The organism is Mesorhizobium sp. P2_E10, from assembly GCF_056404235.1.
Window position 1 is genome coordinate 1 of sequence record NZ_JBFUEK010000013.1, and the last position, 54066, is coordinate 54066.

The 54066-nt window shown below is 63.5% G+C and carries 61 protein-coding genes and 1 pseudogene (1 of these 62 only partly in view); 45 read left to right on the top strand and 17 right to left on the bottom strand.

Features of this window, described 5'->3' with window-relative positions; genetic code table 11:
* On the top strand, window positions 1–232 hold a 232-nt coding region (locus tag AC1D0N_RS25385), incomplete at its 5' end, for a transposase (RefSeq protein ID WP_477248718.1).
* A 211-nt stretch (window positions 233–443) separates the two neighbouring features.
* On the opposite strand, the gene AC1D0N_RS25390 is transcribed toward AC1D0N_RS25385, so the two are convergent.
* The gene (locus AC1D0N_RS25390) at window positions 444–1382 is read right to left on the bottom strand and encodes a tyrosine recombinase XerC (RefSeq protein WP_477248719.1); all 939 of its coding nucleotides are present in this window, start codon (window positions 1380–1382) and stop codon (window positions 444–446) included.
* Window positions 1383–1541: 159 nt separating this feature from the next.
* Between AC1D0N_RS25390 and rimM the strand changes: the two genes are divergently transcribed.
* The 3 genes from rimM to AC1D0N_RS25405 all read left to right on the top strand — a co-directional run bounded on the left by rimM (window position 1542) and on the right by AC1D0N_RS25405 (window position 3557).
* A complete protein-coding gene (rimM, locus tag AC1D0N_RS25395; protein ID WP_477248720.1) occupies window positions 1542–2141 on the top strand; it encodes a ribosome maturation factor RimM in 600 nt (199 codons plus the stop codon).
* Entirely contained in the window at window positions 2138–2833 is a 696-nt protein-coding gene (trmD, locus tag AC1D0N_RS25400) for a tRNA (guanosine(37)-N1)-methyltransferase TrmD (RefSeq protein ID WP_477248721.1), read from the top strand. Before rimM ends, trmD begins: the two co-directional genes overlap by 4 nt.
* 136 nt (window positions 2834–2969) lie before the next feature.
* Entirely contained in the window at window positions 2970–3557 is a 588-nt protein-coding gene (locus AC1D0N_RS25405) for a hypothetical protein (RefSeq protein WP_477248722.1), read from the top strand.
* Window positions 3558–3569: 12 nt separating this feature from the next.
* Here the strand turns inward: AC1D0N_RS25405 and AC1D0N_RS25410 are convergent, their stop codons facing one another.
* Complete coding sequence (locus AC1D0N_RS25410) at window positions 3570–4322, bottom strand: sulfite exporter TauE/SafE family protein (RefSeq protein WP_477248723.1); 753 nt, start codon at window positions 4320–4322, stop codon at window positions 3570–3572.
* Between the two features lie 295 nt (window positions 4323–4617).
* On the opposite strand from AC1D0N_RS25410, the gene rplS reads away from it, so the two are divergent.
* From rplS to AC1D0N_RS25460, 10 genes are all read left to right on the top strand, one after another.
* Window positions 4618–5157 (top strand): 50S ribosomal protein L19, encoded by a 540-nt coding sequence (rplS, locus tag AC1D0N_RS25415; RefSeq protein WP_477248724.1) that lies wholly within the window; start codon window positions 4618–4620, stop codon window positions 5155–5157.
* Between the two features lie 145 nt (window positions 5158–5302).
* Window positions 5303–5737: an organic hydroperoxide resistance protein gene (locus AC1D0N_RS25420; protein WP_477248725.1), complete on the top strand. Its 435-nt coding sequence runs from the start codon at window positions 5303–5305 to the stop codon at window positions 5735–5737.
* Window positions 5734–6240: a MarR family winged helix-turn-helix transcriptional regulator gene (locus tag AC1D0N_RS25425; RefSeq protein ID WP_477248726.1), complete on the top strand. Its 507-nt coding sequence runs from the start codon at window positions 5734–5736 to the stop codon at window positions 6238–6240. Before AC1D0N_RS25420 ends, AC1D0N_RS25425 begins: the two co-directional genes overlap by 4 nt.
* 125 nt (window positions 6241–6365) lie before the next feature.
* The gene (locus AC1D0N_RS25430) at window positions 6366–7190 is read left to right on the top strand and encodes a class I SAM-dependent methyltransferase (RefSeq protein ID WP_477248727.1); all 825 of its coding nucleotides are present in this window, start codon (window positions 6366–6368) and stop codon (window positions 7188–7190) included.
* Between the two features lie 205 nt (window positions 7191–7395).
* The gene (locus AC1D0N_RS25435; protein ID WP_477248728.1) at window positions 7396–8193 is read left to right on the top strand and encodes a transporter substrate-binding domain-containing protein; all 798 of its coding nucleotides are present in this window, start codon (window positions 7396–7398) and stop codon (window positions 8191–8193) included.
* 115 nt (window positions 8194–8308) lie between these two features.
* Window positions 8309–9121: an amino acid ABC transporter permease gene (locus AC1D0N_RS25440; RefSeq protein WP_477248729.1), complete on the top strand. Its 813-nt coding sequence runs from the start codon at window positions 8309–8311 to the stop codon at window positions 9119–9121.
* Between the two features lie 60 nt (window positions 9122–9181).
* Window positions 9182–9817: a class I SAM-dependent DNA methyltransferase gene (locus tag AC1D0N_RS25445; protein ID WP_477248730.1), complete on the top strand. Its 636-nt coding sequence runs from the start codon at window positions 9182–9184 to the stop codon at window positions 9815–9817.
* A gap of 430 nt (window positions 9818–10247) precedes the next feature.
* Window positions 10248–11657 carry a 3-isopropylmalate dehydratase large subunit gene (gene leuC, locus AC1D0N_RS25450; RefSeq protein WP_477248731.1) on the top strand — a complete coding sequence of 470 codons (1410 nt, stop codon included), beginning with the start codon at window positions 10248–10250 and terminating at the stop codon, window positions 11655–11657.
* A 164-nt stretch (window positions 11658–11821) separates the two neighbouring features.
* Complete coding sequence (locus AC1D0N_RS25455; RefSeq protein WP_477248732.1) at window positions 11822–13018, top strand: GGDEF domain-containing protein; 1197 nt, start codon at window positions 11822–11824, stop codon at window positions 13016–13018.
* 144 nt (window positions 13019–13162) lie between these two features.
* The gene (locus tag AC1D0N_RS25460; protein ID WP_477248733.1) at window positions 13163–14359 is read left to right on the top strand and encodes a GGDEF domain-containing protein; all 1197 of its coding nucleotides are present in this window, start codon (window positions 13163–13165) and stop codon (window positions 14357–14359) included.
* 1 nt (window position 14360) lies between these two features.
* Here AC1D0N_RS25460 and AC1D0N_RS25465 read toward each other — a convergent pair whose 3' ends face one another.
* Window positions 14361–14729, bottom strand: a complete 369-nt coding sequence (locus AC1D0N_RS25465; protein ID WP_477248734.1) for a hypothetical protein — start codon at window positions 14727–14729, stop codon at window positions 14361–14363.
* A 275-nt stretch (window positions 14730–15004) separates the two neighbouring features.
* Between AC1D0N_RS25465 and AC1D0N_RS25470 the strand changes: the two genes are divergently transcribed.
* The 7 genes from AC1D0N_RS25470 (at window position 15005) to AC1D0N_RS25500 (ending at window position 20548) form a co-directional block, all read left to right on the top strand.
* Window positions 15005–15385 carry a hypothetical protein gene (locus AC1D0N_RS25470; protein ID WP_477248735.1) on the top strand — a complete coding sequence of 127 codons (381 nt, stop codon included), beginning with the start codon at window positions 15005–15007 and terminating at the stop codon, window positions 15383–15385.
* 448 nt (window positions 15386–15833) lie between these two features.
* Window positions 15834–16238, top strand: coding sequence for a succinate dehydrogenase, cytochrome b556 subunit (gene sdhC, locus AC1D0N_RS25475; protein ID WP_477248736.1), 405 nt, complete (start codon window positions 15834–15836; stop codon window positions 16236–16238).
* Between the two features lie 3 nt (window positions 16239–16241).
* Window positions 16242–16637 carry a succinate dehydrogenase, hydrophobic membrane anchor protein gene (gene sdhD / locus AC1D0N_RS25480; protein WP_477248737.1) on the top strand — a complete coding sequence of 132 codons (396 nt, stop codon included), beginning with the start codon at window positions 16242–16244 and terminating at the stop codon, window positions 16635–16637.
* 2 nt (window positions 16638–16639) lie between these two features.
* Entirely contained in the window at window positions 16640–18475 is a 1836-nt protein-coding gene (gene sdhA / locus AC1D0N_RS25485) for a succinate dehydrogenase flavoprotein subunit (RefSeq protein WP_477248738.1), read from the top strand.
* A gap of 2 nt (window positions 18476–18477) precedes the next feature.
* On the top strand, window positions 18478–18915 hold the full coding sequence (locus tag AC1D0N_RS25490) for a DUF3052 domain-containing protein (protein WP_477248739.1): 438 nt from the start codon (window positions 18478–18480) through the stop codon (window positions 18913–18915).
* Window positions 18916–19695, top strand: a complete 780-nt coding sequence (locus AC1D0N_RS25495; protein WP_477248740.1) for a succinate dehydrogenase iron-sulfur subunit — start codon at window positions 18916–18918, stop codon at window positions 19693–19695.
* Between the two features lie 223 nt (window positions 19696–19918).
* A complete protein-coding gene (locus AC1D0N_RS25500; protein WP_477248741.1) occupies window positions 19919–20548 on the top strand; it encodes a YceH family protein in 630 nt (209 codons plus the stop codon).
* Window positions 20549–20765: 217 nt separating this feature from the next.
* Here AC1D0N_RS25500 and AC1D0N_RS25505 read toward each other — a convergent pair whose 3' ends face one another.
* The gene (locus tag AC1D0N_RS25505) at window positions 20766–21191 is read right to left on the bottom strand and encodes an OsmC family protein (protein WP_477248742.1); all 426 of its coding nucleotides are present in this window, start codon (window positions 21189–21191) and stop codon (window positions 20766–20768) included.
* A gap of 223 nt (window positions 21192–21414) precedes the next feature.
* On the opposite strand from AC1D0N_RS25505, the gene AC1D0N_RS25510 reads away from it, so the two are divergent.
* From AC1D0N_RS25510 to AC1D0N_RS25520, 3 genes are all read left to right on the top strand, one after another.
* Entirely contained in the window at window positions 21415–21630 is a 216-nt protein-coding gene (locus AC1D0N_RS25510; RefSeq protein WP_477248743.1) for a hypothetical protein, read from the top strand.
* A gap of 3 nt (window positions 21631–21633) precedes the next feature.
* Window positions 21634–21990 carry a YciI family protein gene (locus tag AC1D0N_RS25515; RefSeq protein ID WP_477248744.1) on the top strand — a complete coding sequence of 119 codons (357 nt, stop codon included), beginning with the start codon at window positions 21634–21636 and terminating at the stop codon, window positions 21988–21990.
* A 136-nt stretch (window positions 21991–22126) separates the two neighbouring features.
* The gene (locus AC1D0N_RS25520; protein WP_477248745.1) at window positions 22127–22654 is read left to right on the top strand and encodes a hypothetical protein; all 528 of its coding nucleotides are present in this window, start codon (window positions 22127–22129) and stop codon (window positions 22652–22654) included.
* A 264-nt stretch (window positions 22655–22918) separates the two neighbouring features.
* Here the strand turns inward: AC1D0N_RS25520 and AC1D0N_RS25525 are convergent, their stop codons facing one another.
* Window positions 22919–24181, bottom strand: coding sequence for a ubiquinone biosynthesis hydroxylase (locus AC1D0N_RS25525; RefSeq protein ID WP_477248746.1), 1263 nt, complete (start codon window positions 24179–24181; stop codon window positions 22919–22921).
* Window positions 24182–24455: 274 nt separating this feature from the next.
* Here AC1D0N_RS25525 and tesB point away from each other — a divergent pair, with 274 nt between their 5' ends.
* From tesB to AC1D0N_RS25565, 8 genes are all read left to right on the top strand, one after another.
* Complete coding sequence (tesB, locus tag AC1D0N_RS25530; RefSeq protein ID WP_477248747.1) at window positions 24456–25331, top strand: acyl-CoA thioesterase II; 876 nt, start codon at window positions 24456–24458, stop codon at window positions 25329–25331.
* A gap of 218 nt (window positions 25332–25549) precedes the next feature.
* Window positions 25550–25888, top strand: a complete 339-nt coding sequence (locus tag AC1D0N_RS25535) for a P-II family nitrogen regulator (RefSeq protein ID WP_477248748.1) — start codon at window positions 25550–25552, stop codon at window positions 25886–25888.
* A 100-nt stretch (window positions 25889–25988) separates the two neighbouring features.
* Complete coding sequence (locus tag AC1D0N_RS25540; RefSeq protein WP_477248833.1) at window positions 25989–27275, top strand: ammonium transporter; 1287 nt, start codon at window positions 25989–25991, stop codon at window positions 27273–27275.
* Window positions 27276–27603: 328 nt separating this feature from the next.
* A complete protein-coding gene (locus tag AC1D0N_RS25545; RefSeq protein WP_477248749.1) occupies window positions 27604–27879 on the top strand; it encodes a hypothetical protein in 276 nt (91 codons plus the stop codon).
* Window positions 27880–28396: 517 nt separating this feature from the next.
* Window positions 28397–31048: an FtsK/SpoIIIE family DNA translocase gene (locus tag AC1D0N_RS25550; protein WP_477248750.1), complete on the top strand. Its 2652-nt coding sequence runs from the start codon at window positions 28397–28399 to the stop codon at window positions 31046–31048.
* Window positions 31049–31180: 132 nt separating this feature from the next.
* A complete protein-coding gene (locus AC1D0N_RS25555) occupies window positions 31181–31846 on the top strand; it encodes an outer-membrane lipoprotein carrier protein LolA (protein ID WP_477248751.1) in 666 nt (221 codons plus the stop codon).
* Window positions 31847–32058: 212 nt separating this feature from the next.
* Window positions 32059–32865, top strand: coding sequence for an exodeoxyribonuclease III (locus tag AC1D0N_RS25560; protein WP_477248752.1), 807 nt, complete (start codon window positions 32059–32061; stop codon window positions 32863–32865).
* Window positions 32866–32889: 24 nt separating this feature from the next.
* Window positions 32890–33507: a GNAT family N-acetyltransferase gene (locus AC1D0N_RS25565; RefSeq protein WP_477248753.1), complete on the top strand. Its 618-nt coding sequence runs from the start codon at window positions 32890–32892 to the stop codon at window positions 33505–33507.
* A gap of 105 nt (window positions 33508–33612) precedes the next feature.
* Here the strand turns inward: AC1D0N_RS25565 and AC1D0N_RS25570 are convergent, their stop codons facing one another.
* Both AC1D0N_RS25570 and AC1D0N_RS25575 read right to left on the bottom strand, forming a co-directional pair.
* The gene (locus AC1D0N_RS25570) at window positions 33613–34068 is read right to left on the bottom strand and encodes a cyclic nucleotide-binding domain-containing protein (protein WP_477248754.1); all 456 of its coding nucleotides are present in this window, start codon (window positions 34066–34068) and stop codon (window positions 33613–33615) included.
* A 284-nt stretch (window positions 34069–34352) separates the two neighbouring features.
* Window positions 34353–35036, bottom strand: a complete 684-nt coding sequence (locus AC1D0N_RS25575) for a response regulator transcription factor (RefSeq protein WP_477248755.1) — start codon at window positions 35034–35036, stop codon at window positions 34353–34355.
* 84 nt (window positions 35037–35120) lie between these two features.
* On the opposite strand from AC1D0N_RS25575, the gene AC1D0N_RS25580 reads away from it, so the two are divergent.
* On the top strand, window positions 35121–35717 hold the full coding sequence (locus AC1D0N_RS25580) for a L,D-transpeptidase family protein (protein ID WP_477248756.1): 597 nt from the start codon (window positions 35121–35123) through the stop codon (window positions 35715–35717).
* A gap of 92 nt (window positions 35718–35809) precedes the next feature.
* On the opposite strand, the gene AC1D0N_RS25585 is transcribed toward AC1D0N_RS25580, so the two are convergent.
* A complete protein-coding gene (locus AC1D0N_RS25585) occupies window positions 35810–36061 on the bottom strand; it encodes a hypothetical protein (RefSeq protein ID WP_477248757.1) in 252 nt (83 codons plus the stop codon).
* Between the two features lie 130 nt (window positions 36062–36191).
* On the opposite strand from AC1D0N_RS25585, the gene gcvA reads away from it, so the two are divergent.
* Window positions 36192–37142: a transcriptional regulator GcvA gene (gene gcvA, locus AC1D0N_RS25590; RefSeq protein WP_477248758.1), complete on the top strand. Its 951-nt coding sequence runs from the start codon at window positions 36192–36194 to the stop codon at window positions 37140–37142.
* 37 nt (window positions 37143–37179) lie between these two features.
* Here the strand turns inward: gcvA and AC1D0N_RS25595 are convergent, their stop codons facing one another.
* From AC1D0N_RS25595 to tsaD, 6 genes are all read right to left on the bottom strand, one after another.
* Complete coding sequence (locus AC1D0N_RS25595) at window positions 37180–37602, bottom strand: DUF1761 domain-containing protein (RefSeq protein ID WP_477248759.1); 423 nt, start codon at window positions 37600–37602, stop codon at window positions 37180–37182.
* 106 nt (window positions 37603–37708) lie between these two features.
* Window positions 37709–38407, bottom strand: a complete 699-nt coding sequence (locus AC1D0N_RS25600) for a class I SAM-dependent methyltransferase (protein ID WP_477248760.1) — start codon at window positions 38405–38407, stop codon at window positions 37709–37711.
* Window positions 38362–38787: an EVE domain-containing protein gene (locus AC1D0N_RS25605; protein WP_477248761.1), complete on the bottom strand. Its 426-nt coding sequence runs from the start codon at window positions 38785–38787 to the stop codon at window positions 38362–38364. The genes AC1D0N_RS25600 and AC1D0N_RS25605 overlap by 46 nt, the downstream gene beginning before the upstream one ends.
* A 35-nt stretch (window positions 38788–38822) precedes the next feature.
* Window positions 38823–39119, bottom strand: a complete 297-nt coding sequence (locus tag AC1D0N_RS25610) for a YciI-like protein (protein ID WP_477248762.1) — start codon at window positions 39117–39119, stop codon at window positions 38823–38825.
* Window positions 39120–39144: 25 nt separating this feature from the next.
* Window positions 39145–40146 carry an NAD(P)H-dependent glycerol-3-phosphate dehydrogenase gene (locus AC1D0N_RS25615; RefSeq protein ID WP_477248763.1) on the bottom strand — a complete coding sequence of 334 codons (1002 nt, stop codon included), beginning with the start codon at window positions 40144–40146 and terminating at the stop codon, window positions 39145–39147.
* Window positions 40143–41228: a tRNA (adenosine(37)-N6)-threonylcarbamoyltransferase complex transferase subunit TsaD gene (gene tsaD, locus AC1D0N_RS25620; protein WP_477248834.1), complete on the bottom strand. Its 1086-nt coding sequence runs from the start codon at window positions 41226–41228 to the stop codon at window positions 40143–40145. Before tsaD ends, AC1D0N_RS25615 begins: the two co-directional genes overlap by 4 nt.
* 102 nt (window positions 41229–41330) lie before the next feature.
* Between tsaD and hemC the strand changes: the two genes are divergently transcribed.
* The 6 genes from hemC to AC1D0N_RS25650 all read left to right on the top strand — a co-directional run bounded on the left by hemC (window position 41331) and on the right by AC1D0N_RS25650 (window position 47409).
* Window positions 41331–42257 (top strand): hydroxymethylbilane synthase, encoded by a 927-nt coding sequence (hemC, locus tag AC1D0N_RS25625; protein WP_477248764.1) that lies wholly within the window; start codon window positions 41331–41333, stop codon window positions 42255–42257.
* A 1-nt stretch (window position 42258) separates the two neighbouring features.
* Window positions 42259–42975 carry a uroporphyrinogen-III synthase gene (locus AC1D0N_RS25630; RefSeq protein ID WP_477248765.1) on the top strand — a complete coding sequence of 239 codons (717 nt, stop codon included), beginning with the start codon at window positions 42259–42261 and terminating at the stop codon, window positions 42973–42975.
* Between the two features lie 90 nt (window positions 42976–43065).
* Window positions 43066–44538, top strand: a complete 1473-nt coding sequence (locus tag AC1D0N_RS25635) for a COG4223 family protein (RefSeq protein ID WP_477248766.1) — start codon at window positions 43066–43068, stop codon at window positions 44536–44538.
* Window positions 44539–44548: 10 nt separating this feature from the next.
* On the top strand, window positions 44549–46162 hold the full coding sequence (locus AC1D0N_RS25640; protein WP_477248767.1) for a heme biosynthesis HemY N-terminal domain-containing protein: 1614 nt from the start codon (window positions 44549–44551) through the stop codon (window positions 46160–46162).
* A 36-nt stretch (window positions 46163–46198) separates the two neighbouring features.
* Window positions 46199–46678, top strand: coding sequence for a tellurite resistance TerB family protein (locus AC1D0N_RS25645; RefSeq protein WP_477248768.1), 480 nt, complete (start codon window positions 46199–46201; stop codon window positions 46676–46678).
* 14 nt (window positions 46679–46692) lie between these two features.
* Complete coding sequence (locus AC1D0N_RS25650; protein ID WP_477248769.1) at window positions 46693–47409, top strand: glutamine amidotransferase; 717 nt, start codon at window positions 46693–46695, stop codon at window positions 47407–47409.
* 92 nt (window positions 47410–47501) lie between these two features.
* Here AC1D0N_RS25650 and AC1D0N_RS25655 read toward each other — a convergent pair whose 3' ends face one another.
* Entirely contained in the window at window positions 47502–48425 is a 924-nt protein-coding gene (locus AC1D0N_RS25655) for a LysR family transcriptional regulator (RefSeq protein ID WP_477248770.1), read from the bottom strand.
* Between the two features lie 231 nt (window positions 48426–48656).
* Here AC1D0N_RS25655 and AC1D0N_RS25660 point away from each other — a divergent pair, with 231 nt between their 5' ends.
* From AC1D0N_RS25660 to AC1D0N_RS25675, 4 genes and pseudogenes are all read left to right on the top strand, one after another.
* Complete coding sequence (locus AC1D0N_RS25660) at window positions 48657–49391, top strand: SDR family NAD(P)-dependent oxidoreductase (RefSeq protein WP_477248771.1); 735 nt, start codon at window positions 48657–48659, stop codon at window positions 49389–49391.
* Window positions 49392–49434: 43 nt separating this feature from the next.
* Window positions 49435–50187, top strand: a complete 753-nt coding sequence (locus tag AC1D0N_RS25665; protein ID WP_477248772.1) for an SDR family NAD(P)-dependent oxidoreductase — start codon at window positions 49435–49437, stop codon at window positions 50185–50187.
* A gap of 31 nt (window positions 50188–50218) precedes the next feature.
* Window positions 50219–50819 (top strand): annotated as a pseudogene (locus tag AC1D0N_RS25670) (NADPH-dependent F420 reductase).
* A gap of 81 nt (window positions 50820–50900) precedes the next feature.
* Complete coding sequence (locus tag AC1D0N_RS25675) at window positions 50901–51533, top strand: class I SAM-dependent methyltransferase (protein ID WP_477248773.1); 633 nt, start codon at window positions 50901–50903, stop codon at window positions 51531–51533.
* 196 nt (window positions 51534–51729) lie between these two features.
* Here the strand turns inward: AC1D0N_RS25675 and AC1D0N_RS25680 are convergent, their stop codons facing one another.
* A complete protein-coding gene (locus AC1D0N_RS25680) occupies window positions 51730–52968 on the bottom strand; it encodes an MFS transporter (protein WP_477248774.1) in 1239 nt (412 codons plus the stop codon).
* Window positions 52969–53126: 158 nt separating this feature from the next.
* Window positions 53127–53552 carry an Lrp/AsnC family transcriptional regulator gene (locus AC1D0N_RS25685; protein ID WP_477248775.1) on the bottom strand — a complete coding sequence of 142 codons (426 nt, stop codon included), beginning with the start codon at window positions 53550–53552 and terminating at the stop codon, window positions 53127–53129.
* A gap of 137 nt (window positions 53553–53689) precedes the next feature.
* Between AC1D0N_RS25685 and AC1D0N_RS25690 the strand changes: the two genes are divergently transcribed.
* Window positions 53690–54066, top strand: partial view of an ornithine cyclodeaminase gene (locus AC1D0N_RS25690; protein WP_477248776.1) — the 5' end (the start) only. 676 nt of this gene lie beyond the right edge of the window; only the first 377 of its 1053 coding nucleotides appear in the window; the start codon lies at window positions 53690–53692; its stop codon lies beyond the right edge, outside the window.

Sequence of the window (54066 nt, forward strand, 5' to 3'; positions counted from 1 at the left end):
TGAGAGCGGCAAGCTCAAACATAGGAGCAAGATCACAGGTGGCCGCCCGCGGGTCAGGCGAGCTCTCTACATGGCGGCGCTCGGCGCCATCCGCGCCAATGACCGGTTCAAAGCTTTCTACGTCGCCCTTGCCGCACGTTCCGGATCAAAGAAACTCGCCATCGTCGCCGTCGCAAGGAAGCTTCTGGTCACCCTCAACGCTATCATCAGGGACAAAACCGCATTCGCGTGAACACAGTTGCCATGCCGCGACTTAGGAGCGTTGTGGCGGTGCAATACCGGCTCTGGTGAGCGCCACCGTCATTCTGAACCGCTGTGCGCGTGTGGACCGTCACGGCATGGATCCTAGGGTTTCCGCGACGTCGCTTCGCGACTGCTTCACCCTAGGATGACGAAGCTGAGAGGCTTCGCCCAAATCCCGCTACGCAGCGCACTGCCAGCCGTCACGCTCTTGGGTGAGCGGACTCGTAAATCTCGAGCAGCCTTGCCGTGTCGACGCCGGTGTAGATCTGCGTCGTCGACAGGCTGGCGTGGCCGAGCAGCTCCTGGATGGTGCGTAAATCGCCGCCGCGTCCCAGCAGATGCGTGGCGAAGGAGTGGCGCAGCGCATGCGGCGTCGCCGTGTCGGGCAGGTTGAGCGCGGAGCGCAACTTGGCCATGTCGCGCTGGACGATGGCCGGGTTCAGCGGGCCGCCGCGGGCGCCGCGAAACAATAGGCCTTTCGGGTCGAGATGATAGGGGCACAGCCGCCGGTATTCGGCGATCGCCCGCAGCGCCACCGGCAGCACCGGCACCAGCCGTGTCTTGCCGCCCTTGCCGGTGATGCGCAGCACCGTGTCGCTCTCCAAAGCGAGATCGGCGCCCCACAGGCCGAGCGCTTCGGAAATGCGCAGGCCCGAGCCATAGAGCAGCGTCAGCACCGCCGCGTTGCGGGCGGCGATCCACGGTTCCTCGGCCAGTTGGCCTTCCACCGAGACGATATGTTTGGCATCGCTTGCCGTCAGCGGCTTGGGCAGCGATTTCGGCTGGCGCGGCGCGCGCAGCGCCGCCGCACCTGCTGCATTGGCGAGGCCGCGGCGCTCGAGAAAGCGCAGCAGCGAGCGGATGCCGGCCAGGCCGCGGCCGAGCGTGCGGGCGCCGGCGCCGGTGTTGCGGCGGGCGGCGAGAAAGCCACGCAGATCGGCTGGACGCAGATTGGCGATGTCGGCAATGCCGGGTGAGCCGCCGCAATGGCCGGTGAGGAAATGCAGGAACTGGCGCGTGTCGCGCTCATAGGCTTCGACGGTTGCCGGTGACAGCCGGCGTTCGCGCGCCAGCATCTTCAGCCAGCTTTCGCGCGCCACCTGAAGGTCGGGTTTTGCCGGGATGAGGAATTCCTGCATGGCGCTGTTCCAATTCCCTGCCATTGTCGGGCAGTCGGGTTAGGAAGCGGTGAAGAGCTGCGTCATTGAAAATGACGTCGAGCGATCATTGAAATGACGCCGGGCGATCATTGAAATGACGCCGGGGCGGCGCTAGAGCACTGCAAAGGAATGTTTGCCATGACCAAGCTCCAGAACCCCGTGCAGATGGCCGTGATCGGCGCCGCCCACGGCATCAAGGGTGAATTGCGGGTGAAGACCTTCACCGGTGAGCCCTTGGCGCTGGCCGATTACGGGCCGCTCTACGCCAGGGACGGGCGCGCCTTCCAGATCATCGACATCCGGCCGGCCAACACCGTCGTCGTGGTGCGCTTCAAGGGCATCAGCGACCGCAACGCCGCCGAGGCGCTTGCCGGTACGGAACTGTTCGTCGACCGCTCGATGCTGCCGGACGATGGCGAAGAGGACGAGTTCTATCATGCCGACCTCGTCGGGCTGGAGGTCCGGGACGATACGGGCGCTCTCATCGGCAAGGTCGTCGCCGTGCACAATTTCGGCGGCGGTGATATTCTCGACGTGACGCTGGCAGGGCGCAAAGGCGTGCTGATCCCGTTCACGCAGGCCGCCGTTCCCGAGGTGTCGATTGCCGACGCCTTCATCCGCATCGATCTGGCGGCGGCCGGGCTGGTCGAGGACGAGGATGGCGATGCCCCTCGCGAAGAAGACTTTGATGCCAAGGGCAGGCCGCGCGGACCGAGGGATGCCGGGGGCAACCGGTGAGCTTTTCCGCCTCGGTGCTGACGCTTTATCCCGAGATGTTTCCGGGCGCGCTCGGCCTGTCGCTGGCCGGCCGCGCGCTGGCATCCGGCACGTGGTCGTTGCAGGCGATCCAGATCCGCGACTTCGCCACCGACCGCCATCACACCGTCGATGATACGCCGGCCGGCGGCGGCGCCGGCATGGTGATGCGCGCCGACGTGCTGGCGAGGGCGATCGACCATGCTTCTGCGGAAGGCGATCCGCGCCCGCGCCTGTTGATGAGCCCGCGTGGAAAACCGCTGACGCAGCGCCGTGTGCGCGAACTGGCCGCGGGGCCTGGCGCCGTCATCGTCTGCGGCCGCTTCGAAGGTGTCGACCAGCGGCTGATCGACGCGCGGAACCTCGAGGAAGTCTCCGTCGGCGATTTCATCCTTTCCGGCGGCGAGCCGGCGGCCCTGGTGCTGCTCGACGCCGTGGTGCGGCTGTTGCCGGGCGTGATGGGCAATGCGGTGTCGGGCGAGGAAGAGAGCTTTGAGAACGGCCTGCTCGAACATCCACACTACACAAGGCCGCAGGAGTTCGAAGGTCGTCCAATTCCCGAAGTGCTGATCTCCGGCAACCATGCAAAAATCGCAAAGTGGCGGCGAAGCGAATCCGAGAAATTGACAGGCGAGCGAAGGCCGGATTTGTTGGCGGCCCTGCCGCGAAAGTGAATCGCCCGCGCGCAACGACCCATCACCAATCAGGAGTGAGCATGGCGTTTTTCCTCGGCATCGTTGTTTTCGCGGGCATATTCGGCTTTCTGGACCGATATATTGCCTGGTCGACGGGCGGCTCGGATCAAGCCCGATGATCGCCGGTCACTTTGGACTTGCCGCCGCCGTCAAGGCGCGCCGCCCAGCCGTGCCGCTCTATGCGCTGATGCTGGCGACGGCCTGGCTGGATATCGTGTTCGTGCCGCTGCTGCTCGCCGGTGTCGAGGGCCTGAGCAAGGCGCCCGACGCGACCGACGCCGGATACGGCGCCGCCTTCATCCATGCCTGGTACACGCATTCGCTACTTGGGGCGCTGGCGCTCTCGGCGCTGTTCGGCGCGTTTTTTGCGCCGCGATATGGACGCCCGGCAGCGGTCGTGGTCGGCGCGGTGGCGTTTTCGCACTGGCTGCTCGATCTGGTCGTGCATCGGCCCGATCTGCCGCTGTTGCCCGCAAACGCGCTCGACCTGCCTTTGCTCGGCTTCGGCCTGTGGCGTTACCCCGTGGCTTCGGCAGGTCTGGAATTGCTGATCGTGATCGCGGGCTTTGCCCTTTACTGGCAGGGCGCTGTGGCCGCCAACCGGCGCGCCGCCAAATCCGTCGGACTGGCGCACGCAATCGGTGGTGCGGCCTTTGCCGCCGGCCTTGTCGTGCTTGCCGTCGACTTCTTCTCGGCCGGATGAAGCCGGATCTCGTCAGCCCTTGGTGAAGTAGTAGAAGGCGAGGAACAGGCCGACGGCGACGACGAAGCCGCGCACGGCGTTCTGCGGTACGCGCTTGGCGATCCAGACGCCGGCATAGCCGCCCAGCGCGCCGCCGGGGATCATGACGATCGCCTGCGGCCAGGCGACGACGCCGCCTCCGACGAAGACCAGGATGGCGACGGAGGCGATGACCACGGCCAGCATGTTCTTCAGCGCGTTGAGGCGGTGATAGTCGCCGGCTTGCGTCAGGCCGAGCGTCGCCAGCATCATAACGCCCATGCCGGCGCCGAAGAAACCGCCATAGATTGCGGTAGCAAACTGCGCCAGCGAACCGGCGAGCGAGCCGACCGTGGCTTCATGTCCAGGCTTGGGCGCCGGCTTCAGCCATGGCCCGGCGGCAAACAGGGCCGTTGCCGCCAACAGCAGCCATGGCACCAGGGCGCGAAACGATGGATTGGAGAGCGCCAAAAGGATGAGCGCGCCGGCCAGCGCGCCCAAGGCCGAGATCAGGCAAAGCAGCAGCGCGCCGCGCCAGAAATGCTTGATGTCGGTCCAATAGGCGAGTGTCGAGGTGATATAGCCGGGAAACTGCGTCACCGAGGAGGTGGCGTTGGCGACGATCGGCGGCAGGCCGGCCAGTGTCATGGCGCCGAAGGTGATGAATGTGCCGCCGCCGGCAACGGCGTTGACGGCGCCTGACAGAAAACCCGCGAGGAAGAGCAGGACTGCGTCGAAAACAGACATTTGGGCGCCGCCGGAAAAGAGTGCCTCCCCCGGATTAGGAAGCTTGCCGGGTCGGCGCAACCCCGCGCTGGACGATTGCGTGGTGGCATGCGAGCAAAAAAGACAGGGCCAAGGCGTGACAAAGCCTCGAAATAGCTGTATGTGCCCGCCCGAACCGGAAGAACAATCTACCGGACCCGTCAACAATGACGGTGTAGTCGCCCCTGCCCGAAAGGGCATAGCCGAGCGGTCATAGGAACTGCAAGGTGAGTGTCGGACGCTCTGACTGTCGGAAGAACAAGAAGTGGACTTTTAGATGGATATTCTCCGTCAGCTCGAGGCCGAACAGGCCGCCAAGATCGAAGCCAAGCGCAAGCTTCCCGAATTCCAGCCCGGCGACACCGTGCGCGTCCAGGTCCGCGTGACCGAAGGCACCCGCACCCGCGTCCAGGCTTATGAGGGCGTCGTCATCGCCCGTGCCGGCGCCGGCTTCCAGGAAAATTTCACCGTTCGCAAGATTTCCTACGGCGAAGGCGTGGAGCGCGTGTTCCCGGTCTACTCGCCGATGGTCGAAGGCGTCGAGATCGTTCGTCGCGGCAAGGTGCGTCGCGCCAAGCTGTATTACCTGCGTGATCGTCGCGGCAAGTCGGCCCGTATTTCGGAAAACACCGGCGTGCGCGCCCGCAAGCTGAACGATGACGAGCGCGACGCGCTGAACGCCGAGAAGGCCCGCATCGAGGCCGAGAAGGTGGCCGCCGCCCAGGCGCTGGCGATCGAGAAGGCAGCGCAGGACGCCGCCGAGAAGAAGGCCGCCGACGAGGCAGCCAAGGCCGCGGAAGCGACCGCCGCAGAATAAGTTCTTTCAGGCACAGGTTTCGGAAAGGCGGCTTCGGCCGCCTTTTTCGTTTCGAGCGGAATTAATCGAAATCTGTTCTCAGCCGGGTTGACTCCAATTATCTTGTACACTAACTAATCGTGTACAAATTAAATGGAGATACAAAATGCCTGCACTCTACGCCACCCAAGCCCGCGCCGTTGGCGGCCGCGCCGGCCATGTCCGCAGCGATGACGGCCTGCTCAGCCTCGACCTTGCCCCGCCGAAGGAACTGGGCGGCAAGGGGGGCGCCACCAATCCCGAGCAGCTGTTTGCCGCCGGCTATGCCGCCTGCTTCGAAAGCGCCATGCGCTTCATCGCCGGCAAGCAGAAACTGCCGCTGCAGGATGCCGCTGTGACGGCCGATGTCAGCCTGCATTCCAATGGCCAGGGCGGCTTCCGGCTCGGCGTTTCGCTGGCGGCGGAGACGAAAGGCCTTGATCAGGCGGCCGCGGAAGCGCTTGTATCGGCGGCGCACCAGGTTTGTCCCTATTCCAACGCCATCAAGGGCAATGTCGAGGTGGCGCTTTCGGCAGTGGCGCTTCCGGCAAAGGCAGCATGACGACAACGACCGCAAAGAATGCCAGCGACGTCCCGGCGGTATCAGCCGGGACGTTCAAAGTTCCGCGCCTCGACCAGCAGCTCTGCTTCGCGCTCTATTCGGCGAGCGGGCTGATGACGAAGATCTACCGGCCGCTGCTCGAGCCGCTCGGCCTGACCTACCCGCAATATCTGGCAATGCTGGTGCTGTGGGAACGCGCGCCAAGCACCGTCGGTGCGCTCGGCGAAGCGCTGGGGCTCGATTCGGCGACACTGACGCCGCTGCTCAAGCGGCTGGAAGCGAATGGCCTGGTGACCCGCCGGCGCGACGCCGCCGACGAGCGCCGCGTGCTGGTCGAACCGACGGCAAAAGGCCTGGCGCTGCGCGCACGCACGCAGGACGTATCCGCCGGGCTGGCCTGCGCCATGCCGCTCGAGGCGGCCGAGTTGAAATCCCTGCACCGCACGCTAACCCGCTTTGTCGCCGGCTTGCGCGCGGCGGGCACTGCGCCGGAGCGTGACTGATCGCCCGGTTGGAACGCCTGCCCGGAGCCATAGGGTAAACAATCTCTTACTAATATATCTTGCATTGGACATAACATTGCTTAGCAATGGGTGGCTTCGGCTGTCCCCTGTTTTGGAGTGATGTGATGGATTCTTTCGCCAGGGCGAACCGCTTCAACTGGGACAACCGAGCCGAATTGCATACCACTGACGAGGCCCATCGCTATTACCCGATCGATCGGGTTCTGGCCGGCGGCTTGAGCCTGACCGCGCTGGAAAAGCGGGAAGTCGCCAACCGCATCGCCGGCAAGGACGTCGCCCACCTGCAGTGCCATATCGGGCTCGACACGATCAGCCTGAAGCATCTCGGCGCAAAAAGTGTCACCGGACTGGACTTCTCGCCCAAGGCGCTTGCGGCGGCGCGCCGGTTTGCCGCGCAGGCCGGCGCCGAAGTCAGCTTCGTGGAGGCTTCGGTCTATGATGCGGTGGAGGCGCTCGACGACTACTATGACCTCGTCTACGTCACCTGGGGCACGACCATCTGGCTGGACGACATCTTCAGCTGGGCCAAGGTGGTCGCCAATCTGCTGCGCCCGGGTGGGCAGCTGTATTTCCTCGACGGGCATCCGACGATGTTCCAGTGCGGCCGCAAGACCGATCAGCCCGGCCTGTTGCTGGATTGGCGGACGCCGCCACAGGCGCCGCTGGAATGGCACGATACGCACACCTATACCGGCGACGAGCGGCCACTGACCCATCGCCTGAATTATGAGTGGATCCATCCGTTGGGCGACGTCGTCAACGCCCTCATCGCGTCCGACATGACGATCGACTTCCTCAACGAGCATGCCATTCTGGGCTGGAAGGAATTCCCCTACATGGTCGAGGCCGGCGAGGGACTTTACGCGCTGCCGGACGGTATGACCAAGATACCGCTTTCCGTGTCTATCGGCGCAACCAAGCGGCGCTGAGTTTACGCGCGGCGCCATGGTGCGGCGGATGGCCGCCGGGCAAAGATCGTTCCGAAATCCCCCGATAGAAAGCATCGAAATCCGCTTTTGCGCGAAGGGTCACATCGGACCGGCTTGCACGGCGCTTGCGGACGGCTAAAGTCGGCGCCGGATTTTCCTGCAAACCTTGGCTGTGCCGAGGCCTTTCAAGTTCTGGGAGTGTGTCATGACCAAATCGAAACTGCTGCTGGCCGGCCTGTTGGCTTGCCTTCTCGCACCGGTCGCCGCATGGGCGCAGGCGCTGCCCGATCTCGGCGGCAAGAAGGTGGTGGTGGTGACGGAAAACGCCTATCCGCCGCTGCAGTTCATCGATGCCAAGACCGGAAAACAGATCGGTTGGGAATATGACGCGATGAACGAAATCGCCAAGCGGCTGAACTTTTCCGTCGAGTACCAGAACACCTCCTGGGACGCGATGATCCAGGCGGTTTCCGACAACCAGTACAACATCGGCATGACCGGCATCACCATCAAGGAAGACCGCAAGGAGAAGGTCGATTTCTCCGACCCCTACATGCGCTCGGAGCAGTTCATGCTGGTGCGCGGTGACGAAAGCCGTTTCACCGACGCCAAGACCTTCGGCGCCTTCAAGGACGGGTTGATCGGCGCGCAGGCCGGCACGACGCCCTTCTACACCGCCGTCTACAGCGTGCTCGACGGCAATGAGCAGAACCCGCGCATCAAACTGTTCGAGACCTTCGGCGCCACGGTGCAGGCGCTGAAGTCCGGCGACGTCGATGTCGTCCTGACCGACGGCACCGCCGGCAAGGGCTATGTCGATGCTTCCGAGGGCAAGCTGAAGCTGATCGGCGGCCCGCTCGGCACCGAGGATTTCGGCTTTATCTTCCCCAAGGGTTCTGACCTGGTGAAGCCGGTCAACGCGGCGATCGCAGCGCTGAAGGCGGATGGGACGATCGAGGCGCTGAACAAGAAGTGGTTTCTTGATTACAAGATGGGGCAGTAGTTCGTCTTGGCGCGAGGGTCACGTGACGGACAGGAACTCGCGCCGACGCTGCGCTTGAACACCCCAGGGGGGGCGACTTGGAGCGTCGCGATGCTTGCTTGGCGGGCATAGCCTGATGGCAACGCCCGCTTCCACCGCCAAATCCGACTTCCCCTGGTGGCTTGCCGTGGCCGTGGCGATCGCCGTCATCGCCGCCATCTCCATCGCCACCAGCAACCTCTACGCGCAGGTTTTCACCACTGTCGCCAAGGGCATCGGCATCACCGTCTTCGTCACCGTCGTCGCCTTCGCGCTGGCTTGCGCGATCGGGCTCGGGCTTGCGCTGATGGGGTTGTCGGGGTCGCGCTGGCTCAGCCAGGTCGCCCGCTTCTATGTCGAGATCATCCGTGGCGTGCCGATCCTGGTGCTGTTGTTCTGGATCGCCTTTGCCGGCGCGCCGGCCTTCGTCGCGGCCTGGAACGCGCTGACCGCGCCGCTGCAGAATGCCGGCTTCTTCGGCGAACTTCTGGTGCGCGATGTTTCGCTGTTGTGGCGCGCGATCATGGCGCTGACCATCGGCTATTCCGCCTTCATCTCGGAGGTGTTTCGCGCCGGCATCCAGGCGGTCGAGAAGGGCCAGATCGAGGCGGCGAAGGCTTTGGGATTGTCGCGGACGCAGCGCTTCCGGCTGATCGTCTTTCCGCAAGCAATCCGCACCATCCTGCCGCCGCTCGGCAACGACTTCGTCGCCATGGTCAAGGATTCCTCGCTGGTCTCGGTGCTCGGCGTCGCCGACATCACCCAGATGGGCAAGATCTACGCCGCCGGCTCCTTTCGCTTCTTCGAGACCTATTCGATCGTCGCCTACATCTATCTCATCCTCACCGTCGGCCTGTCGCTGGCGCTCAGGGCGTTGGAGAAGCGGCTGCGCAACCAGCATCAGGAATAGAAGTCAGGCGAAGACGGCGCTACCATCACCGACGATGCGGCCAGTTCCGGAGCGAATTCCATGATCGTCGACAAGGCCAATGCGGCGCTGGATTCCGTCTATGCGGCCGACACGCCGGAGGCGCTGGCGCAAGCCTACGCCGCCTGGGCGGCGACCTATGACAGCGAAACCGCCTCGCTCGGTTATCTTCTGCCGTTCCTGATCACCGCCTGGGTGACGCGGCATGTGCCGGCAGGCGAAGGCCCGCTGCTCGATGCCGGCTGCGGCACCGGCCTGTCGGGCCCGTCGCTCAAGGCGCTGGGCTATCCCGACATTGCCGGGCTCGACCTCTCCGACGACATGCTGAAGATCGCCGGCAGCCGCAACGCCTACAACGACCTGAAGAACGCGATGCTCGGTGGCCCGCTGCCCTGGCCTGACGGCCACTTCCGCGCCTTCTTCTCGACCGGCGTCTTCACCATCAGCCATGCACCGGCGTCGGGCCTGCACGAACTGGTGCGCATCACCAGAAAAGGCGGCCATGCCATCTTCACCGTGCGCGACCAGGTTTTTGACAGTGGCGGGTTTGCCGATGTCTTCGCCGAACTGGAGCGGGCGCAAAAATGGCGGCCGGTCGAGGAAAGCCCATGGTTCCGCTGCTATGCCATCGCCGAGCCGGATGCATTGGTGAAGACGTTTGTGTTTGAGGTGATGTGAGCGGTGACGCCCCTTCCCTTCTCCCCTTGTGGGAGAAGGTGGCCGAGCGAAGCTCGGTCGGATGAGGGGTGTTCCAGCTTGGCGAGGATGGAGACTTGGCAAGGACGGCGATCCTTCGCGCACCCCTCATCCGTCTCGGCGCTGCGCGCCGATCCACCTTCTCCCACAGGGGGAGAAGGCAAGGCCGCGCCCACACACGCCGCATTTGCCGAAAACCCAAAACATTGGTATGAGCCACGCCATGGAAGAGCTTTTTGGCGATCCGGCCTATAAGGGGTTCGTGCTGCAGGACAGAAAACGCCTGCCGTCGCGCTTCTCTGCGCGCGTTTGCGGCGCGCTTACCAGCCGACTTAGCTAGACCGCTTTCGCCGACCGAAAGGCCTGCGGCACTTCACCTCTTCCCCATTTTCAGATCGACGGATTTACGCACATGAGCGCACCGCGCACCCTCTACGACAAGATATTCGACGAGCACGTTGTCGACCGCCAGGACGACGGCACTTGCCTGCTCTATATCGACCGTCACCTCGTCCACGAAGTCACCAGCCCGCAAGCCTTCGAAGGCCTGCGCATGACTGGCCGCAAGGTCCGGCATCCGGAAAAGACGCTGGCCGTGGTCGATCACAATGTCTCGACCTCGCCCGAGCGCAAGTTCGGCATCAAGAACGAGGAAAGCCGCATCCAGGTCGAGGCGCTGGCCAAGAATGCCAAGGATTTCGGTGTCGAGTATTATTCCGAGACCGATATCCGCCAGGGCATCGTCCACATTATCGGCCCGGAGCAAGGCTTTACCCTGCCCGGCATGACCATCGTCTGTGGTGACAGCCACACCTCGACGCACGGCGCTTTCGGCGCGCTGGCGCATGGCATCGGCACGTCGGAAGTCGAGCATGTGCTGGCGACGCAGACGCTGATCCAGCGCAAGGCCAAGAACATGCTGGTGCGCGTCGATGGCGTGCTGCCGGAAGGCGTCACCGCCAAGGACATCATCCTGGCCATCATCGGCGAGATCGGCACTGCCGGCGGCACCGGCTATGTCATCGAATATGCCGGCGAGGCAATCCGCGCGCTGTCGATGGAAGGCCGCATGACCATCTGCAACATGTCGATCGAGGGTGGCGCGCGCGCCGGCCTGATCGCGGCCGACGAGACGACCTTTGCCTATGTCAAGGACAAGCCGCGTGCGCCGAAGGGCGCGTCGTGGGATGCGGCACTCGAATACTGGAAGACACTGCAGTCGGACGAGGGCGCGCATTTCGACAAGGTGATCGTGCTCGACGCGGCCAAACTGCCGCCGATCGTCTCCTGGGGCTCGTCGCCCGAGGACGTCGTCTCGGTGCAAGGCATCGTGCCGAACCCGGACGACATCGCCGACGAAAACAAGCGCACCTCCAAGCAGCGTGCGCTGGACTATATGGGCCTGACGCCGGGCACCAAGATCACCGACATCACGCTCGACCGTGTCTTCATCGGCTCCTGCACCAATGGCCGCATCGAGGATTTGCGCGCCGTCGCCAAGGTGGTCGAAGGCAAAAAGGTCAGCGCGCATGTCGATGCGATGATCGTGCCGGGCTCCGGCCTGGTCAAGGAACAGGCGGAAGCCGAGGGCCTCGACAAGATCTTCGTCGCCGCCGGTTTCGACTGGCGCGAGCCGGGCTGCTCGATGTGCCTGGCCATGAACGATGACCGGCTGAAGCCGCATGAGCGCTGCGCCTCGACCTCGAACCGCAATTTCGAGGGACGTCAGGGCTTCAAGGGCCGCACCCATCTGGTGTCGCCGGCCATGGCGGCCGCGGCGGCGATCGCCGGCCACTTCGTCGACATTCGCGAGTGGAAATAATCGGGATTTTCGCCCCTGTTTCCAGAGCATTCGAGAAACCCCGGACCGCAAAACGGTTCGGGGTTTTTCTTTGGCTCCGAGGGCATATTCGGTCCCGCTTAACCGCTTGTTTGGGCTTGCGGCTTAAACATCTTCCCTGACGGAAGCGAGAGAAGTCACGGTCCTTGGACACCGGCCTGTTCATAGCGCTGCTCAACCCGACGATCGCGCTGGCGCTCGGCGCGGCGTTCCTCGTGCTGTGGTTCTATCAGCGCCACCGCCCCTATCTGGCGGTGCTGGGTGCAAGCTACTGCACCTCGGCGGGCGGCTTCCTGTTGCAGTATTTCACGCTGCCGGTCGGCATGGTGCTGACCAAGCTTCTCTCCAACATATGCTTCACCTTTGCCGCCTGTTGTCTCTGCGGCGCCATCGTGGCGCGCTATGGCCGGCGCGTGCCCTTTGTCGGGATCGGTGTTCTGGCAGGTGGCGGGTTGGCCGCGTTTTGCTGGTTCCTGTTCGTCCAGCCGGATCTCACCTGGCGCATCCTTGCCATCAATTTCGGCTTCGGCGGCCTCAGCCTGCTGGTCGCAGCCGAACTGCGCCAGGTGCGCAACAACGGCCCGACGGAAAACATCCTGTTCGTGCTGTCGCTGCTGTCGGGCCTGAACTTCTTCGCCCGCACGCTGGCCGTCGTCATCGCGCATGGGCCGTTCACCAGCTATGACGGTTTCTATGCCTCGTCCTACTGGACGACGGCGCTGCTCTCGCACGCGCTGCTGTCGCTGCTGATCGCGCTTTGCCTGTTCTCGGCAGCCGCGCTCGACGTGCTGAAGGCGCTGAAGACCGAGACGTTTACCGATCCGCTGTCCGGCCTGCTCAACCGTCGCGGTTTCGAGGAGCGGGCGGCCCTGCTTCTGCGCCAGTGCGCTTCGGCGAGGCTCCCGGTTGCGCTGGTGCTTGCCGACCTCGATCATTTCAAGGCGCTCAACGATGTGCACGGCCATGCGGCGGGCGACCGGGTCATCGCCGATTTCGCCGCCAAGCTGAATTTCGCCACCGGCGCGCGCGGTGCTGCCGGCCGCATCGGCGGCGAGGAGTTCGCGGTGCTGCTGCCTTTGAGCGACCTGGCTTCGGCGCGCCTGTTCGCCGAGGCGATCCGCTCGCTCTATTCGTCCGGCGGTGTCGCCAGCCTGCCGCCGGGGGTCAGGGTGACGGCGAGCTTCGGCGTCGCCGCTCGCACCGGCGACGAAGGGTTGGAACCGCTGATGCGTCGCGCCGACGAGGCGCTCTACAAGGCCAAGAAGAACGGTCGTGACAGCGTGCGCCTGTCCTACGAGCGGCCGGAAACGGTGTTCGTGCCGGACTACGCCAGCCTCGGTTAGAGACACTTGTTTTGGCATGATCTTTTCCGAAAACCGGGTCCCACTTTTCGCTGACGCGGTCCTTCGGTTCGGGATCATGCCTGAACGTTAACGTCTTTTTCGCGCGTCGGTGGTTAGCTGTCGCCCCGGGGTGCGAAAGACGCAATGGGCAGCGCAGACTTCATCCTTGTCATCAATCTGTTCGTTGCCGGACTGCTGGCCGCGGCCTTCATGGCGATTGCGATCTATGATGTAGGACGCGTATCGGCACGCTGGCTGGCGTTCGGCTATGTGCTCGGCATGGTCTATTTCGCCGTCGAATTCAGCATCCCGGTTTTCGCCGACGCACGGCCTGCGGTTGTCACCGCTTTCGCCGTTTTCCTGGGCGCCACCATCGCCTTCAATACCGGGCTCGCCCGCAAGTATGGCGTGGCGCCGCCCTGGCCGCCGATGCTGTTCTTCCTGGTCTTCGCCACCGTCGCGGTCTGGTTCGTGCAGGATCTGCCGCGCCAGTCGCTTGCCCGCATGATGGCCTACCAGCTTCCCTATGCGGCCATGCAGCTGGTCGGTTTCGGCATCGTCTGGTCGTCAAGGCAAAGGCGCGACCGGCTCGATCGAATTCTGCTGGCCGTGCTGGTGGCCAGCGCCGTGCAGTTCGCCTCAAAGCCGTTCATCGCGCATGCGCTGGGTGGCTGGGGCGCTGACCCGCAGTCTTATGTGCAGACCAGCTACGCGCTGGTGTCGCAGTCGCTCGGCACCGTGCTGGGCCTGGCGCTGGCGCTTCTGATGCTGGGCATCCTGGTTCGCGACGTGCTGGCCGAGGCGACCTCGAAGTCCGAAACCGACACGCTGTCGCGGCTGCTCAATCGCGGCGGTTTTGAGCGCCATGCCGAGGTCGCGCTGCGCGATGCCGTGCGCCAAGGCGTTCCGGTGGCGCTGGTCATTGCCGATCTCGACCACTTCAAGGGCATCAACGATAGCTATGGCCACGCCTCAGGCGACCGGGTGATCGCGACCTTCGCTGGCTTTCTTCGCGATGCCGCTGCCGACCACCACGTTGCCGGCCGCATCGGCGGCGAGGAGTTCGCCATCATTCTGCCGGGAACCAACCTTGCCGCCGCGCGGCTGTTTGCCGAGGGCACACGCAGCGCTTTCGGCGCGCTGCCGATCGATAGCCTGCCGGCGGAGCATCGCTGCAGCGCCAGTTTTGGCGTGGCCGAGCTTTCCGCGCGTGAAGGGTTTTCCGACCTGCTGCGGCGCGCCGACGAAGCGCTCTACCAGGCGAAAGGCGCTGGCCGCGACTGCGTGCGGGTCTCGGCCGGACCGGTCGTCCGGCAGGCGACAGCAGCGAACGCCGGATAGATCAGCGGCAAGGGCTGAGGTTGGGCATCTCGCCGTCGGAGAGGCCGTACATATAGGAGCGGCCTTTGATGAAAACCGGCGGCTGGTAGCAGCCGCGGCGGATCACATTGTCCGATTCGTTCTCGTAGATGACGTCTGGTTCGCCGGCGTTGCCAGCGCTGGTGTAGTCGGACAATTCTTTCGCCAGCTTGCCTTCGCCAACGATGATGCGCTTGTAGCCGGCGGCGCTGTCGATGACGAGATTGCCGAAGGAATCGGCATAGACGCGGTCGTGGTGGCGCGTCCCGGCGAGCGCCGGTGCGGCAAAGCCGACCGATAGTGCCGCCAGCATGAGCGCCGGAAGTCGTAGTGTGCCTGAATTCGAACGCATGGCGTCCTCCGTTTCCTAGAGGCAAGCCTCCTCGAATCAGAAATTAACCTTTTATTAACCTTTGTTAAGGGGGACAGCCGGTGATGCGGCAATCTCTTGGCAAACATGGTTAATATCAGTCGGAATGGAAAGCCCGGCGGCCATCATTCGGCCATGCTTGCCCGCACCATCGCGGCCGGCGTCGACTTGCAACCATGACGCTTGATCTTGGCAAGGCATGGCGGCTAGTTTGCCGCGCGGGAGGACAACATATGGCGTTACGCCGGGCTTTTCGGATGACGCTTGTGCTTGGCCCGCTGCTGGTAGCAGCAGCCTGCGTGCCGCAGAGCAACGCGCCGAAGGCCGCAAGCACCGCCGCCGCCGCTGTCTCGATAGCGCCGGGCGCACCTTCGACTGCTGCCCCCATCATCGTGGACACGGCCGCGCCGCAACCGCGCACTGCGACCTACAATTGCGCCGACGGCGGCAGGATCACGATCGAAAATCTCGGCACGGCGCTGCATGTCCTCGGCCCCGACGGCACAGCTGAAGACCTGCCGGCGTCGCCGGCCAACCAGAACAGCCGGTACGGCGCAGCCCATGACGCAATCGTGATTGACGGACGCGAGGCGCTGGTGATGAAGGGTGGGAAAACGCCGGTGACCTGCAAGCGCTGACCGGGTGTGTCGATATTCAGCTGATGCCGGCCTGCGAATGGCAGCTTCCTGCGCTTCCGGCCTTCGCCGGCCGAACCACTCATGAGGGGTGCGCAGTTAAGGCTACGGCCGGCGTAGGCCGATGCTCACGTACTGAAGTACGCTCCGCTCCGGTTCTCGCAAACCACCATTCTCGGCTCGGCCTGAGCTGAATCTCGGCACACCCTCCGCGCCCGAGCCAGGCGAAATACCGCACTGCAGCGAACGCTGCGCCGGCTTTGGGCCGATGCCCTAATCGATTGAAGCGAAACGCCGCCTTTTTGTCAGACTAAATGACGTTTTCAAAACGATTTTCTGGCTTTGACGCGGTGCAAAAAGAGCATTAGAAACCGCCTGTCCGAAGTCGCATCCGGAAGCGGCAATGCCGCATTTCCGCCGGTGGCTCCAGAGACGCCGAACTGGGGGAGCCATGAGCAAATCACCAGCCACCCGCGCGAGACCGCTTTCGCCGCATCTGACCGTCTATCGGATGCCGATCACGATGACGATGTCGATCATCCATCGCATCACCGGCGGGGCGCTGTATTTCGGCACGCTGCTGGTCGCCGTATGGCTGATGGCGGCGGCGAGCTCCGAGGCCACTTTCGATTGGGTCAACTGGGCCTTCGGTTCGTGGCTCGGGCGGCTCATCCTGTTCGGCTACACCTGGGCGCTGATGCACCACATGCTGGGCGGTGTGCGCCATCTGGTGTGGGACACCGGCGCCGGTCTTGAAAAGCACACGGCATCGAAGATCGCCTGGGCGACGCTGGCCGGCTCGATCTCGCTGACGCTGTTGATCTGGATCGCCGGCTACATGGCGCGGGGAGCCTGATCCATGAGCGGTAAAAACACCGATATGCGCACGCCGCTGGCCAAGGTCCGCGGCCTTGGCTCGGCCCGCGAGGGCACCCAGCATTTCTGGCGCCAGCGGCTGACGGCCATCGCTAACATTCCGCTGACGCTGTTCTTCGTCGGCTTCCTCATCGCGCTCAACGGCGCCGGCTATGCCGAGGTGCGCGCGGCCCTCGCCAATCCGTTCGTGGCGCTGGTGCTTGCCCTGGTGCTGTTGTCCGGGCTCTATCATATGCGGCTCGGCATGCAGGTCATCATCGAGGACTATGTGCATGGCGAGGGCATGAAGCTGGCGCTGATCGCGCTCAACACTTTCTTTTCCGTAGTGGTCGGCGTCGCCTCGATCTTCGCCCTGCTCAAGCTGGCATTCGGAGGCTGAATTTGGCCAAGGACGCGAAGACCGCCAACAAGGCTGGTTACACCTATGTCGACCACAAATTCGATGTGGTGGTCGTCGGCGCTGGTGGCGCCGGCTTGCGCGCCACGCTCGGCATGGCCGAACAAGGCCTGCGCACCGCCTGCATCACCAAAGTGTTCCCGACGCGCTCGCACACCGTGGCGGCGCAAGGCGGCATTGCCGCGTCGCTGTCCAATATGGGTCCCGATTCCTGGCAGTGGCACATGTACGACACCGTCAAGGGTTCGGACTGGCTGGGCGATGTCGACGCCATGGAATATCTGGTGCGCGAAGCGCCGGCCGCGGTCTATGAGCTCGAACATTACGGCGTGCCGTTCTCGCGCACCGAAGAGGGCAAGATCTACCAGCGGCCATTCGGCGGCCACATGATGAACTATGGCGACGGCCCGCCGGTGCAGCGCACCTGCGCCGCCGCCGACCGTACCGGCCACGCCATCCTGCACACGCTCTACGGCCAGTCGCTGAAGAACAACGCGCAGTTCTTCATCGAGTATTTTGCGCTCGACCTGATCATGGAGCCGGACGGCACCTGCACCGGCGTGGTCGCCTGGAATCTCGACGACGGCACCATCCACCGCTTTTCGGCAAAAATGGTGGTGCTGGCGACCGGCGGCTACGGCCGCGCCTATTTCTCGGCGACGTCGGCGCACACCTGCACCGGCGACGGCGGCGGCATGGCCGCGCGCGCCGGCTTTCCGCTGCAGGATATGGAGTTCGTGCAGTTCCACCCAACCGGTATCTATGGCGCCGGCTGTCTGATCACCGAAGGCGCGCGCGGCGAGGGCGGCTATCTCGTCAATTCCGAGGGCGAGCGCTTCATGGAGCGCTACGCGCCGTCGGCCAAGGACCTTGCCTCGCGCGACGTCGTCTCGCGCTGCATGACGCTGGAGATCCGCGAGGGCCGCGGCGTCGGCAAGAAGAAGGATCATATTTTCCTTCATCTCGACCATCTCGATCCGTCGGTCCTGCACGAAAGGCTTCCGGGCATTTCGGAATCGGCAAAGATCTTTGCCGGCGTCGACCTGACCAAGGAACCGATCCCGGTGCTGCCGACGGTGCACTACAATATGGGCGGCGTGCCGACCAATTATTGGGGCGAGGTTCTCAACCCCACGGCCAAAAGCCCCGACCAGGTGTCGCCCGGGCTGATGGCGGTCGGCGAGGCCGGCTGCGCCTCAGTGCACGGCGCCAACCGGCTGGGCTCGAACTCGCTGATCGATCTCGTCGTATTCGGGCGCGCTGCGGCGATCAGGGCCGGCCAGGTCATCGACCGCACATCGGCTATCCCTGCGCCCAACGAAGCCTCGGTCGAAAAGATCATGGATCGCTTCGACCGGCTTCGTCATGCCAATGGTTCGACGCCGACGGCGGTGTTGCGCGAAAAGATGCAGAAGGCGATGCAGGAAGACGCCGCCGTGTTCCGCACCCAGGAATCGCTCGAAAACGGCTGCAAGCGCATTTCGCAGATCTGGACCGAGCTGAAAGACGTCAAGGTGTTCGATCGCTCGATGATCTGGAACTCGGACCTGGTCGAGACGCTGGAGCTGGAAAATCTGATGGCCAACGCCATCACCACGGTCTACGGCGCCGAGGCGCGCAAGGAGAGCCGTGGCGCGCATGCGCGCGAGGACTTTTCGGCCCGCGACGACGCCAACTGGCGCAAGCATACGCTGGCCAGGCTGAGCGAAGACGGCAAGGTGACGCTGAGCTACCGGCCGGTGCACACCGAGCCGCTGCTGGCGGAGAAGGACGGCGGCATCAGCCTCGCCAAGATCGCGCCCAAGGCACGGGTGTACTGACGATGGCGCTTTCGGCATCGGGATATTCCAGCACGCCCCTTCCGGCCAAGCTTGGGCTGAAGGACGGGATGACCGCTGCCTTCATCGCTTTGCCAGCGGAACTCGATGACCTCGCCGAGGCGGTCGATTTCGCTCAGGTCGACCGGCTGGTCGACTGGTCGGAGATTTCCGGCGCCGCCCTGAAATACGATGCCGTCCATGCCTTCACCCGGCAACGTGCCGAGATCGAGGATCGCCTCGCCGGTATCCAGGCGGCGATCAAGCGCGACGGCATGGTCTGGGTGTCGTGGCCGAAAAAGGCCTCGAAAGTGCCGACCGACGTCACCGAGGGCGTCATCCGCACCGAAGCCCTGAAACTCGACCTTGTCGATGTGAAAGTCGCCGCCGTGAACGAGATCTGGTCCGGGCTGAAGCTCGTCATCCGAAAGGACCTGAGGTAAATGGTTGAACTGACGCTCCCCAAGAACTCGCAGATCAAGGCGGGAAAAACCTGGCCGAAGCCTGAGGGTGCGACCAATCTGCGGGAATACCGCATCTACCGCTGGTCGCCGGACGATGACGAGAACCCGAGCATCGACACTTACTTTGTCGACATGGACGATTGCGGGCCGATGGTGCTCGACGCGCTGCTCTGGATCAAGAACAAGATCGACCCGACGCTGACCTTGCGCCGCTCCTGCCGCGAAGGCATTTGCGGGTCCTGCGCCATGAACATCGATGGCTCGAACACGCTGGCCTGCACCAAGGGCTGCGACGACATTGCCGGCGCCGTAAAAGTCTATCCGCTGCCGCATATGCAAGTGGTCAAGGATTTGGTGCCCGACCTCACCAATTTCTACGCCCAGCACGCCTCGATCGAGCCATGGCTGAAGACGGTGTCGCCGCAGCCGGCCAAGGAATGGCTGCAGAGCCATGAAGACCGCGAAAAGCTCGACGGGCTCTACGAGTGCATATTGTGCGCCTGCTGTTCGACCTCATGCCCAAGCTACTGGTGGAACGGCGACCGCTATCTCGGCCCGGCAACCCTCTTGCAGGCCTATCGCTGGCTGATCGACAGCCGCGACGAGGCAAAGGGCGAGCGGCTCGACAATCTCGAAGACCCATTCCGGCTCTATCGCTGCCACACCATCATGAATTGCGCCCAGACCTGTCCGAAAGGGCTCAACCCGGCCAAGGCGATCGCTGAAATCAAGAAGATGATGGTGGAACGGCGGGTGTAGCTTCAGCGAGATCGCGGTCTGCTGCGATCCTTCGCGCCCCCCTCTGTCCTGCCGGACATCTCCCCCACGGGTGGGGAGATTGGCCGTCACTGCGGCTTTCGCCAATTTCCAAGGTTGAAGGATGACGTGCTGTCGGCGAAGCTACCGATCTCCCCCCATTTGGGGAGATGTCCGGCAGGATAGAGGGGGGCGCTGTCCTGCCAGCGTCAGAAAGGATTGCCCAATGAGCGACGATCTTCCCATCCTCTCCCCTGTCGAAGCCCGCGTGCTCGGCTGCCTGATCGAAAAGAAGGAACTGACGCCTGACGTCTATCCGCTGACACTGAATGCAGCACTTGCCGCCGCCAATCAGAAGACGGCGCGCGAGCCTGTCATGGCGCTGGAGCAGACGGAGGTGCACCGGGCGCTGAAGCTGCTTGAGCAGAAGGGGTTGGTGCGGCAGATGTTCGGTTCGCGTGTCGAGCGCTACGAGCATCAGATGGCGCAACGATTCTCGCTGACCACGGCACAGACCGCGGTGATCGGGCTGCTTTTGTTGCGCGGGCCACAGACGGCGCATGAGCTCCTTTCGCGCAGCGAGCGGATGGCCAGGTTTTCGTCGATCGAAGACCTGCGCGGTGAACTCGACATGCTGATCGGCCGCCGGCCGCCGCTCGTCCAGGAAATCCCGCGCGGACCGGGTCAGCGCGAGGACCGTTTTGTGCAGCTTCTCGGTGGCCCGGTGGACGTTGCTGCCCTGTCTGCGCAGCGCAATACGCCGATCATGCCTGTCTCCGACCTGGAAGCGAGGATTGAATCGCTGGAGCAGGAAGTCGCAGCCCTGCGCGCCCGGCTCGACGCGTTGGGGGCTTAGCAATTAGCGGAGATGTCGGAGGGACAGCGCCCCCCTCTGGCCTGCCGGCCATCTCCCCCACGAGGGGGAGATCGGCAGCTCCGCCGTCCCGCTCTCTTTCATCGCCGGCGATTGGCGAAAGCCGAGGCGACCTCCAATCTCCCCACTTGTGGGGGAGATGCCCGGTAGGGCAGAGGGGGGCGTGAAGGATCGCTACCCCAGGGCAAAGATCACCCAATCAGCCCAATTTCGCGTCGAGCGACACCTTTATCGCGCCGAGCGCTTGCGACACCGGGCAACCGGCCTTGGCCTTTTCGGCCAATTCCTGGAATTTCGCCGCATCGATGCCAGGCACCTTGCCGACCACGGTGAGGGCGCTGCCGGTGATGCCGGTGCCGGGCACCAGCGTCACCACGGCCTTGGCGTTGAGCTCGGTGGCGGGCGTGCCGTTTTCGGCCAGGAAATGCGAGAACTGCATGGCAAAGCAGCCGGCATGTGCTGCCGCGATCAGCTCTTCCGGGTTGGTGCCGGATTTGCCGCTTTCGTCCTCGAAGCGCGCCTTGAAGGAATAGGGCGTGCCCTTCAGGGTTCCGCTCTGGCTGTCGAGCGTGCCTTTGCCCCCCTTCAGATCGCCTTTCCAGATGGCGTTTGCGGTGCGGTCCATGAAGTCCTCCTTGATTGATCCGATTGCGCCGGCCCGGTGCCGGCGTTCCTTCCAACTATAGCGCGGGCACGAGGGAAGACCACCGCGGTCTTGCGGCCATCGCCCACTCTTCGTGGCACTTCGCAAATTATTTTGAAAAAAATGTGCGTGCAAAAATGTCGACTTCGCCGTGCCCCGACCGTCCTGCGGGCGGCCACGGATTTCGTGGCGGATGGAGGTTCCCATGAACAATCTGTTTTCCGCGCATTGGATAGACACCGGCCGAGCCGCCGGCGACGAAAAAACCGACTGGCTGTATCAGCAGCCGTCCGGCTTCGGCCGGCTGCTTGCGGCGGTCGCCATCATCGGCGTTGCCTTCTGCTTTATCGATCATGCAGCGGGCAAGCACCCGGCTGACACTTTGATCGCCTCATCTTATGTTTCGCAGCAAGGGAGATAAAAAATGCAATATGTTTGCCTGGTCTATGGTGAGGAGAAAGACCTTCACGCCCTGACCGCCGAGGGGTCGGCCAAGCTCGATGCCGAGTCGCTGGCCTATGACAGGTCATTGGAAAAGCGCGGCCAGCTGATCATCGCGCAGGCGCTGCAGTCGGTAAAAACGTCGAAAACAGTGCGTCGGCGCCAGGGCAAGAGATTGATTACCGACGGCCCTTTCGCCGAGACCAAGGAGCAGTTGCTGGGCTTCGTCATGATCGAAGCAAAAGATCTCGACGAGGCGCTGGAGATCGCAGGCGGAATTCCGCTCGCCGAAATCGGCACCATCGAAGTCAGGGCGATCTACGACGTGCCGGGGTCGTGAACCCGAAGTCGGAGACTTTGAAACCAGGGGTTCCAGGCCGGTGGAATGCCTCTGGTTCTTCGCCGCAAGCAATCTTTGCGTGTTGAAGCAGCGCAATACTTCTCCTATCGTCGGCGCGATTTTGGGGGATGTTGGCATGCCGTTCTTGATTGCTATCCTTGGCGTCCTTGGGGCGGCAGCGTTCTGGTGGTACCGGATGAAGGCCATGAACGAGGCGGCGCGAGAAGTCGCCGATGTCGTCGGTCGGGTCCAGGGCAATATCCGCCGCAAGAAGCTGCGCAAGCAGGCGGCGCTGTCGCCGCTGACGGCGATCGACGATCCGGTGGTGGCGGCGGCAACGCTGATCACCGCCATGGTTTCCGAGAACGGGCCTATCCTGCCGCAGCGCGAAGCCGTCATCCGGTCGGTGATCTCGGAGATTGCCGACAAGAAGAAGACCGATGAGGCGGTGATCTATGCCAAATGGGCGGCGGCGCAGATCGACGACACGACGATCGTCATCGACAAGCTGGCGCCGTTCCTGCGCGAACGTCTCGATGTGGCCGAGCGAAACGATCTGCTGCAGATGGTGAACCGCGCGGCCCAGGGCGGCGAGAAACGCCTGGAGATTGCCGACCAGCGGATATTGCGGCTGCGGCAAAAGCTGGGTTTTGAGGTGAATTAGGTTCGCTGGCGGGGATCTGAGCCCGCTACATTGGCAGATCGCCTTGGCGATTAGCGGAAACACCCATCGCTTCGTCATCCTGGGGCGTAGCAAGGAGCGAAGCGACGCGGCGCAGACCCCGGGATCCATGCCGCGATTTCAAAGCGTTGCTACGATGCAGAATTCTGGTGCGCTGCATTCTTCGACCAAGGTCACGGCATGGATCCTTGGGTCTTCGCTCCGCTTCGCGTCGCTACGCCCAAGGATGACGACGTTGGGCAACGCTCAGATCGCCTCGCCCTTCAACAGTCGCGGCGTATCGCCTGACAGGCCGGACGCCTGGCGGATGAAAAACTCCTTCAGCCTGGGCATGCGCTCGACGAGACCAAGGCCGATGTCGCGCACGGCGCGCAGCGGGCCGATGTCGTTGGAGAACAGCCGGTTCAGCACATCGGTGGTGATGCCCATCTGCACAGTGTCGAAACGCCGCCATTGCTGGTAGCGTTCGAGCACGTCGAGCGCGCCGATGTCCTGCCCCAGCCGGTCGGCCTCGACAACCACTTCGGCCAATGCGGCCACATCCTTGAAGCCGAGATTGAGGCCCTGGCCGGCGATCGGATGGATGCCGTGGGCGGCGTCGCCGGCAAGCGCAATGCGCGGCGCGACGAAGGCGCGGGCAATGGTCAGGCCGAGTGGCCAGGCGCGCGGTTTGTCGGCGACACGGATTTCGCCGAGCCTCAGGCCGAAGCGCAGTTCGAGTTCGTGCTCGAAGACGAGGTCGTCGCCATCGACCAGTTTTTGAGCATCCTCGGACCGCTCGACCCAGACCAGCGACGAGCGATTGCTGCCGTCCTTGCCCGGCTTGAGCGGCAGGGTGGCGAAAGGGCCGGCTGGCAGAAAATGCTCTTCGGCGCGGCCATTGTGCGGGCGCTCATGCGCCACGGTGCAGACGATGCCTGACTGGCCATACTCCCATTTCACCGTCTTGATGCCGGCCATGTCGCGCAATTTCGAGTTGACGCCGTCGGCGGCGACCAGCAATCGCGCCTTCAGCGTCGCGCCGTCGGCCAGATGCACGGTGATGCCGGCGCCGTTGCTGTCGAAGGCGCCGACGGCGACGCCTTCGATGATGTCGATGCCGAGTTTCTGCGCGCGCCGGCGCAAGGCGCCGTTCAAATCCGCGTTGGCGACCATGTGCGCAAACGGCTCGCCCGGCGCGACCTCGCCGTCAAAGGTCAGAAACACCGGACGCACCGGATCGGAGGTGCGCGAATCGGTGACGATCATTTCGGTGATGGCTTGCGATTGGCCGACGATTTCCTGCCAGACGCCGAGCTGGTCGAGCATGCGGCAAGCGGCAGCGGCGATGGCCGAGGCGCGGCCGTCCTTCTGCCAGACGCCTGCGGGTGCTGCATCGACCACGGCGACAGTGAGGCTCGGCCGTGCTTGTTTCAGCGATACGGCGGCGGCAAGGCCGACATAGCCGGCGCCGGCGACCAGAACGTCGAGTGAGCCTCGGGCTTTTGCATCCGCCTTGCGGTCCGCCATGATAAATTCCTTTCGTGGCCTTGGCTGTTGCCGGCGGCCATTCCGGCCTTGACTGCCCGCCATTCCTGTCGGAAACCGCCTTAACACTTCCGCAGCCAGTGTCCCGATTCTGAAATTCGTCCGAGTTGGATATCGAGGGCAGTACGAATTTCAGAATCGTAAGGACACTAGCAAACTGACGATTTCTAGTGTCGTTTTGATTTMGAAGTTCGCTCCGAGCGCAATATMAAAATMAAGCGAACTTCGAAATCACGACACTAGGGGCGCGAAAAACATGACAGCGGCCATGGACGAGCTTCTCAGCATTCTCGACCTCGAGCAGCTGGAACACAACCTGTACCGTGGTCGCAGCCCCAAACTCGACTGGCAGCGCATCTTCGGCGGCCAGACCATCGCCCAGGCGCTGGTTGCCGCGCAGCGGACGGTCGAACCGGAGCGCCACGTGCATTCGCTGCATGGCTATTTCATGCGGCCGGGCGACACCAAGGTGCCGATCATCTACGAGGTCGACCGCATCCGCGACGGCGGCTCCTTCACCACCCGCCGCGTGGTGGCGATCCAGCACGGCCAAGCGATCTTTTCTCTCGAAGCCTCGTTCCAGCAGGACGAAATCGGTCTCGAACACCAGGTGCCGATGCCGCAGGACGTGCCGGCGCCCGACAGCCTGTTGTCGCAGCGCGAATTGCTGGGCAAGTTCGGAGAGGCGGTGCCCGAGGGCATCAAGCGCTACTGGGAGCGCGACCGGCCGATCGAGATGAAGCCGGTGATGCTGAAGCATTACACAAGCCGCGAAAAACTGGAGCCGAAGCAGAACATCTGGATCCGCACCACCGGTCCGGTGCCGGCCGACAGAGGCATACAGGCGGCGGTGCTCGCTTATCTCTCCGATATGACGCTGCTCGACACCTCGACCTTCGCGCATGGCCGCGCCATTTTCGATCGCGACATCCAGGCGGCAAGCCTCGATCACGCCATGTGGTTCCATCGCAGCCATCCGCTCGACGACTGGATCCTCTACACGCAAGACAGCCCGTCGACACAAGGCTCGCGCGGCTTCACCCGCGGCTCGCTGTTTGCCCGCGACGGCACGCTGATTGCCTCGGTTGCCCAGGAAGGCCTCATCAGGTTGAAGCGACCGCCCGCAGAATAGGCATTTTTGAAAAATTGCCCATTTTTTAATCACAAGCGTTGCCCCGGCTATACACAGTTAGCCGCCAAACCTCCCTCAATCCGTTTGTTTACAGAGGGTTAACACCCTGCTTCGGCAATTGGCACGGAGCTTGAATCCTAGCGGGCACTCTCCGGCTCTCATTGGGATCGGCGAAGTCGTAAACGCGGGGGACCCGCAACAGCAAAGGGTGAAACCTTATGAAAATCGTGATGGCAATCATCAAGCCGTTCAAGCTCGACGAGGTGCGCGAAGCGCTCACCGCAGTCGGCATCCAGGGCCTGACCGTCACCGAAGTCAAAGGCTACGGGCGTCAGAAGGGACATACGGAAATCTATCGCGGGGCGGAATACGCGGTCAGCTTCCTGCCAAAAATCAAGATCGAAGTCGCGGTCAGCGGCGACCTGGTCGACAAGGCCGTCGAAGCCATCACCGCGGCGGCCAAGACCGGTCAGATCGGCGACGGCAAGATCTTCGTTTTCGGCATCGACCAGGCGGTGCGCATTCGCACCGGCGAAACAGACACCGACGCGCTTTGAGCGGCGAACACGTATTCCAATGGAGAGTTCAATGAACATACCTTCCACCTTGAAAACAACGGGACGTGTGGCCGCGCTTGGCTCGCTCGCTCTCGCTGCAATGGGCACGGTCGCCGCCTTCGCGCAGACCGCGGCTCCTGCCGCCGCCGATGCAGCTGCGGCTGCGCCGCCGGCACCCGCGCTCGACACCGGCAACACCGCCTGGATGCTGACCTCGACGGCGCTGGTGCTGATGATGACCATCCCCGGCCTGGCGCTGTTCTATGGCGGCATGGTGCGCAAGAAGAACGTGCTCGCCACCATCATGCAGAGCTTTGCCATCACCTGTCTGGTGACGGTGCTGTGGTTCATGTTCGGCTATTCGCTGGCCTTCTCCGACGGCGGCGGCATCAACAGCTATCTCGGCGGTACCTCGAAGTTCTTCCATCACGGCATCACCACGTCCTCGCTGTGGCTGCCGGGCGTCGCGAACATTCCTGAATTCGTCTTCTCGATGTTCCAGATGACCTTCGCCATCATCACGCCTGCGCTGATTGCCGGCGCCTTCGCCGAACGCTTTAAGTTCTCGGCGCTGCTGATCTTCATGGCGCTGTGGCTGCTCGTCGTCTACGTGCCGATCGCACACTGGGTCTGGGGTGGCGGCTTCCTCGGCACGGCTGGCGTGCTCGACTTCGCCGGTGGCACGGTCGTTCACATCAACGCCGGTGTCGCGGGTCTGGTCTGCGCGCTGGTTCTCGGCAAGCGCGAAGGCTACGGCACCACCAACATGGCGCCGCACAACCTCGTCTACTCGGTGATCGGCGCTTCGCTGCTGTGGGTCGGCTGGTTCGGCTTCAACGCCGGTTCGGAACTGGCGGCTGACGGCCTCGCCGGTGCTGCCATGCTCAACACCCAGGTTGCCACCGCAGCCGCGGCTCTCGCCTGGATGTTTGCGGAATGGATCATCGCCAAGAAGCCCAGCGTGCTCGGCATCATCTCCGGCGCCGTTGCCGGCCTGGTCGCGGTGACGCCTGCTTCCGGCTTCGTCAACCCGACCGGCGCCTTCATCGTCGGCATCGTCGCCGGCGTGCTCTGCTACATATCGGCAGTCAAGGTGAAGCACATGTTCGGCTATGACGACTCGCTCGATGCCTTCGGCGTGCACGGCGTCGGCGGTGTCATCGGTGCCCTGCTCACCGGCGTGCTGGCCGATCCGGCGATCAACAGCCTGTCGTCGGGTGCTTCGCTCGGCAAGCAGATCTACGGCGTCGCCGTCACCATCGTGTGGACGGCGGTCGCCACCTTCGTGATCCTCTATGTCGTCAAGGCCCTGGTTGGCCTGCGTCCGACGACACAGGAAGAGGTCGAGGGTCTCGACATCAGCCAGCATGGCGAAGTGGTGCCGTAAGGCCAGCTTTGCCAACGGGACCGGCGGAACCCTCCTCCCGCCGGTCCCCTTATCTCTCTACGCAATTCCCTAGGGAAAGCGCTGCACACCCGGAATTGCTCTAAAGAATGGAATCCCGTCGTGACGCTCCCGAAAGGTGCTCACGCATTGAGGCCCGGACCGGGTCCGGGCCTCTTTTTTTGGTACAATCGTTCTGGCAACGCCGATATTCTCGCAATCACGTTCGCGTGATGGAGATTTTCCAGGAAACATCAACCCTGCCGGTTCCGAACTGTGGAGGCGAACGTCGTTCGGACGGTCGCACAAACAGCAGGGAAGGAACCATCTCATGAACATCAAGAACATCTGCCTCGGAGCGCTTGCTCTTTCGATGGTCAGCGGCGTGGCATTTGCCGGTGCACTCGACGAGCCGGACAACATGGCGCCGTTCTTCACGGATTCCGGCATGAAAACCATGAAGCCGATGGAAGAGTTCAAGGCTGCTTTCATGGCGATGCCAATGGAAAAGCAGGAAGCGATGAAGAAGGAATGCAATGACGCGGCGATGAGCAAGCCGCACGCCGAATTCTGCGCCAATGTGCAGGCGCTCGGTGGCGCCAACTGAGGTTGCCAGGGATCAGGCTCAATCGAGCCTGGTCGTCTTGTCGCTTGCAATGAACGGCGGTGGGCCAATGCGCCCGCCATTTTTTCCACGCATCGGGCAGGCCAAATCATCCTCCGAGCGGGAGATGACGGTGCTGGACGGGCGTGGTATCCCTTTGAGCGTCGCCGTATTGCGACTCGTGCCAGGACAGGGAACCACGCATGAGGAAGATCTATGAGAAACCAAGGCTGGACAAGCGCGGCAAACTCTCTGCCGTGGTGGCGTCTGTGGTGTCCGCGAACGGATAGTCAGGTTTCACCGCCTCTCACTTTTTGCCCTTTCGCGAAGGCCTTGCGGCTCCCGATCGCGCGGGTTTTCAACTGTGCCCGCACTGTCTGGCCAACCGCTCCATCCCGTGTTTTAACGCTGCAGGCTCCGTATAGTTAATGCGGCCTTAACCTTCCCGCCGATAGTCTGACATTCGAATCTGCCGGAGTGCGTCTTGCGCCCGGCCAGTCCATGACAGACGGGGAAGAGCATGCGTTCAGGGGCTTCAGCACCGCTCGCGCTGACCGATACGGGGCACGGCATCCAGGCATTCGCGCGGCGCCAGGTCGGCCGGCTGGTCGGCGCTTGCCTGTTCGTGACCGTCGCCTTCGGCGTCGCCAGCCTTGCCACCTGGAACGTCGCCGATCCGAGTTTCTCGCACGCCACCGACAACATCGTCACCAACGCCATGGGCTATGCCGGCGCTGTCTTCTCCGACCTCGCCATGCAGTTCTTCGGCCTCGCCGCTGTTGCTGCGCTGGTGCCGGCGGTGATCTGGGGCTTCCTTTTGTTTACCGCGCGCGGCGTCGACAGGCTGCCGAAGCGCGGCCTCGCATGGTTCGGATTTGCGCTGACTGCCGCGGCGATCGCCGGTTGCGTGGTGCCGCCCAAGACCTGGCCGCTGCCGACCGGCCTCGGCGGCGTGTTCGGCGACATGGTGCTCAAGATCCCCGGGCTGGTCATTGGCGGCTACCCGTCCGGCATCATCGCCAGCGTGCTTGCGGTGCTGCTCATCGCACCGACGCTGTGGCTGTTTGCCTATGGGTCGGCGTTGCTCGCGCGCAAGAATGGTTTTGCCGTCCAGGAGGAACCTGCCGCTGCCGATCCGCGCGAGGACGACCTGCTCTTCGACAATGACGACGACGAGGGCGACGAGGGCATATTGGCGCTTGGCGCCATCACCCATTGGTGGCTGTCGCTGCGCGCCTATCTGCGCCGCCGCGCCGCGCGTCGGCGAGAGGAGCGGGACGAATACGAACCGGAGATGGAGCCACGCGCCGGCGGCTGGCGGCGTGCCGCCGAACGGGTCGAATCGGCCGAGTTCGCCGAAGCGCGGATGAGCGCCGACGGCCGCGCCCGTGTCGAGCCGGAATTCTTCGCCGCCATGGTCAACGATCGCAGCGTTTCGGTCGACCCCGACGATGACGACGTCTTCGACAACGATGACGAAGACATGGATCTCGACGACGACGAGCCTGTCGTCCAGCGCCGCGCGCAGGTGCAGAATTACCGCTCCGATGCCGCCACTCGTGTCGCCGCACCGGCGCCGCGCCCGGCGCCCGGCGCCCGCGTCCAGCGCGAAGCGCAGACCTCGCTGATCGGCTCCGAAAAATTCGAAATGCCGTCGCTGCATTTCCTGTCCGAGCCGAAGAATGTCGTGCGTGATGCCAGCCTGTCGAAGGATGCGCTGGAGCAGAATGCGCGCCTGCTCGAAGGCGTGCTGGAGGATTTCGGCGTCAAGGGCGAGATCATCGCCGTGCGTCCAGGCCCGGTGGTCACGCTGTACGAACTCGAGCCGGCGCCCGGCATCAAATCGTCGCGGGTCATCGGCCTGTCCGACGACATCGCCCGCTCGATGAGCGCGATCGCTTGCCGCGTCGCCGTGGTGCCCGGCCGCAACGCCATCGGCATCGAACTGCCGAACGCCAAGCGCGAGACGGTCTATCTCCGGGAAATCCTGGCCAGCCGCGATTTCGAAACCACCAAGGCCAAGCTGGCGCTGGCGCTCGGCAAGACCATCAATGGCGAGGCCGTCATAGTCGACATCGCCAAGATGCCGCATGTGCTTGTCGCCGGCACCACCGGCTCCGGCAAGTCGGTCGCCATCAACACCATGATTCTGTCGCTGCTCTACCGGCTGACGCCGCAGGACTGCCGGCTGATCATGATCGACCCGAAGATGCTGGAACTCTCGGTCTATGATGGCATCCCGCATCTGCTCACGCCCGTGGTCACCGATCCGAAGAAAGCGGTGGTGGCGCTGAAATGGACCGTGCGCGAGATGGAGGACCGCTACCGCAAGATGTCGAAGGTCGGCGTGCGCAACATCGACGGCTTCAACGCGCGGGTTCAGCTGGCCGAGAAGAAGGGTGAAAAGATCTCGCGCACCGTGCAGACCGGCTTCGACCGCCAGACCGGCGAGGCGATCTACGAGACGGAGAATCTCGACCTCGAGCCGATGCCTTACATCGTCGTCATCATCGACGAGATGGCCGACCTGATGATGGTCGCCGGCAAGGATATCGAAGGTGCGGTGCAGCGGCTGGCGCAGATGGCGCGCGCCGCCGGCATCCATGTCATCATGGCAACGCAGCGACCGTCGGTCGACGTCATCACCGGCACGATCAAGGCCAACTTCCCGACCCGCATCTCGTTCCAGGTGACGTCGAAGATCGACAGCCGCACCATCCTCGGCGAGCAAGGCGCCGAGCAGCTGCTCGGCATGGGCGACATGCTCTACATGGCCGGCGGCGGCCGCATCCAGCGCGTGCACGGCCCGTTCGTCGCCGATGAAGAGGTGGAAAAGATCGTCGCGCATCTGAAACTGCAGGGCGTGCCGGAATATCTCGACGCCATCACCGAGGACGACGGCGAGGACGACGATGACGAACCGTCGGGCAAGGGCGGCTCCGGCGGCGGCAACAGCAATTTCGAGGATTCCGACGATCCCTACGATCAGGCGGTCTCGGTGGTGCTGCGCGACGGCAAGGCCTCGACCAGCTATATCCAGCGTCGGCTCGGCATCGGCTACAACCGCGCCGCCTCGATCATCGAGAAGATGGAGAAGGAAGGCATCGTCGGCCCGGCCAACCATGCCGGCAAACGCGAGATCCTGGTGCCGACGGAGGACGCCAAGTTCTGATTGGACCCGACGGGCGGCAACTTTGAACCTTTTGGCGCGTTGAAGCGACTGAGCGCTGTCCGGCCGCCAAACTTAAGCCCAACTGGGGGGCCAAGGACTGCGACACAACCGAACCAGACGAGAGTGACCGGCATGACAAACGCATCATTCAATCCAACCCGCCGCCAGGTGCTCGGCCTCGGCCTGGTCCTTGCCGGCGCTGCAGCCGTCAACGTCGTTCCCGGGTTCCAGCTGCTGGCGTCGGCGCAAGCGGCGGTGCCGCCAGCGGCGCAGAAGATCGCCGACCATTTTTCCTCGGTCAAATCGATGAGCGGCGAGTTCGTCCAGTTCGGACCCAAGGGCGAGCAGACCGGCGGCAAGTTCTTTCTGGAACGGCCGGGCAAGATCCGCTTCAATTATGACGGATCGTCGAATTTCAAGGTGATTTCCGACGGCAAGTCGGTGGTCATCCTCAACAAGAAGATGAAAACTTCCGACCTCTATCCGTTGTCGAAGACGCCGCTGAAGCTGTTGCTCGACACCAAGATCGACCTCTCCGGTAACCGCGTCAAAAGCGTCAAGGAAGAGAGCGACCTGACCACCATCCAGCTTGCCGACAAATCGGTGTTCGGCAATTCGAAGATCACCATGATGTTCGACCCGAAATCCTATGAGCTGCGCCAGTGGACCATCACAGACGCGCAGGGCAAGGACACGACCGTGATGATCTTCAACGTCAAGGAAGGCGTCAGCTTCGCCCCCGACACCTTTGCCATCGACTATACGGCGAACCGCGAGCTGAACACCAAGACGCGCTAGATTCAGGTGAGGCCGGCCTGCAAATGGCGGTCTCCTCCGCTTCCGGTGCTCACGTACTTCAAGTACGCTCCGCTCCGGTTCTCGGAGACCACCATTTTCGGCTCGGCCTGACCTGAATCAGGGCGGCCGCCGGGGAAGCAGCCCGCAAAGGCTGGCTTGTGTTTATGGCGCTTGGCTGGCACTAGATCGGCGACCTTTGTCCGGATCGCCGCATGCCCTTTTCCATCGCCACCTGGAACATCAACTCCGTTCGCCTGCGCATGCCGATTGTCGAGCGGCTGCTGGTCGAGCAGGCGCCGGATATGCTCTGCCTGCAGGAAACCAAGGTTCCCGACGAGCTGTTTCCGGAGAAGGCTTTCCGCAAGCTCGGCTACGAGCACATCGCCTTCCACGGCCAGAAGGGCTACCACGGCGTGGCGACGGTGGCGCGGCGGCCGATCGAGGTGGTCGAAAAGCGGCGCTTCTGCGAAATCGAGGACAGCCGGCATCTGTCGGTCACTGTCCAGGCCGGCGGCAAGACGATCCTCGTTCACAATTTCTATGTTCCGGCCGGTGGCGACGAGCCCGATCCCGTCATCAACCGCAAGTTCAAGCACAAGCTGGATTTCGTCGCGGAGATGAACGCCATCCGCGCCGACCATAGCGAGGTGTCGGGCTCGATCCTGGTCGGCGACCTCAATATCGCGCCGCTCGAACACGACGTCTGGTCGCACAAGCAGCTGCTCAACGTCGTCAGCCATACGCCGGTCGAGACCGAGAATTTCGAAGCCATGCGGCTGGCCGGCGACTGGGTCGACCTGATGCGGCTGAACGTGCCGCACGACCAGAAGCTCTACACCTGGTGGAGTTATCGCGCGCAGGATTGGGAAGCGTCGAACCGCGGCCGGCGGCTCGACCATGTCTGGTCATCGCCAAACTTGGTGCCGAGCTTTGCCAGCTACGACATTCTGCGGCTGGCGCGCGGCTGGGACCGGCCGTCGGACCATGTGCCGGTCATCGCAAGGTTCGACCTGGACTAGGCCACGAGTCAAAGGGGTCGTTGAATGGAGATAGTGGCAGCACGAGAAGCGGATGTGACATCGGCGGCCGACTGCCTTGCGGCTGCCTTTGCCGATGATCCGCAGATGGCGTTTTTCTTCGCAGGCGATCCTCCGCTACGTCAGGACCTGGTGACGGAGTTCTTCTCGATCCTGATGGCGGCGCGCCTCGCGCTTGGCATGCCCGTGCTGCTGTTAAAGAGCGAGGGCCGCATCCTTGGTGCGGTGATGGGCTATGATACGCAGCGGCCTGAATGGCTGCCGACTCACCAAGCGAGGTGGGCTCTGCTTCAGCAAAGGCAGGCATCGATGGCTTCGCGCTTCGAGCGAGCTGACGCCATCAGCGAGAAATACAAGCCGCAGGAACCGCATTTCTATCTTGGCGTCTTGGGCGTTCACCCTTCAATACAGGGAAAGGGGGCTGGCGGCGCGCTCATCAAGGCCTATTGCGATCTCGCCGAAGGAGATCCCGTCTCGGCAGGGACGTTTCTCGAAACCGCACAACGCAAGAATTTGGCTTTCTATGAGCGTTGCGGGTTTCAACGCCTCGGCCAAGGTGAACTTGCGCCCGGGAAGCCATTCTGGTGCCTGTTCAGGCCAAAATCCGTTCGAGACGGTCGTTAAAGCGCGTCGCATTGAAACGGATTCCGGCAACGCGCCTTAAGTCTTTGTTTTGATGCATGTCGTTGTCCCAAAACCGCTGCGCACTTTTGGGCGACATGCATTGGCCTACCCGCCAAACCGCGGCGCCAGCTTCTCGATGCGGGCGATCATGGCCTGAAAATCCTCCAGGATGCGCTGGTGCAATTTCACCGCCACCTCGGGATACTCCTCGAGGATGCGGCGGAACATCTTGCGGCTGAGCCGGATCACTTCTGAATCGATTTCGGCCGACGCGCTGGTCAGCCGGTTGGTGTCGGCGATCAATGCCAGTTCGCTTAGGATGGTGCCGGGACCGGCCTTGCCGATCGGGATGCGGTCGCCATTCTGCTCGCGATAGAGCACGATGCGCCCGCTGACCACGATATAGGCCGAATCGGCCTCGTCGTCCTCGCGGTAAAGCTTATGGTCAGCCTTGAGCAGGGTGGATTCGGCGCCGAAGGCGAGCAGACGCAGCTGTTCCTGCGTGAAACCCTCGAAGAGCTTCACGGCGGACAGGATGCGGATGTCGTCATCCAACGCCATCTCTAGCTGTGTCCCCGAGCGGTCAGTCCAATCCCTCCCTTAGAGCGCCGCGCGTCCTTCTTGGACGCGCAAAGGACGCTCTAGCAACTTTCAATTTGCGCATCGTGCTTTCCAAAAATCGAATCGATTTTTGGCCGATGCGCGGGGTCGATCCAGACACCTCCAACTGGATCGTCCCCGAAAACAGCCCCGCCCCGGCCGTTTTATCCCTCTAGTTTTTACGCAATTCCGGACGGAAAACCGCCCACACTTTTCCTGGAATTGCTGATCGGATCATGAAATGTTTAAGGAACCAGCTTGTAGCCGCCGCTTTCTGTCACAAGAATTTCGGCATTGGAAGGATCGCGCTCGATCTTCTGGCGCAGCCTGTAGACATGGGTTTCCAGCGTGTGCGTGGTGACGCCGGAATTGTAGCCCCACACTTCCTCCAAAAGCACGTCGCGCGTCACCACCTTCTGGTCGGCGCGGTAGAGATATTTGATGATCGAGGCCTCTTTCTCGGTCAGCCGCACTTTCGCGCCGCGCTGGTCGATCAAAAGCTTCTGGCTGGGCTTGAACGTATAGGGCCCGACCGAGAATGTGGCGTCCTCGCTCTGCTCGTGCTGGCGCAATTGCGCACGGATACGGGCCAGCAGCACGGCGAAGCGGAATGGCTTGGTCACATAGTCGTTGGCACCGGCTTCAAGGCCGAGAATCGTGTCAGAATCGGTGTCGTGGCCGGTCAGCATGATGATTGGTGCCTTGTAGCCGCCCTTGCGCAGGATCTTCACCGCCTCGCGGCCGTCCATGTCGGGCAATCCAACATCCATGATGAGCAGGTCGATGAGGCCGCCACGTGCCGATGCGACACCCTTGGCGGCGGTGGATTCCTGCAGAACGTCGAATTCCTCGTAGAGGGCCAATTGTTCGACGAGGGTGCCGCGAAGGTCGTCATCGTCGTCGACGATCAGAATGGTGCGTGATGTCATGGATCAATCCGTTGTTTTGAAAAGAATATTCAGTTGACCGCCCCCCGTTTATGCTGAAGCTGACCGGCACAACAGCCGATCACAGTGATTTGTTCCGTGACACGATCATACAAGAAAAAACGGCCGCGCAATGCAGCCGGCGCATTTTTGCCGAAAGGGCTGCGTGTGCTGGTGGTGCGGGCACGGCCTGGCAAACCCAGCCAGGGTATCCTGCAGGCCGGCAGCAAGGTGTTTGCCTGCGCGCTGGGGCGCGGCGGCATCTCGGCCAACAAGCGCGAAGGCGATGGCGCGACGCCGCTTGCCGAGATGCGGATCTTGTCAGGATATTTCCGCGGGGATCATTTCTCGGCCGGCCGCAAAACCCGGTTGGCGATGGCGCCGATCGGTCCCGATCTCGGCTGGTGCGAGGTGCCCGATGACCGCAACTACAACCGGCCGGTCAAAATCCCCTATGGCGCCAGCCATGAGCGGATGCGACGCGACGACCGTCTCTACGACGCCTGCCTGGTGCTCGACTGGAACATGGCGCCGCGCCGCCGCGGGCGCGGCAGCGCGATTTTCTTTCATCTGGCACGCCCCGGCTTCACACCAACGCAAGGCTGCGTCGCGGTGACGGCACGCACCATGACGCGGCTGCTGCCGTTGTTGTCGGATCGGACGGTGGTGAGGGTGGTGCGGTAAGGGCAGTAGGGCAGTAGGGCAGTAGGGCAGTAGGGCAGTAGGGCAGTAGGGCAGTAGGGATGCGCGTCGGCGCGGTCTTCTCCCCCTGTTCCTTACTGCCTGCGGCCTATTCCCTTGTTTCTCTGCCAGCCGATGTCGAGAAGGCCCAACCGGCCGAGTTCCCGGTCCATCGCCCGCGTAACGTCCTTCCGCTTGGCGCCGATGTCACGCAACTGGGGATCCGACAGATCCTCGACGTTCTCGCGTGGCAGGTTGAGCGCGACTCTGGCGTGGCGAAGCCAGTCGGTCACGGCGCGTAACCAGGCTGGACGGGCGGCTGGCGAATTCAAAACGATGATGGACATGATGTGCTCCGCTTCCTCCGGATATCAAATCCGGTTTGATGGTGCTTCGATGGATGCATCATGCCGGATTGAAATCTAAGGAGGAAACGAGTAGTTCTTTTCCCATCGTCAAGTTTTATTTGAGGATGGCATGGCCCGCCTGTTGCCCGGAACGCGTGCGCTGAGGACGCTGGAAGCTGCGGCACGGCACCTCAATTTCACCCGCGCCGCTGACGAACTCGGCCTGACGCCGGCCGCGGTCAGCCATCAGATCAAGGAAATCGAGGATCAGCTCGGCATCGTGCTGTTCACCCGCACCAGCCGCACCATCCGGCTGACCGAGGCAGGCACGGTGCTGTTCGAAGCGGCGATCGATGCGCTCGACCTGTTAGGCCGGGCCGTCTCGCGCGCGCAAAAGATGACGCGCGGCACGGCGCTGCTGAAAATAACCCTCGATGCCCAGTTCGCGACAAAATGGCTGATGCGGCGCATCGACGATTTTCGCCGGCATCAGCCGGGCATCGAACTCAGGTTCGACATCACCTACGAAGTGCGTGATTTCGATCGCGACGACGTCGATATCGGCATCCGCTTCGGCACCGGAAAATATCCGGGGCTTTGCGCGGACCGGCTGTTCGACAACGTCATCATCCCCGTCTGCAGCCCGGCCTTGCTGCGCGCCGGGCCGCCGCTGAAGGAGCCGCGCGACCTGTTCCACCACACGCTCGCCCATATCCAGTGGTCGCGCCAGGGGGTGACATGGCCGAACTGGCGCATGTGGATGGCGGCCGCCGGCGTAGATGACTTCGACGACAGCCGCACCCTCGTCTTCGGGTCCTCAACCGATGCAACGCAGGCAGCACTCGACGGCAACGCCGTGGCGCTTGCCGATTTCGCCATGGTCGCCAACGACCTCTCTCAGGGCAGGCTGGTGCAGCCGTTCGAACTGGGCATCAAGGTTTCGCCCGACTTCGCCTATCATCTGGTCTACCCCCAGGGATCGGCGAACGATGCCAGGATCGTCGCGTTCAAGGACTGGATGCTAAACGAAGTCCACAACCCGCAGCCGGACCCGACACGTCGAAGCTGGGACGAGTTATAGGTCGTCCTCGAATCCGGGCGCAGAAAGCCCTGAGGGTTCAGCCCGCAACCACCGGCGCGCCGAACCAGCCGATCACCGCGCCGATGATCAGCAGCACGCCAAGCCAGTGGCCACCGTCGATGAGGGTCAGATCCCAGCCGAAATTTTCATAGCGATGGTTGGCCGTCAGCGTCGTGGCGACGAAGCCGAGCCAAAGGACGAAGCCGAAGACGAGGCCTGCGACAAGGGTCGGCTCGCCGCCGGTTATCGCGCCGACGACCAGGGCAAAGACCAGCGCCATGATCAGTTCGGTGACAAAGGAGATGATGAAGGGCAGTATTGATTTCTTTGACGTTGACGGATCGATCCTGGCCGCCCTCATCCAAGGCTTGCTGAGTACTGTGTACCAGATGGCGCCAAACAGCCACGCCGCAACGGCCGCGACAACCACGGCCAACCAGTTCACCACCGAAAAATCCATAAAGTCCTCCCCTCAAGCATGTCGCCCAAACGTGTGAGCGGCTTGGGATAACGACATGCATATTCCTCAAATCAGTGTGCGATGGAACGCCTGTTCGGCGGTGGCGTCAAGCGAAGCGCCAGACGGTCGTGCGCTTAACCAGGGCATCTTCCAGCGCTCGCGTGACCGCCACCTCATAGACGGCGAGCGGCTGCAGCCCCGTCTTCGGCAGATAGGAGCGGCCTGGATCGCCAACGAGGATGTCGGCGCCGCGCGCCTTCAGCGTTGCAAACCATGGCATCAGCGTGTCGGCGAAGGATTTGTCGTAGAAGACGTCGCCGGCGAGGATCACATCCCAGCCGGCATCGGTGCCGATACAGTCGGTGCCGAGGAATGTGATGCCGACCTCATTGGCCTCGGCATTGAGGCGGATCGCCGTTTCGCAGAACGGGTCGATGTCGGCGGCGATCACCTCGGCAGCACCCGCCTTGGCGGCGGCAATGGCAACAAGGCCGGAGCCGGAGGCGAAGTCGAGCACGCGCTTTCCGCGCACCATATCGGGATTGTCGAGGACATAGCGGGCAAGGCCCTGGCCGCCGGCCCAAGCAAAGGCCCAGAATGGCGGCGGCAGGCCGATCTCGACCAGCTCGTCCTCCGTCCGCTGCCAAAGATCATGCGCCTCGTCGGCCAGCCGCAGAAGAATCTCCGGCACATGCGGCGGCGCCATCAGCGCCGTGTTGTCGAGGATGAATTTTTTTGCGCTGTTGGGGGTGAGTGCCGTCACGGAGCTGATGTCAGGCCACCCATGCGGCAGACCTCTTTCCATTCGGCCGGCGTCACCGGCTGCACGGAAAGCCGGCCGAGCCGCACCAGTGCCATCTCGGCCAGCTTGGGATTGGCCTTGACCTGCTCCAGCGTCGGCGGATTTGGCACGTCCTTGAAGGCGCGGATATCGACGCATTCCCAGCGCGGGTCGTCGGTGCTGGTATCGGGATGGGCGAGCGCACAGACCTCGGCGATGCCGACGATATTGAGCCCTTCGTTGGAATGGTAGAAGAAGCCGAGATCGCCAACCTGCATTGCCTTCATGTTGTTGCGCGCCGCATAGTTGCGCACACCATCCCATTGCGTGCCGGCCTTGCCCTTCGCCTTCAGCGCCTCGAAGGAGAACACAGAAGGTTCGGATTTGAACAGCCAGTAGTTCATTCTCTTGCTCCTCCTTGCGGTTCGCCCGCCAGCGATTAACTAGCCGCCGGCTTGTTGAAGGTCCAGTTCCACTGACGGATTTCGACGCTTTCGAACAGGCCGGCCTTGGCATAGGGGTCGGCAGCCGACAGCGCTTGTGCGCCGGCAAGGTCCGGCGCTTCGACCACAACGAGGCTGCCGTTCGGCTTGCCGTCGGCATCGAGGAACGGGCCGGCAAAAGCCAGCTTCTTGTCGGCGTTCAGACCCTCGAGAAAGGCGACATGGGTAGGTCTTGTGTCGATGCGCACCTGCAGGCTTCCAGGCTTGTCCTTGCATACCAACGCAAACAGCATTTTCAAAACTCCGGTTTGTTCGAGATCAGAGGTCGGTTTCGGTCTTCAGCGGCCTTGTCATCAATGCCGAGACAGCCTGGCGGATGGTGATGGTGCCGTCCAGTATGGCTGATACAGCGGCGATGATCGGCGCGTCGATCTGGCGTTCGGTGGCGATGCGGGCGGCGATCGCCGCAGTCGGCACGCCCTCGGCCAGCGGCAGGCCGGCAAGCGCCTTGCCTTGGCCGAGCGCCAGCCCATAGGCGAAATTGCGCGACTGGGCGGATGAGCAGGTAAGCAAAAGATCGCCGAGCCCGGAAAGTCCCATCAGCGTCTCCGGCCTGGCGCCGAAGGCGGCGCCGATGCGGCGCAATTCGACGAAGCCGCGCGTCACCATGGCGGCTTGGGCGCTGGCGCCGAGCCCGGCGCCGGTGACGGCGCCGGCGGCAATGGCAAAGACGTTTTTCAGCGCGCCGCCGATCTCGACGCCGATCAGGTCGTCGCTCGAATAGCAGCGCAGATTTTCAGCCGAAAAGCGGGCTGCAAGCTCCGCTGCCAGTTCGTCGCCGCGGGCGGCGACCACCACCGCCGTCGGCAGGCCGCGGGCAACGTCGGTGGCAAAGCTCGGCCCAGACAGAGCGGCAACCGGATTGTTGGGCAGGATCTCTTCGACAATCGCCGACAGCAGCGCGCCGGTTTCGCGCTCGATGCCCTTGGCGCAGAGCACCAGCGGGATGGCTTTCGGCATATGGCTCTTCGCGGCCGACAGCATCGCCCGCAGCGCCTGCGCCGGCGCCACCGCCAGCACGCAATCGGCATCAGCCAGCGCCGCCCCGATATCGCTCGTCGCCTCGATGCCGGGCTCGATGGCGATGCCGGGGAGATAGCGCGGGTTCTCGCCGCCACGAATAGCCGCGACGGTTTCCGGGTCTCGCGCGAACAGCCGGACCGAATGGCCGGCGCGCAGCATGGCCAGCGCCAGCGCGGTGCCCCAGGCGCCGCCGCCAAGCACGGCGACCCGCCAGCCGGTCTTGCCCCGGCCCGTCATGCTTTGGCCCCGCGCCGGCCGGAGCCGACTATCGGCGCAGAAATGCTGTCCAGTGGCCAGCGCGAGCGCGGCACGAAATCGAAGCCGTTCTCTTCCGCCAGGCCCGCCCGCAGCCGCTCGATGCCAGCCCAGGCGATCATCGCCGCATTGTCGGTGCAAAGCTTTAGTGGCGGCGCGATGAAAGCGAAGCCCGCCTGATCGCACAGCGTTTCCAGCGTCGCCTTGATCGTCCGGTTGGCGGCGACGCCGCCGGCAACGACCAGCGCTGGGTCCGCCTTGCCGGGAAATTCCTGACGGAACCGGTTCAGCGCCCCCGAAACGCGGTCACCCAGCGCATCGGCCACCGCTGTCTGGAAAGAGGCGCAGATGTCGGCGACATCCTGATCGCTCAGCGGGGCAATCGCCGTTGCCGCCTGGCGCACGGCGGTCTTGAGGCCGGAGAAGGAGAAATCGGGCTGCGCCGAGCCCTTCATCGGCCGCGGAAAGGCGAAGCGCGAGGCATTGCCGTTGGCTGCCGCCTTCTCGACATTCGGCCCACCGGGATAGGGCAGGCCGAGCATCTTGGCCGTCTTGTCGAAGGCCTCGCCCAGGGCATCATCGATCGTCGTCGCCCAACGCTGGTAGTCACCGACGCCGCGCACGGCGACGATCTGGGTGTGGCCGCCGGATACCAGCAGCAGTAGATACGGAAAATCGAGCCCGTCGGTCAGCCTTGCCGTCAGTGCGTGGCCCTCGAGGTGGTTGATGGCGATCAGCGGCTTGCTGGCGGCGGCGGCAATCGCCTTGGCCGTCATCAGGCCGACGATCAGCCCGCCGACCAGGCCGGGGCCGGCGGTCGCGGCAATCGCATCGATGTCGGCAAGATCGACGTCCGCATCGGCAAGCGCCGCCTCGACGATCCCATCCAGCGCCTCGACATGGGCACGCGCAGCGATCTCGGGCACGACGCCGCCAAACGCGGCATGTTCCTCGATCTGGCTGAGCACGATGTTGGAGGCAATCACCGGTGCAGAAGCGCCGTCGAGCGTCACCACGCTGGCGGCGGTCTCATCGCAACTCGTCTCAATGCCCAGAACGCGGATCAATTCGTCGCTATCCCTAGAGATTGTTTGTCGGACCTTTCCCCGTTAGGAGAAAGCCCGGAAAGACCTCGATCTGCCGGGGGTTACCACGGACCGCGCGCCATGCAAACAATCTTGAGAATCGGAACACGCGGCAGCCCGCTGGCCCTGGCGCAGGCGCATGAAACGCAGGCGCGGCTGACGGCGGCGCATGGCATGCCGAGCCAGGCGTTCGAAGTGATCGTCATCTCGACCAGCGGCGACCGCATCCAGGACCGGCCGCTGTCGGAGGCCGGCGGGAAGGGCCTGTTCACCAAGGAAATCGAAGAGGCGCTGCTGGCCGGCAGGATCGACATCGCCGTGCATTCGTCGAAGGACATGCCGACGAAACTGCCCGACGGGCTGGAACTCGGCGCCTTCCTGCCGCGCGAGGATGCACGCGACGCCTTTATCGGCAAGGCGGCGAAGACGATCGCCGACCTGCCGCACGGCGCCAAAATCGGCTCGTCGTCGCTCCGGCGCCAGGCGCTGATCCGGCGCATGCGGCCGGATCTCGATGTGGTGATGTTCCGTGGCAATGTGCAGACGCGGCTGCGCAAGCTCGACGAGGGCGTCGCCGAAGGCACCATCCTCGCCTATGCCGGGCTGAAGCGGCTCGGGCTTGAACATGTCGTGACCGATCTGATGCCTCTCGACATCTTTCCGCCGGCGCCGGGGCAAGGCGCGATCTGCATCGAAAGCCGCATCGGCGATCGTGACGTGGAAAAGATGCTGGTGGCCATCCACGATGCGCCGACCGGCCAGGCGCTGGCCTGCGAACGCGCCTTCCTGGCGGCGCTCGACGGCTCGTGCCGCACGCCGATCGCCGGGCATGCGACGATATCTGGCGAAACCATCTTCTTTGCCGGGCTGATCATCTCGCCGGACGGGACAGTCTCCCACGAAATCAAGGCGCAAGGCCCGGCACACGAGGCCGCTCGCATCGGCGCGGACGCGGCCCGGACAATCCGAGCCAAGGCCGGCGAAACATTTTTTGACGGCTGGGCCTGACATGGTCCGCGTCCTGGTGACCAGGCCGGAACCGGGGGCGTCACGCACGGCGCGGCGGCTGCAGGACATGGGTTTTCAGCCGATTCTGTTGCCATTGACCGATACGATGGCGTTGCCGGTTGAGGCCGGCGCGGTCGCCAAGAATGCTGTGGCCGTTGCGATCACCAGCGCCAATGCGGTGCGCCATGCGCCGAAAGAAATCATCGCCGCGCTCGCCGCCTTGCCTTGCCATGCCGTCGGCAAAAGGACCGCGGAAGCCGCGCGTGCGGCGGGATTTTTGGCCGTCAGCGAAGGTGCTGGCAACGCTGAGGCACTGGCTGATGCGATTGCCGGTGATTTTTCGGGTAGGACGATCGTTTATCTCAGCGGGCGGGTGCGGTTTCCGGCGTTGGAGGCGCGGCTGCAGGCAGAAGGAGTGCTGGTTCGCGCCGTTGAGACCTATGACACGGTGACGCTGGACTATTCCGACGATGCAATTGTCGAACGCCTGTCCGGCCAGCCGGTCGAGGCGGCGCTGCTCTATTCGGCCAAGGCGGCGGCAGCGCTGCAAACCCTGACGAGGCGGTCAGCTCTGCGCGATCTCTTTGAAAAGACGCTTGTTTTCGTCCTGTCGGCGCGTATTGCCGCAGCCCTGGACGAATTCGCTGGTGAAAAAATCCGGATTGCGACGGAACCTCACGAAGACGCGTTGCTTGAGCTTTTGCGGATATGGCGCTGACCCCGTGTCATCACGCCGCCCCTTTTCACCGCTTGGTGATGTGCTAGACCCATTTGAACCATCCCGAAGCGAATTTTGCGGAGCCCAAGCATGGTCAAGACGCCGAAGATGCGACATTCGAAAAGCCGCCGTGAGCCGGTGACCATCGAGCTCGAACCCGGCGCCGTGTCGCGCATCGTCGATGAGGACGCCGTCAAGGCGTCGGCCGAAGACGTGAAGGCAGAGGAAGCGGTTTCGCAACCGGAGGTGCCTGAAGAGCCGGTGCATGCCGACCAGGTCGATCTCGAGCCGTGGGAGCATGCCGACGCTGCAGGTGGCTCGCAGCAGGCTGAAACGGAAGCGCCGGCCGAGGCCAAAAGCCCCGCAGAACCGGAATCCTCCTATCCCGGCTCGGACGCACCGCCGAGCCGCGCCAAAACCTCCGATTACAGTTTCGAGGACGCATCGCCCAAGGCGGGCGCCACCAAAGATGCAGCACGAAAAGCCGAAACAAGGGACCAACCGATGGCAGTTCAGCCGAAGCGCAGCGGGATCAACGGCATCGCTGCCGGCATCATCGGCGGCGTCATCGCGCTGGTCGGCGCCGGTGGGCTGCAATTTGCCGGCCTGCTCGGCGGGCCGGGCTCCGGTGCAGGCGGCGTGTCGCTCGACGGCGTCAATGGCGAAATCGCTTCGCTGAAGACCGAGATATCAGGACTGAAGGAAGCAGGCGGCAACACCGATGCTTCGGCCAAGGTGGATGGGCTGTCGGCGGCGCTGGATCAGGTCAAGACCGATGTCGCGGCGCTGAAATCGGCGGTCGAGCAAGGTGGCGCCGGCGACAATGCCGGGCTTGCCGCCCTGGGCGACAAGGTCAAGCAGATCGAGACGGCGGTGGCCGCGCTCAGCCAGGCCGGCAATGCGGCGCCGGTCGATCTCGGCCCGCTCAACGAAAAGCTGGCCGGGCTCGACGCGCTGGTGAAATCCGCCGGTGAGGCGGCAAAGGCGCAGGAAGGCCGGTTGACCGCGCTGGAACAGTCGGTGTCACAGCTGTCCGGCAAGGTCGAAGCCCAGGCGTCGCAGCCGAAGATCGCGCTCGCCATTGCCGCTTCGGCGCTGAAGGCGGCGCTCGATCGGGGCGCGCCATTCGCGGCCGAACTCGAAACCTTTGCCGCGATTTCACCGGATGCGCCGCAAATCGCAACGTTGCGGGCCTACGCCGAAAAGGGCGTTCCGACCCGCACCGACATCGCAGCGGAAGCCGATGCCGCGGCCACTGCCATGGTCGCCGCTGCCACTCCTGTCGACGAGAATGCCGGCTTCCTGCAGAACCTGTTGTCGAGCGCCGAATCGCTGGTCAAGGTCAGGCCGATTGGCGCCGTCGAAGGCGCCGGCGCGCCGGAAACCGTCGCGCGCATGGAGGTTGCGGTCAACCAGGGCGATTACGCCAAGGCGCTCAGCGAATACGCGACGCTGCCCGAAGCGGTGAAGACCGCTGGCGCCGATTTTGCCGGCAAACTGAAGGCGCGCATCGAGGTCGAGACCCAGGTCGACGCGCTGATCGCTGGCGCGATGAAGGCGTGAGGGAGTTAAGATGATCCGAATTCTGATCTTTCTCGCCGTCGTTTTCGCCCTCGGCCTCGGTTTTGCCTGGCTGGCCGACCGGCCGGGCGAGATGCTCGTCACCTTCAACGGCTATCAGTATCAGGTCAGCCTGATGGTGGCGGCGGTGGCGATCGTCACCATCGTCGCCGCGGTGATGATTCTGTGGTGGCTGATCAAGTCGTTGTGGAACAGCCCCTATACGATCTCGCGCTATTTCCGCGTGCGCCGCCGTGACCGCGGCTACCAGGCGCTGTCGACCGGCATGATCGCCGCCGGCGCCGGTGACGGCGCGCTGGCGCGCAAGAAGACCAAGGAAGCGGCAAAGCTGATCCGCTCCGACCAGGAGCCGCTGATCCATCTGCTCGAAGCGCAGGCCTCGCTGCTCGAAGGCGACCATGAGGGCGCCCGCGAAAAGTTCGAGACCATGCTCGACGACCCCGAAATGCGGCTGCTCGGCCTGCGTGGGCTCTATCTCGAAGCCGAACGGCTCGGCGACCGCAACGCGGCGCGGCACTATGCCGGCCGTGCCGCGGTGATGGCGCCGCAACTGGCCTGGGCCGCCGAATCGACGCTGGAAGACCTGACCGGGCGCGGCGACTGGGACGGTGCGCTGAAACTGGTCGACGCACAGAAGTCGACGCGGCAGATCGAGCGCGACGCGGCCAACCGGCGACGCGCCGTGCTGCTCACCGCCAAGGCGCAGGCGCTGCTCGACAGCGATCCCAACGCCGCAAGAACCGCAGCGGTCGAGGCCAACCGGCTGCGCCCGGATTTCGCCCCGGCCGCGGTCGTTGCTGCAACCGCGCTGTTTCGGCAGAACGATGTGCGCAAGGGCTCAAAGATCCTCGAGGCGGCATGGAAGGCCGAGCCGCATCCGGAGATTGCCGAACTCTACACCCACGCAAGGCCGGGCGACGCCGTGCTCGATCGCCTGAACCGGGCAAAGAAGCTGCAGGAGATGAAGAAGAACCACGCCGAATCGTCGCTGACGGTGGCGCGGGCCGCGCTCGACGCCCAGGATTTTGCCACCGCGCGGCGCGAGGCCGAGGCTGCAATCCGCATGGATCGCCGCGAAGGCGCCTATCTGCTTTTGGCCGACATCGAGGAAGCCGAGAGCGGCGACCAGGGCAAGGTGCGGCAATTGCTGTCGAAGGCAGTGCGGGCGCCGCGCGATCCGGCCTGGGTTGCCGATGGCGTCATCTCCGAGCGCTGGTCGCCGGTGTCGCCGGTCACCGGCAAGCTCGACGCGTTCGAATGGCGCGCGCCGATGGAGCGGCTCGGCCAGCTCATCGACAGCCATGAGGATACGCCGGAAGCCGAAGTGCCGGCAATTGCGGCGCCAGTCGTATCGGTCAAGGAAAAGCCTGCCGACGTGATCGCTCACCCGGCTGTTTTCGCCGGCAAGACGACAGCAGCGACCGGAGCGGTAGCGGAAAGCGGCGAGGAGCTGGTCACGCCGGTCACCGCCGCCGCCTTTGCCGCGGTGCCGGCCGATGCCGAAGCCGTTGAGCCGGCGGAGGAACTTGCCCGGCTGCCCGACGACCCCGGCGTCGATCCCGATGAGGAAGCGGAGAAGTCACCGCGCCGGTTTCGACTGTTTTGATGTGAATAGGCCCGTTGGCCGGTTGGGAATAAATTGATGTTCGAACGCGTTCTCTCATTTCTGAAGGACCTGCCGAGCGGTGCCGGCGCCCGCGCCAACGCGGACGATCCCCGCGTTGCGGCATCTGCCCTTCTCTATCATGTGATGAACGCCGACGGCGTGCGTCAGGACGTCGAATGGGAGCGGTTCAAGGAAGTGCTGGCGGAAAGCTATTCGATCAGCGGCGCCGAACTCGATGCGCTGGCCGCCGCAGGCGAGCGCGCCGACAATGAGGCGATCGACCTCTATGCCTTCACCAGCGTGCTGAAGCGCCATCTCGATGCCGAGGCGCGCAAGGCTTTCATCGGCCTGATGTGGGAGATCGTCTACGCCGATGGCGAGCTGCACGAGCTCGAGGACAACACCGTCTGGCGCGTCGCCGAGCTGATCGGCGTCGAACGCCGCGACCGTGTCGAGGCACGCCGCAAGGCGGCGGCTGAAGCGCCCGGCGCCACCGGAACGTCGAGCGACGAATAGGATCCCGCCTTCCCATGCCGCCCAGACCGAGTTCGAAGCCAAAGATCCTGATCGTGCTGCATCAGGAGACTTCGAGCCCCGGTCGCGTCGGTCACATGCTGCTCGAAGAAGGTTTCGATCTCGACATCCGCCGGCCGCCGCTGGGCGACGCCTTGCCGGAAACGCTGGACGGCCATGCCGGCAGCGTGGTGTTCGGTGGACCGATGAGCGCCAATGACGAGGATGAGTTCGTCCGCCGCGAGACCAACTGGCTGGAGATCCCGTTGAGGGAGAACCGGCCGTTCCTCGGCATCTGCCTTGGCGCGCAAATGCTGGCCAACCATCTCGGCGGCAAGGTCGAGGGCCATGGAGAAGGGCTGGTCGAAATCGGCTGGTATCCGCTGAAAGCGACAGAAGCAGGCAAAAGGCTGCTGCACTGGCCCGAGATGGTCTACCAGTTCCACCGCGAGGGCTTTTCCCTGCCGAGGGACGCGACGCTGCTGGCGACGGCGGAGACCTATCCCAACCAGGCCTTCCGCTATGGCGACAATGCCTGGGGCATCCAGTTTCATGGCGAGTTGACCCAAATGATGATGCAGCGCTGGGTGGTGCGCGGCGCGCACCGTTTCGAATTGCCCGGCGCGCAGCCCGGCCGGGACCATCTCGGCGGCCGGCTGATCTGGGACATGCATCTCAAGCGCTGGCTCAGCGAATTCCTACAGACGATTTTTGGACGGCCGGCTGTGGGATAGGGTAAAATCCGATTACTCTGAACGGTCTAGCTTGAGCCAAAGACTACTTACGTTCGCCGAGGCGTGGACGACCGCTTTGCGCCGCCATTCGGTCATCCGGCCGGCGACGGCTGCACCGTCGCCTCGCGCGATACTGACAGACCCGCGAGAAGCGGAGTGTACGCGGCGAGCCTGCGGGATACGAACTCCGTGAAGAGCCGCACGCGCTTCGTCTTGCGTGCCTCCCCCTGCGTGAGAAGCCAGAGTGTCCCGTGCATGGGCAGGTTGGTGCCCGGCACCCTCACCAGCAGGGGGTCGGTATCTCCGACGAAGCACGGGAGTTTCGTCATCCCGATCCCTTGCTGCGCCGCGATGATCTGCGTCTCGGCGTCAGGAGTCCTGAACGGAGCTCCCGTGGTGTGAACGTTTACCTCGCGCGCCCAGTCCGGAATTCCATGATCGTCTATGACGATCCACCGGATGGGATCAGGCTTGCCCGCACTCAACGCGGCTAGTCGATCGCGAGACATATAGACGCCGCTGAACAACTGCGGTCCCTTCAGGCCGTGCAGATTGAGAGGCAGGGTCTTGCGGTCGGCGACAATACGGATCGCGACGTCGGCCTCTCGGTTGGTCAGATTTGCCACCTCGCCGGACGTCAAGATTTCCATCTCGATGTCCGGATGCAAACGCGCAAAGTCGGCGAGATCCGGCATGAGCAGGTGTGTGGCGAGGAACGGTGGAAGCGTCACCCGCAAAAGCCCGCGCGCGCTCTGGTCGCGACCGAAGACGCGCGTCTCCAGCAAATGCGACGACGCTTCCATCTGGTGCGCGAGATCGAGGACCTCTTCCCCCGCAGCCGTCAGGCGGTACCCCGAAGGCAGCTTTTCGAACATCTGCGCCCCCAAGTTTTCCTCGAGCTGGGCGATGCGTCGCAGCACGGTCGCGTGGTTCACGCCAAGGCGTTTGGCGGCGGCCCGCACCGAGCCTCCGCGCGCGACGGCAAGAAAGTAGCGAACGTCATCCCAGTCGATCATGGTGCAATCCGGCACCGCGCGGTGCAGCTTCCAAATCCCGTATCTAGCACATCGGCCAGAGATATGGCGACTGTCACGCTGACATCAGCCGCCCAGCCGGATCGATTTCGCACCACCGATGTGCGCGCTTGCGCACTGAACGCCTCACTCCGGCGGACCCATCTTCAGCGTCTCGGGGGGCCACTCGAGCAACCAGAGACTTGAGACGGCGAGACAAGGAGACTGCACGACATGACCAGATTGAATGGAAAGACTGCCGTCATCACAGGCGGCGCCACCGGCATCGGCCGCGCCGCAGCAAAGCGATTCGTCGAGGAGGGCGCCTTCGTCTTCATCTTCGGCCGCCGCCAGGAAGCGCTCGACGCCGCTGTGGCGGACCTCGGGCCTAATGCCCGCGCGGTGAAAGGCTCAGTCTCGGATGAGGCCGCCCTCGACCGACTCTACGCTGCGGTGAAGGCCGAGCGCGGAACCCTCGACATCGTCTTCGCCAATGCCGGGGCGGGAAGCCCGCTAGCGCTCGGTAAGATCACCGCCGAGCACATTGACGAAACCTTCGACACCAATGTGAAGGGCACGATCTTCACGGTCCAGAAGGCGCTGCCGCTGATGGGCAAGGGCGGTTCGATCATCCTGACCGGGTCGAGCGCCGGCACCACGGGGGCTCCGGGGTTCACTGCCTATAGCGCGAGCAAGGCGGCAGTGCGCAACCTCGCGCGGACCTGGGCGGAGGACCTGAAGGGCACTGGCATCCGCGTAAACGTGTTGTCGCCCGGGGCAACGGCGACCGAACTCGCGAAGGAAGCGCTGGGCGAAGAGGGCCAGAAGGCCTACGGCGCGATGACTCCGCTCCAGCGCATGGCCGATCCGGCGGAGATCGGAGCCGTGGCCGCCTTCCTCGCTTCGTCGGACAGCAGCTTCATGACCGCCAGCGAGGTCGCCGTCGATGGCGGCCTGGCCCAACTCTGACCCCGGCGCGGTCCCGCGTCTGGGCAACACAAGGATAGACATCATGAAAAAACTTGAAGGCAAAGTCGCAGTCATCACGGGCGGAAGCAGCGGGATCGGGTTGGCCACCGCCAAGCGCTTCGTGGAAGAAGGTGCACAGGTCGTGATTGTTGGGCGACGCGAGAAAGTCTTACAGGAGGCCGCGGCCCTTATCGGGAGAAACGTCACAACAGTCGTAGGCGACGTCTCGCGCCTGGAAGATCTGGACCGGCTCTACGCCACCGTGAAAGAGAAACATGGTCACATCGACATTCTCTTCGCAAACGCGGGCGCCGGGACAATCGCGCCGCTCGCGGCAGCTACTGAGGCCCATTTTGACCAGACCTTCGATGTAAACGTGAAGGGGTTGTTCTTTACGGTGCAGAAGGCGCTTCCCATCTTTAGAGACGGCGGATCGATCATTCTGAACTCTTCGGTCTCGAATGTGATGGGGCTGCCAGCGTTCAGCACCTACGCAGCAAGCAAGGCGGCTGTTCGCAGCTTCTCGCGGTCTTGGACCCAGGAGCTGAAGGACCGCAATATCCGCGTCAATACGATGAGCCCTGGCGCCATCGAGACTCCCGCCTTGGCGACAACGACCGGCCTTACCGCTGAGCAAGCCGAGCAAGCGGTCGCGCAGTTTGCTTCACAGATCCCAATGGGTCGCAGGGGCAAACCAGAGGAAATCGCGGCTGCTGTGACGTTCCTCGCCTCCGATGAAAGCTCCTACATCACCGGTATAGATCTCGCCGTCGATGGTGGTTGGGCGCAGGTCTGACTCCGGCATTACACAAGATCAGGGAAACATCATGAGCTACGCAATTATCGGCTTCGGCAATATCGGCAAGGCCCTCGCCAAGGCGTTTGCCCGCAGCGGCATCGAAGTATCCGTTGCGACCACGCGCGACCCGGAAAGCTTTGCAGCCGATGCGGCCGCGATCGGGCGCACGATCATCCCCAAGAAGCTGGCGGACGCGGTCAAGGCGGACATCATCTTCTTGGCTGTCCGTTTCGAGTCGCACCCGGAGGTCGCGAAGGCGCTCGCCACCTGGCAGGGGAAGGTCATCGTCGATATGACCAATGCCTATGGCGTGCCTCCTGAAAAACTGGGGGGACAGCCTTCTTCCAGTTTCGTTGCACAGGCATTCACTGGCGCAAAACTAGTCAAGGGCTTCAACCATCTGGTCGCTGCCGTCCTTTGATCAGGATCCGGCCGTTCATGGTGGCAGGAGGGTCGTGTTCCTGGCGAGCCACGATGAAAACGCCGCAGCGGAGATTGGCGTGCTTGCGGAAAAGCTCGGTTTCGCGCCGATCAACCTTGGCCGGCTTTCGGAAGGCGGATTGCTGGTCCAGGCGCGCGGAAATAGCTGGGGGCATCTGATCTTCAAGGACTTGGTCAAGTTCGACTGAACCACACGACGTGCCAACCGCCTGGATCGGATCGGGCGCGATCCGATCCAAGCGAAATGCCCAACCGTAAAGGAGATTCCGATGTACGACCAATCCAAGCTATCCGAGTTGATCCGGTTCGCACGTGTAGATGCGGGCTCCACTGTCATTGACGTCTACCCAGGCGAGGGCGATTGGACGCGTCTGTTCTCCGACTCCGTCGGACCGGAGGGGCGGGTCTACAGCTTCGTGCCGGCCGAAGTCGCCCACTTCAAGAGCGATCCGGTCGGCCGCATGCGGACGCTTGCGGAGGAGCCTGGCCGAGAGAACGTCGAAGCCGTCTCAGCTGACCTCGTCGCGCTGCCGGAAGCCACGCAACCTGCCGATATCGTGTGGCTGCACCTGTTCTACCACGATCTCCACACCGCGCTGATCCAGGCCAGGGGCGCGACGGCGGCCCAGTTCAATCGAGTTGTCCACGAGCGGCTGAAGCCCGGTGGGTTCTACGTTATTGTCGACCACGCCGCCGCCGCAGGGACGGGCACAAGCGACGCCCAGTCGCTGCATCGGATTGAGCCTGCATCCGTCCGCGAGGAGGTGGAGGCGGCCGGCTTCGTGCTGGACGCGGAAAGCACCATACTCGCGAACAAGGATGATGCGCACTCGATCAAGGTGTTCGATCCCTCGATCAAGGGCGAGACCGATCGCTTCGCCTATCGGTTTGTGAAGATCTGACACTGAGCTATCCGCCAACGATGAGGTCGGCGACTTTGACAAGTGCGACGACCGATTGTGGGTTGGTTTCGCAACGACAGCTTACTGCAGACACCGGTTAGAACCGGATCGTAGGCTGTCGGCCCAATCTCAGCCGTTGCCGGCACAAGCCAAATGCCCAAGCGTCGCATCCAGCGGCTTAGATCCGGCGCTCAAATCAGTTTCGCCCGTTGAGGTGGCGCACCTTGCGCAGCTGCGGGAACAGCACCATCCACAGTCCGGCGACGACGACCGCGCCGACGCCGCCGACCACCACCGCCGGCACGGTGCCGATCAGTGCCGCCATGGTGCCGGCGCGGAATTCGCCCACCTCGTTGGAAGCGCCGACAAAGACCTGGTTGACGGCGTTGACGCGGCCACGCACATGGTCGGGCGTCCACAGCTGGATCAGGGTCTCCCTGATGTAAACGCTGAACATGTCGGTGGCGCCGAGGAAGGCGAGTGCTGCGATCGACAGCCAGGTGATGGTCGACAGGCCGAACAGCACGGTGAAGGCGCCGAACGACGCGGCGGCGGCCAGCATGATCATGCCCGCATGGTTGCGGAGCGGATGCCCGGCCAGCCAGATGGCGACGCAAATGGCGCCGATGCTGGGCGCCGAGCGCAGCAAGCCAAGCCCCCACGGGCCGAGCTGAAGGATATCGCGCGCATAGACCGGCAGCAGGGCCGAGGCGCCGGACAGAAGCACGGCGAACAGATCGAGCGAGATGGCGCCAAGCACGATCTTCTCGCTCCAGATGTAGCGGAAGCCGGCAAACAGGTTGTGCAGCGTCGGCTTCTCGGTCTCGGTGCGCTGCGCGGGTTTTGGGATGGTGAAGATCAGCAGCGCGGCGGCAAGCATCAGGATGGCGGCCGCGGCATAGGCCGCTTCCGCCGACACGCCGTAGAGCAGACCGCCGGCGACCGGGCCGACGATGGTCGCCGTCTGCCAGGCGGATGAGTTCCAGGCGATCGCGTTGGCGAAATCCTCCGGCGGCACCAGATTGGCGAACAGCGACGACGAAGCCGGTCCGAAAAAGGCGCGCGCCACGCCGAACAGAGCGAGCACCGCGAAGATCGGCAGCGGACTGACGAGACCGCGCAGCGTCAGGGCCAGGAGAACGAGTGCACAGCCTGCCTCAATCAGTGTCGACAGTGCCATGATCAAACGGCGGCCGAAGCGATCGGCGACGGCGCCGGTGACCAGCACCAGGAGCAACGACGGCAGGAACTGGACGATGCCGACAATGCCGAGATCGAAGGGATCGCGCGTCAGGTCGTAGACCTGCCAGCCAACTGCGACGGACACGATCATGGTGGCGAAGGTGGTGAGGAAGCGCGCCGCCCAGTAGCTGAGGAAGGCGCGGTGCCGGAAGGCGGCGTAGCGCTGGTCAGGCGATGTCTGTTCAGATGTCATGGAGATCGGCCCCGTTGGGATTGCATTGGCCGGCGGGGCACTTCCACAGATGGGCGCTGGTCCGGCCACGGGAACTTTAGCTCAGTTCGCGGCGGGGTGTGTGCTAAAATCGCCGCTGGATCAAGGGATTTTCTGCCCGCGGCCGGTGTTGGCGAGGTCTATACGCTGCTCAGCATCAGGCTGGTTTCGCTGTTGAGGATGCCATCGATAGCCCTGACTTCACGCAGCACGCGGTCGAAGTCCGAAAGGCTCGCTGCATGGATCTCGGCGATCAGGTCCCAGGTGCCGTTGGTCGTATGCAGCGAATACAGCTCCGGTATACCGCGCAGCCGCTTGATGATGGTGGTGGTGGATTTGCCGGTGACTTCGACCATCATGATGGCGCGGATGGCCTGATCGTCGACGTCCTGGCGCACGCGCACGGTAAAGCCGAGCACGGCGCCCGACGACAGCAGCCTGTCCAGCCGTGCCTGCACCGTTCCGCGCGAGATATCGAGCATGTCGGCAAGCTTTGAAATGGGCGCGCGGCCGTCCTCCCTGAGGACCGAAATCAGCCGGCGGTCGATTTCATCGAAGATGTGCATGTCAATGTTGCAAGGTTATGGTGAACATATTGCCTAGTTCCAGCATCGATTTCGAGCACTCTGCAGGTTTCTTGTAAATTTTGCCAGCCCTATGCTCTCGTCTCGTCAGAAATTCCTCTTCGAGGCGGAGCACATCGATGGTTCAATATGTCGGCACGGCAAACCTGATACGACTGGTCGATTCGATCGGGGTGGAAGCCTTCATCATCGGCTTGGCCGATTACATCGAGGCCGACTTCCGCCGCTGGGACAGTTTCGAGAAATCCGCGCGCCTGGCCAGCCACTCCGCCGCCGGCGTGATCGAACTGATGCCTGTCAGCGATGGTGATCTCTACGGGTTCAAATACGTCAACGGCCATCCCGGAAACACGCTGCACGGACTGCAGACTGTGACCGCCTTCGGCATGATGTCGGACGTGGCAACGGGCTATCCGCGGTTTCTGTCCGAAATGACCATCACCACCGCCTTGCGCACGGCCGCCACTTCGGCGTTGGCGGCCAGATATCTGGCCCG

What these genes read in the sequence shown, in the direction of transcription:
- AC1D0N_RS25390 (WP_477248719.1), bottom strand. Translation starts at nt 1,382, where the DNA reads ATGCAGGAATTCCTCATCCCGGCAAAACCCGACCTTCAGGTGGCGCGC.
- rimM (WP_477248720.1), top strand. Translation starts at nt 1,542, where the DNA reads ATGACCAAGCTCCAGAACCCCGTGCAGATGGCCGTGATCGGCGCCGCC.
- AC1D0N_RS25405 (WP_477248722.1), top strand. Translation starts at nt 2,970, where the DNA reads ATGATCGCCGGTCACTTTGGACTTGCCGCCGCCGTCAAGGCGCGCCGC.
- AC1D0N_RS25410 (WP_477248723.1), bottom strand. Translation starts at nt 4,322, where the DNA reads ATGTCTGTTTTCGACGCAGTCCTGCTCTTCCTCGCGGGTTTTCTGTCA.
- rplS (WP_477248724.1), top strand. Translation starts at nt 4,618, where the DNA reads ATGGATATTCTCCGTCAGCTCGAGGCCGAACAGGCCGCCAAGATCGAA.
- AC1D0N_RS25420 (WP_477248725.1), top strand. Translation starts at nt 5,303, where the DNA reads ATGCCTGCACTCTACGCCACCCAAGCCCGCGCCGTTGGCGGCCGCGCC.
- AC1D0N_RS25425 (WP_477248726.1), top strand. Translation starts at nt 5,734, where the DNA reads ATGACGACAACGACCGCAAAGAATGCCAGCGACGTCCCGGCGGTATCA.
- AC1D0N_RS25430 (WP_477248727.1), top strand. Translation starts at nt 6,366, where the DNA reads ATGGATTCTTTCGCCAGGGCGAACCGCTTCAACTGGGACAACCGAGCC.
- AC1D0N_RS25435 (WP_477248728.1), top strand. Translation starts at nt 7,396, where the DNA reads ATGACCAAATCGAAACTGCTGCTGGCCGGCCTGTTGGCTTGCCTTCTC.
- AC1D0N_RS25440 (WP_477248729.1), top strand. Translation starts at nt 8,309, where the DNA reads ATGGCAACGCCCGCTTCCACCGCCAAATCCGACTTCCCCTGGTGGCTT.
- AC1D0N_RS25445 (WP_477248730.1), top strand. Translation starts at nt 9,182, where the DNA reads ATGATCGTCGACAAGGCCAATGCGGCGCTGGATTCCGTCTATGCGGCC.
- leuC (WP_477248731.1), top strand. Translation starts at nt 10,248, where the DNA reads ATGAGCGCACCGCGCACCCTCTACGACAAGATATTCGACGAGCACGTT.
- AC1D0N_RS25460 (WP_477248733.1), top strand. Translation starts at nt 13,163, where the DNA reads ATGGGCAGCGCAGACTTCATCCTTGTCATCAATCTGTTCGTTGCCGGA.
- AC1D0N_RS25465 (WP_477248734.1), bottom strand. Translation starts at nt 14,729, where the DNA reads ATGCGTTCGAATTCAGGCACACTACGACTTCCGGCGCTCATGCTGGCG.
- AC1D0N_RS25470 (WP_477248735.1), top strand. Translation starts at nt 15,005, where the DNA reads ATGACGCTTGTGCTTGGCCCGCTGCTGGTAGCAGCAGCCTGCGTGCCG.
- sdhC (WP_477248736.1), top strand. Translation starts at nt 15,834, where the DNA reads ATGAGCAAATCACCAGCCACCCGCGCGAGACCGCTTTCGCCGCATCTG.
- sdhD (WP_477248737.1), top strand. Translation starts at nt 16,242, where the DNA reads ATGAGCGGTAAAAACACCGATATGCGCACGCCGCTGGCCAAGGTCCGC.
- AC1D0N_RS25490 (WP_477248739.1), top strand. Translation starts at nt 18,478, where the DNA reads ATGGCGCTTTCGGCATCGGGATATTCCAGCACGCCCCTTCCGGCCAAG.
- AC1D0N_RS25495 (WP_477248740.1), top strand. Translation starts at nt 18,916, where the DNA reads ATGGTTGAACTGACGCTCCCCAAGAACTCGCAGATCAAGGCGGGAAAA.
- AC1D0N_RS25500 (WP_477248741.1), top strand. Translation starts at nt 19,919, where the DNA reads ATGAGCGACGATCTTCCCATCCTCTCCCCTGTCGAAGCCCGCGTGCTC.
- AC1D0N_RS25505 (WP_477248742.1), bottom strand. Translation starts at nt 21,191, where the DNA reads ATGGACCGCACCGCAAACGCCATCTGGAAAGGCGATCTGAAGGGGGGC.
- AC1D0N_RS25510 (WP_477248743.1), top strand. Translation starts at nt 21,415, where the DNA reads ATGAACAATCTGTTTTCCGCGCATTGGATAGACACCGGCCGAGCCGCC.
- AC1D0N_RS25515 (WP_477248744.1), top strand. Translation starts at nt 21,634, where the DNA reads ATGCAATATGTTTGCCTGGTCTATGGTGAGGAGAAAGACCTTCACGCC.
- AC1D0N_RS25520 (WP_477248745.1), top strand. Translation starts at nt 22,127, where the DNA reads ATGCCGTTCTTGATTGCTATCCTTGGCGTCCTTGGGGCGGCAGCGTTC.
- AC1D0N_RS25525 (WP_477248746.1), bottom strand. Translation starts at nt 24,181, where the DNA reads ATGGCGGACCGCAAGGCGGATGCAAAAGCCCGAGGCTCACTCGACGTT.
- tesB (WP_477248747.1), top strand. Translation starts at nt 24,456, where the DNA reads ATGACAGCGGCCATGGACGAGCTTCTCAGCATTCTCGACCTCGAGCAG.
- AC1D0N_RS25535 (WP_477248748.1), top strand. Translation starts at nt 25,550, where the DNA reads ATGAAAATCGTGATGGCAATCATCAAGCCGTTCAAGCTCGACGAGGTG.
- AC1D0N_RS25540 (WP_477248833.1), top strand. Translation starts at nt 25,989, where the DNA reads ATGGGCACGGTCGCCGCCTTCGCGCAGACCGCGGCTCCTGCCGCCGCC.
- AC1D0N_RS25545 (WP_477248749.1), top strand. Translation starts at nt 27,604, where the DNA reads ATGAACATCAAGAACATCTGCCTCGGAGCGCTTGCTCTTTCGATGGTC.
- AC1D0N_RS25550 (WP_477248750.1), top strand. Translation starts at nt 28,397, where the DNA reads ATGCGTTCAGGGGCTTCAGCACCGCTCGCGCTGACCGATACGGGGCAC.
- AC1D0N_RS25555 (WP_477248751.1), top strand. Translation starts at nt 31,181, where the DNA reads ATGACAAACGCATCATTCAATCCAACCCGCCGCCAGGTGCTCGGCCTC.
- AC1D0N_RS25560 (WP_477248752.1), top strand. Translation starts at nt 32,059, where the DNA reads ATGCCCTTTTCCATCGCCACCTGGAACATCAACTCCGTTCGCCTGCGC.
- AC1D0N_RS25565 (WP_477248753.1), top strand. Translation starts at nt 32,890, where the DNA reads ATGGAGATAGTGGCAGCACGAGAAGCGGATGTGACATCGGCGGCCGAC.
- AC1D0N_RS25570 (WP_477248754.1), bottom strand. Translation starts at nt 34,068, where the DNA reads ATGGCGTTGGATGACGACATCCGCATCCTGTCCGCCGTGAAGCTCTTC.
- AC1D0N_RS25575 (WP_477248755.1), bottom strand. Translation starts at nt 35,036, where the DNA reads ATGACATCACGCACCATTCTGATCGTCGACGACGATGACGACCTTCGC.
- AC1D0N_RS25585 (WP_477248757.1), bottom strand. Translation starts at nt 36,061, where the DNA reads ATGTCCATCATCGTTTTGAATTCGCCAGCCGCCCGTCCAGCCTGGTTA.
- gcvA (WP_477248758.1), top strand. Translation starts at nt 36,192, where the DNA reads ATGGCCCGCCTGTTGCCCGGAACGCGTGCGCTGAGGACGCTGGAAGCT.
- AC1D0N_RS25595 (WP_477248759.1), bottom strand. Translation starts at nt 37,602, where the DNA reads ATGGATTTTTCGGTGGTGAACTGGTTGGCCGTGGTTGTCGCGGCCGTT.
- AC1D0N_RS25600 (WP_477248760.1), bottom strand. Translation starts at nt 38,407, where the DNA reads ATGGAAAGAGGTCTGCCGCATGGGTGGCCTGACATCAGCTCCGTGACG.
- AC1D0N_RS25605 (WP_477248761.1), bottom strand. Translation starts at nt 38,787, where the DNA reads ATGAACTACTGGCTGTTCAAATCCGAACCTTCTGTGTTCTCCTTCGAG.
- AC1D0N_RS25610 (WP_477248762.1), bottom strand. Translation starts at nt 39,119, where the DNA reads ATGCTGTTTGCGTTGGTATGCAAGGACAAGCCTGGAAGCCTGCAGGTG.
- AC1D0N_RS25615 (WP_477248763.1), bottom strand. Translation starts at nt 40,146, where the DNA reads ATGACGGGCCGGGGCAAGACCGGCTGGCGGGTCGCCGTGCTTGGCGGC.
- hemC (WP_477248764.1), top strand. Translation starts at nt 41,331, where the DNA reads ATGCAAACAATCTTGAGAATCGGAACACGCGGCAGCCCGCTGGCCCTG.
- AC1D0N_RS25630 (WP_477248765.1), top strand. Translation starts at nt 42,259, where the DNA reads ATGGTCCGCGTCCTGGTGACCAGGCCGGAACCGGGGGCGTCACGCACG.
- AC1D0N_RS25635 (WP_477248766.1), top strand. Translation starts at nt 43,066, where the DNA reads ATGGTCAAGACGCCGAAGATGCGACATTCGAAAAGCCGCCGTGAGCCG.
- AC1D0N_RS25640 (WP_477248767.1), top strand. Translation starts at nt 44,549, where the DNA reads ATGATCCGAATTCTGATCTTTCTCGCCGTCGTTTTCGCCCTCGGCCTC.
- AC1D0N_RS25645 (WP_477248768.1), top strand. Translation starts at nt 46,199, where the DNA reads ATGTTCGAACGCGTTCTCTCATTTCTGAAGGACCTGCCGAGCGGTGCC.
- AC1D0N_RS25650 (WP_477248769.1), top strand. Translation starts at nt 46,693, where the DNA reads ATGCCGCCCAGACCGAGTTCGAAGCCAAAGATCCTGATCGTGCTGCAT.
- AC1D0N_RS25655 (WP_477248770.1), bottom strand. Translation starts at nt 48,425, where the DNA reads ATGATCGACTGGGATGACGTTCGCTACTTTCTTGCCGTCGCGCGCGGA.
- AC1D0N_RS25660 (WP_477248771.1), top strand. Translation starts at nt 48,657, where the DNA reads ATGACCAGATTGAATGGAAAGACTGCCGTCATCACAGGCGGCGCCACC.
- AC1D0N_RS25665 (WP_477248772.1), top strand. Translation starts at nt 49,435, where the DNA reads ATGAAAAAACTTGAAGGCAAAGTCGCAGTCATCACGGGCGGAAGCAGC.
- AC1D0N_RS25675 (WP_477248773.1), top strand. Translation starts at nt 50,901, where the DNA reads ATGTACGACCAATCCAAGCTATCCGAGTTGATCCGGTTCGCACGTGTA.
- AC1D0N_RS25680 (WP_477248774.1), bottom strand. Translation starts at nt 52,968, where the DNA reads ATGACATCTGAACAGACATCGCCTGACCAGCGCTACGCCGCCTTCCGG.
- AC1D0N_RS25685 (WP_477248775.1), bottom strand. Translation starts at nt 53,552, where the DNA reads ATGCACATCTTCGATGAAATCGACCGCCGGCTGATTTCGGTCCTCAGG.